The sequence below is a fragment of the Caballeronia sp. LZ065 genome, from assembly GCF_031450975.1.
In the GTDB taxonomy this organism is placed as follows: Bacteria; Pseudomonadota; Gammaproteobacteria; order Burkholderiales; family Burkholderiaceae; genus Caballeronia.
The window spans coordinates 2,583,774-2,641,444 of record NZ_JARUXV010000001.1 but is presented as its reverse complement, the minus strand read 5'-3'; the positions used below and the strand labels follow the sequence as shown (position 1 = coordinate 2,641,444).

43 protein-coding genes and 1 pseudogene (1 of these 44 only partly in view) are annotated in these 57,671 nt (G+C 63.7%); 31 read left to right on the top strand and 13 right to left on the bottom strand.

Going from position 1 to position 57,671, the window contains the following annotated elements:
- The 6 genes from QCE63_RS12140 to QCE63_RS12115 form a co-directional block, all read left to right on the top strand.
- Positions 1–273, top strand: the 3' portion of a protein-coding gene (locus QCE63_RS12140) for an ABC transporter permease (protein WP_309833105.1). 552 nt of this gene lie to the left of the window's left edge; only the last 273 of its 825 coding nucleotides appear in the window; the start codon falls outside the window, past its left edge; the stop codon is at positions 271–273.
- A complete protein-coding gene (locus tag QCE63_RS12135; protein WP_309833104.1) occupies positions 263–1,681 on the top strand; it encodes an ABC transporter ATP-binding protein in 1,419 nt (472 codons plus the stop codon). Before QCE63_RS12140 ends, QCE63_RS12135 begins: the two co-directional genes overlap by 11 nt.
- Entirely contained in the window at positions 1,678–5,532 is a 3,855-nt protein-coding gene (locus tag QCE63_RS12130; RefSeq protein WP_309833103.1) for a methyltransferase domain-containing protein, read from the top strand. The genes QCE63_RS12135 and QCE63_RS12130 overlap by 4 nt, the downstream gene beginning before the upstream one ends.
- A 107-nt stretch (positions 5,533–5,639) precedes the next feature.
- Complete coding sequence (locus QCE63_RS12125) at positions 5,640–7,133, top strand: mannose-1-phosphate guanylyltransferase/mannose-6-phosphate isomerase (protein ID WP_309833102.1); 1,494 nt, start codon at positions 5,640–5,642, stop codon at positions 7,131–7,133.
- Between the two features lie 511 nt (positions 7,134–7,644).
- Positions 7,645–8,820, top strand: coding sequence for a hypothetical protein (locus tag QCE63_RS12120; protein ID WP_309833101.1), 1,176 nt, complete (start codon positions 7,645–7,647; stop codon positions 8,818–8,820).
- Between the two features lie 4 nt (positions 8,821–8,824).
- Positions 8,825–10,231, top strand: coding sequence for an MBOAT family protein (locus QCE63_RS12115; RefSeq protein ID WP_309833100.1), 1,407 nt, complete (start codon positions 8,825–8,827; stop codon positions 10,229–10,231).
- A 36-nt stretch (positions 10,232–10,267) separates the two neighbouring features.
- On the opposite strand, the gene QCE63_RS12110 is transcribed toward QCE63_RS12115, so the two are convergent.
- Positions 10,268–11,071 (bottom strand): sulfotransferase family 2 domain-containing protein, encoded by an 804-nt coding sequence (locus QCE63_RS12110; protein ID WP_309833098.1) that lies wholly within the window; start codon positions 11,069–11,071, stop codon positions 10,268–10,270.
- 16 nt (positions 11,072–11,087) lie between these two features.
- Positions 11,088–11,687, bottom strand: a complete 600-nt coding sequence (gene cysC / locus QCE63_RS12105) for an adenylyl-sulfate kinase (protein ID WP_309833096.1) — start codon at positions 11,685–11,687, stop codon at positions 11,088–11,090.
- Between the two features lie 379 nt (positions 11,688–12,066).
- Between cysC and QCE63_RS12100 the strand changes: the two genes are divergently transcribed.
- The 4 genes from QCE63_RS12100 (at position 12,067) to QCE63_RS12085 (ending at position 16,269) form a co-directional block, all read left to right on the top strand.
- Positions 12,067–13,002: a glycosyltransferase family 2 protein gene (locus QCE63_RS12100; protein WP_309833095.1), complete on the top strand. Its 936-nt coding sequence runs from the start codon at positions 12,067–12,069 to the stop codon at positions 13,000–13,002.
- A complete protein-coding gene (locus QCE63_RS12095; protein ID WP_309833094.1) occupies positions 13,002–13,409 on the top strand; it encodes a GtrA family protein in 408 nt (135 codons plus the stop codon). Before QCE63_RS12100 ends, QCE63_RS12095 begins: the two co-directional genes overlap by 1 nt.
- Positions 13,410–13,536: 127 nt before the next feature.
- Positions 13,537–15,600 carry a hypothetical protein gene (locus QCE63_RS12090; protein ID WP_309833092.1) on the top strand — a complete coding sequence of 688 codons (2,064 nt, stop codon included), beginning with the start codon at positions 13,537–13,539 and terminating at the stop codon, positions 15,598–15,600.
- 240 nt (positions 15,601–15,840) lie between these two features.
- Positions 15,841–16,269, top strand: a complete 429-nt coding sequence (locus tag QCE63_RS12085; RefSeq protein WP_309833091.1) for a GtrA family protein — start codon at positions 15,841–15,843, stop codon at positions 16,267–16,269.
- A gap of 32 nt (positions 16,270–16,301) precedes the next feature.
- On the opposite strand, the gene QCE63_RS12080 is transcribed toward QCE63_RS12085, so the two are convergent.
- Genes QCE63_RS12080 through QCE63_RS12070 form a run of 3 tightly spaced genes read right to left on the bottom strand, consistent with a single transcriptional unit; the run spans position 16,302 to position 19,780 of the window.
- Complete coding sequence (locus tag QCE63_RS12080) at positions 16,302–17,042, bottom strand: SDR family oxidoreductase (protein ID WP_309833089.1); 741 nt, start codon at positions 17,040–17,042, stop codon at positions 16,302–16,304.
- Complete coding sequence (locus QCE63_RS12075) at positions 17,039–18,355, bottom strand: FAD-binding oxidoreductase (protein WP_309833088.1); 1,317 nt, start codon at positions 18,353–18,355, stop codon at positions 17,039–17,041. Before QCE63_RS12075 ends, QCE63_RS12080 begins: the two co-directional genes overlap by 4 nt.
- 3 nt (positions 18,356–18,358) lie before the next feature.
- Positions 18,359–19,780, bottom strand: a complete 1,422-nt coding sequence (locus QCE63_RS12070) for a UbiA family prenyltransferase (protein ID WP_309833086.1) — start codon at positions 19,778–19,780, stop codon at positions 18,359–18,361.
- A gap of 275 nt (positions 19,781–20,055) precedes the next feature.
- Between QCE63_RS12070 and QCE63_RS12065 the strand changes: the two genes are divergently transcribed.
- The 5 genes and pseudogenes from QCE63_RS12065 to QCE63_RS12045 form a co-directional block, all read left to right on the top strand.
- Positions 20,056–20,919, top strand: a complete 864-nt coding sequence (locus QCE63_RS12065; RefSeq protein WP_309833085.1) for a glycosyltransferase family 2 protein — start codon at positions 20,056–20,058, stop codon at positions 20,917–20,919.
- Positions 20,916–21,884 carry an NAD-dependent epimerase/dehydratase family protein gene (locus tag QCE63_RS12060; RefSeq protein WP_309833084.1) on the top strand — a complete coding sequence of 323 codons (969 nt, stop codon included), beginning with the start codon at positions 20,916–20,918 and terminating at the stop codon, positions 21,882–21,884. The genes QCE63_RS12065 and QCE63_RS12060 overlap by 4 nt, the downstream gene beginning before the upstream one ends.
- Positions 21,885–22,044: 160 nt before the next feature.
- A complete protein-coding gene (locus tag QCE63_RS12055; protein WP_309833083.1) occupies positions 22,045–23,076 on the top strand; it encodes a glycosyltransferase family 4 protein in 1,032 nt (343 codons plus the stop codon).
- A 10-nt stretch (positions 23,077–23,086) separates the two neighbouring features.
- Positions 23,087–24,985, top strand: coding sequence for a nucleoside-diphosphate sugar epimerase/dehydratase (locus QCE63_RS12050; RefSeq protein WP_309833082.1), 1,899 nt, complete (start codon positions 23,087–23,089; stop codon positions 24,983–24,985).
- Between the two features lie 18 nt (positions 24,986–25,003).
- Positions 25,004–26,014 (top strand): annotated as a pseudogene (locus QCE63_RS12045) (ADP-heptose--LPS heptosyltransferase); the annotation flags it as partial.
- Positions 26,015–26,246: 232 nt separating this feature from the next.
- On the opposite strand, the gene QCE63_RS12040 reads toward QCE63_RS12045, so the two are convergent.
- The 3 genes from QCE63_RS12040 to QCE63_RS12030 form a co-directional block, all read right to left on the bottom strand.
- A complete protein-coding gene (locus tag QCE63_RS12040; RefSeq protein WP_309833081.1) occupies positions 26,247–27,176 on the bottom strand; it encodes a LysR family transcriptional regulator in 930 nt (309 codons plus the stop codon).
- A gap of 141 nt (positions 27,177–27,317) precedes the next feature.
- A complete protein-coding gene (locus QCE63_RS12035) occupies positions 27,318–27,905 on the bottom strand; it encodes a phosphatase PAP2 family protein (protein WP_309833079.1) in 588 nt (195 codons plus the stop codon).
- A 67-nt stretch (positions 27,906–27,972) separates the two neighbouring features.
- Positions 27,973–29,055, bottom strand: a complete 1,083-nt coding sequence (locus tag QCE63_RS12030) for a helix-turn-helix domain-containing protein (RefSeq protein WP_309833078.1) — start codon at positions 29,053–29,055, stop codon at positions 27,973–27,975.
- A gap of 325 nt (positions 29,056–29,380) precedes the next feature.
- Between QCE63_RS12030 and galU the strand changes: the two genes are divergently transcribed.
- Complete coding sequence (gene galU / locus QCE63_RS12025; RefSeq protein ID WP_309833077.1) at positions 29,381–30,325, top strand: UTP--glucose-1-phosphate uridylyltransferase GalU; 945 nt, start codon at positions 29,381–29,383, stop codon at positions 30,323–30,325.
- 81 nt (positions 30,326–30,406) lie between these two features.
- Here the strand turns inward: galU and QCE63_RS12020 are convergent, their stop codons facing one another.
- Together QCE63_RS12020 and QCE63_RS12015 are read right to left on the bottom strand one after the other, a co-directional pair.
- A complete protein-coding gene (locus QCE63_RS12020; protein ID WP_309833798.1) occupies positions 30,407–30,859 on the bottom strand; it encodes a GDP-mannose mannosyl hydrolase in 453 nt (150 codons plus the stop codon).
- Between the two features lie 148 nt (positions 30,860–31,007).
- Positions 31,008–33,050, bottom strand: coding sequence for a hypothetical protein (locus QCE63_RS12015; protein ID WP_309833076.1), 2,043 nt, complete (start codon positions 33,048–33,050; stop codon positions 31,008–31,010).
- Between the two features lie 1,201 nt (positions 33,051–34,251).
- Between QCE63_RS12015 and QCE63_RS12010 the strand changes: the two genes are divergently transcribed.
- From QCE63_RS12010 to QCE63_RS11970, 9 genes are all read left to right on the top strand, one after another.
- Positions 34,252–35,253: a helix-turn-helix domain-containing protein gene (locus QCE63_RS12010; protein WP_309833075.1), complete on the top strand. Its 1,002-nt coding sequence runs from the start codon at positions 34,252–34,254 to the stop codon at positions 35,251–35,253.
- Between the two features lie 177 nt (positions 35,254–35,430).
- Positions 35,431–36,912 carry a mannose-1-phosphate guanylyltransferase/mannose-6-phosphate isomerase gene (locus QCE63_RS12005; protein ID WP_309833797.1) on the top strand — a complete coding sequence of 494 codons (1,482 nt, stop codon included), beginning with the start codon at positions 35,431–35,433 and terminating at the stop codon, positions 36,910–36,912.
- Positions 36,913–37,071: 159 nt separating this feature from the next.
- The gene (locus QCE63_RS12000) at positions 37,072–38,451 is read left to right on the top strand and encodes an undecaprenyl-phosphate glucose phosphotransferase (RefSeq protein WP_309833073.1); all 1,380 of its coding nucleotides are present in this window, start codon (positions 37,072–37,074) and stop codon (positions 38,449–38,451) included.
- A gap of 50 nt (positions 38,452–38,501) precedes the next feature.
- Positions 38,502–39,656, top strand: a complete 1,155-nt coding sequence (locus QCE63_RS11995) for a polysaccharide biosynthesis/export family protein (RefSeq protein ID WP_309833795.1) — start codon at positions 38,502–38,504, stop codon at positions 39,654–39,656.
- Between the two features lie 72 nt (positions 39,657–39,728).
- Positions 39,729–41,957 (top strand): polysaccharide biosynthesis tyrosine autokinase, encoded by a 2,229-nt coding sequence (locus tag QCE63_RS11990; RefSeq protein ID WP_309833072.1) that lies wholly within the window; start codon positions 39,729–39,731, stop codon positions 41,955–41,957.
- A 97-nt stretch (positions 41,958–42,054) separates the two neighbouring features.
- Entirely contained in the window at positions 42,055–43,173 is a 1,119-nt protein-coding gene (gmd, locus tag QCE63_RS11985; RefSeq protein WP_309809492.1) for a GDP-mannose 4,6-dehydratase, read from the top strand.
- A gap of 4 nt (positions 43,174–43,177) precedes the next feature.
- Positions 43,178–44,134, top strand: a complete 957-nt coding sequence (locus tag QCE63_RS11980) for a GDP-L-fucose synthase (protein WP_309833071.1) — start codon at positions 43,178–43,180, stop codon at positions 44,132–44,134.
- A gap of 53 nt (positions 44,135–44,187) precedes the next feature.
- A complete protein-coding gene (locus QCE63_RS11975; RefSeq protein WP_309833069.1) occupies positions 44,188–45,330 on the top strand; it encodes a glycosyltransferase family 4 protein in 1,143 nt (380 codons plus the stop codon).
- A gap of 160 nt (positions 45,331–45,490) precedes the next feature.
- Positions 45,491–46,840, top strand: coding sequence for a glycosyltransferase WbuB (locus QCE63_RS11970; RefSeq protein ID WP_309833068.1), 1,350 nt, complete (start codon positions 45,491–45,493; stop codon positions 46,838–46,840).
- Positions 46,841–46,895: 55 nt separating this feature from the next.
- Here the strand turns inward: QCE63_RS11970 and QCE63_RS11965 are convergent, their stop codons facing one another.
- Positions 46,896–47,369, bottom strand: coding sequence for a hypothetical protein (locus QCE63_RS11965; RefSeq protein WP_309833066.1), 474 nt, complete (start codon positions 47,367–47,369; stop codon positions 46,896–46,898).
- A gap of 14 nt (positions 47,370–47,383) precedes the next feature.
- On the opposite strand from QCE63_RS11965, the gene QCE63_RS11960 reads away from it, so the two are divergent.
- From QCE63_RS11960 to QCE63_RS11945, 4 genes are all read left to right on the top strand, one after another.
- Positions 47,384–47,575 carry a hypothetical protein gene (locus tag QCE63_RS11960; protein ID WP_309833065.1) on the top strand — a complete coding sequence of 64 codons (192 nt, stop codon included), beginning with the start codon at positions 47,384–47,386 and terminating at the stop codon, positions 47,573–47,575.
- 267 nt (positions 47,576–47,842) lie between these two features.
- The gene (locus tag QCE63_RS11955) at positions 47,843–48,472 is read left to right on the top strand and encodes a DapH/DapD/GlmU-related protein (protein WP_309833063.1); all 630 of its coding nucleotides are present in this window, start codon (positions 47,843–47,845) and stop codon (positions 48,470–48,472) included.
- Between the two features lie 376 nt (positions 48,473–48,848).
- Positions 48,849–50,594 (top strand): GMC family oxidoreductase, encoded by a 1,746-nt coding sequence (locus QCE63_RS11950; protein ID WP_309833060.1) that lies wholly within the window; start codon positions 48,849–48,851, stop codon positions 50,592–50,594.
- Between the two features lie 115 nt (positions 50,595–50,709).
- Positions 50,710–51,138 (top strand): hypothetical protein, encoded by a 429-nt coding sequence (locus QCE63_RS11945; RefSeq protein WP_404990122.1) that lies wholly within the window; start codon positions 50,710–50,712, stop codon positions 51,136–51,138.
- Between the two features lie 11 nt (positions 51,139–51,149).
- Here the strand turns inward: QCE63_RS11945 and QCE63_RS11940 are convergent, their stop codons facing one another.
- Both QCE63_RS11940 and QCE63_RS11935 read right to left on the bottom strand, forming a co-directional pair.
- Positions 51,150–52,346 carry a glycosyltransferase gene (locus tag QCE63_RS11940; protein WP_309833056.1) on the bottom strand — a complete coding sequence of 399 codons (1,197 nt, stop codon included), beginning with the start codon at positions 52,344–52,346 and terminating at the stop codon, positions 51,150–51,152.
- 37 nt (positions 52,347–52,383) lie between these two features.
- Positions 52,384–53,865, bottom strand: a complete 1,482-nt coding sequence (locus QCE63_RS11935; RefSeq protein ID WP_309833054.1) for a hypothetical protein — start codon at positions 53,863–53,865, stop codon at positions 52,384–52,386.
- A gap of 379 nt (positions 53,866–54,244) precedes the next feature.
- Between QCE63_RS11935 and QCE63_RS11930 the strand changes: the two genes are divergently transcribed.
- Together QCE63_RS11930 and QCE63_RS11925 are read left to right on the top strand one after the other, a co-directional pair.
- Entirely contained in the window at positions 54,245–55,381 is a 1,137-nt protein-coding gene (locus QCE63_RS11930) for an acyltransferase (RefSeq protein ID WP_309833053.1), read from the top strand.
- A 1,085-nt stretch (positions 55,382–56,466) separates the two neighbouring features.
- The gene (locus tag QCE63_RS11925; RefSeq protein ID WP_404990101.1) at positions 56,467–57,606 is read left to right on the top strand and encodes an IS30 family transposase; all 1,140 of its coding nucleotides are present in this window, start codon (positions 56,467–56,469) and stop codon (positions 57,604–57,606) included.
- The last annotated feature ends 65 nt before the right edge of the window (positions 57,607–57,671 follow it).

Genomic DNA, 57,671 nt, shown 5'->3' with positions numbered 1-57,671 from the left:
GACCTCGGGCAAGTGATGGGAATCGTGTCGTCGCTGCTCATGTTCCTCGCGCCCGTTTTCTATCCGATGACGTCCGTGCCGGCGGCATTGCGGCCCGTCATCATGCTCAATCCGCTCACCTTCGTCATCGACGAGTTTCGCACCGTGGCAATCTGGGGCGGTCAGGTCGACTGGAAGGGCTGGCTGATCTACTGTGCGGTCGCCTATGTCATCGCGACGCTCGGCCTGATGTGGTTCCAGAAAACACGCAAGGGGTTCGCTGATGTCCTCTGATCGTGTGATTGAAACTCCCATCGACGTGTCGGTTCCCGCTCCGGCGCAGCCGGCCGTGGAGGTCAGAGGGCTCAGCAAGCGCTATGAAATCTATAACGCGCCGCAGGATCGCCTGAAGCAAATGGTCATGCCGCGTCTGGCGCGATTGTTCGGCCGCCAGCCGAAGGAGTATTTTCGTGAATTCTGGGCGCTGAGAAACATCGACCTGACGGTGTCGCGCGGCGAAACCGTGGCGATCATCGGGCAGAACGGTTCAGGCAAGTCCACATTTCTGCAGTTGGTCTGCGGGACGCTGTTTCCGTCCGAAGGCGAAGTCAGGCGCAACGGCCGCATTGCGGCGCTGCTCGAATTGGGCGCCGGCTTCAATCCCGAGTTCACCGGCGAGGAGAACGTCTTCCTGAGCGGCATGCTGTACGGCCTGTCGGAACAGCAACTGAAGGAGCGCTACGACTCGATCATCGCCTTCGCCGAGATCGGCGAGTTCATCGGGCAGCCGGTCAAAACGTATTCGAGCGGCATGTATGTGCGGCTTGCGTTTGCTATCGCGGCGCACGTCGATGCAGACGTGCTCGTCGTCGATGAAGCATTGTCCGTCGGCGATGTCCGCTTCACGCAGAAGTGCATGCGTTTTCTCAGAGAGTTCCAGAAGAACGGCACCCTGCTGTTCGTGAGCCACGACGTGAGCGCCGTCACGAGCCTGTGTTCTCGCGCCGTATGGCTCGATCACGGCTCGATCCGGGACGATGGCCCCGCGAAGGAGGTCGTCGAGGCCTACCTCGCCGAACAGCACGTGCTGGATCGCAAGGCGCAGGGCGTGGCGGTCACGACAGCAAGGAAGGAGCGCGCGCGCGCGCAGATGAAGGCGCTCGATGTCGTGGACCCGCGGATCGATCTGCTGAAGGGCGCGAACTCGATTCAGGTCTTCGAGTTCGATGCCGACGCGAACCACCATGCATTCGGTGCGGGCGGTGCGACGATCGTCGAGGTGTCGCTGACCGACGAGGATGGCCATGGATTGCAACTCCTTCATGGCGGCGAGCTCGTCACGCTCGAGATCCGGGTGAATCTTAGCGTTCCGCTGACGAACCTCATCTTCGGCTTTTACTTGAAGGACCGTCTGGGTCAGCGGCTGTTCGGCGACAATACCCATCTCACGTATGAAGACGCGATCGAAGGCTCCGCCGCCGACGAATTCCGCGCCCAATTCCAGTTCCGCATGCCGATCCTGCCCGCGGGCGCCTATTCGGTGGACGCCGCTGTCGCGTCCGGGACCCAGCAGGAACACACGCAGCAACACTGGATCCATGACGCCCTGCAGTTTCGCGCCGTCGACAGCACGATGCGTCATGGTCTGGTCGGCATTCCAATGCTGCGAATCAAAGTTGAAAAAGAGAGGTCCGTCGCATGATGGAATTTACCGGCGAACGATATCTGCCGACCGAGGAAGGCGATATCCGTTATGAACACTGGCACCGGTATGCGTGGGCCAGCCAGGCCATCGCGGGTCTGGACGTGCTCGACGTGGCCTGCGGCGAGGGATATGGTTCGTCGATTCTCTCGCGTTGCGCGCGTTCGGTGACGGGCGTCGATATTGCGCCGGATGCCGTCGCGCATGCACAGTCCGTCTACAAGGACGTCGCCAGTCTGTCGTTCATGACCGGCAGCGCGAGCCAGTTGCCGCTTCCCGACGCGAAGTTCGACGCGGTCGTGTCGTTCGAAACGATCGAGCACCTGCATGAGCAGGAAGAGATGATCTCGGAGATCCGCCGCGTCCTGAAGCCCGGCGGCTTTCTGATTCTGTCGTCGCCGAACAAGAAGGTGTACTCGGACGACCGCGACTACCGGAACGAATACCACGTCAAGGAGTTGTACTTCGAGGAACTCGACGCGCTGCTCAAGCGGCACTTTCCACGCGTCAAGTATCACGGACAGCGCCTCGCGACGAGTTCAGTGATTATTCCGCAACGCGAGCCGGGCACGTTCTACAGCGCGCATACGTTGCACGGGGACGCCGTCGACCCGCGCACGGCGGAACTCGACTCCATCATGTACTTCCTCGCGGTGTGCAGCACGGATCCCGAGAAAGAGGCGCCCGTCGTCTCGGCTTCGGTGTTCTTCGAGGAAGGCAGCGACCTGTACGCGCGGCGCTACGAGATCATTGAATGGGCGAATCGCCAGAACGAGGAAATCAGCGCGCGCGACAATGAGATCCGTCGTCTGCAGAAGGAGTTCGAAGACCGGACGAACTGGGCACTGTCGCTCGAAAGTGATCTCCACGTAGCGCATGCGCGCAAGGACCACATTTCCAGTGAGCGCGCGCAGATCAAACAACGTCTCGATGCCGGGATAGCGGAGCTGCTGGAGGCGCAAGCCCATAACGCCCGTATCAAGGCAGAGTTCGCCGATATGGCGGCCGAGGAGTTCGACCGTCTCGAGCATCTGCATGCCCGCGTGACTCTAGAACGCGACATGCTGCGCACGCAGGCCGGTGAACTGCAAGCCAAATTGACCGAGATGTTTGCGGTATGCAGCTCGGATCCCGAGAAAGGGGCGCCCGTCGTCTCGGCTTCGGATTTCTTCGAGGAGGGCACCGACTTGTACGCGCGGCGCTACGAAATCATCGAATGGGCGAATCGCCAAAGCGAGGAAATCATCGCGCGCGACAATGAGATCCGTCGTCTGCAGAGGGAGTTCGAAGACCGGACGAACTGGGCCCTGTCGCTCGAAAGTGATCTCCACATGGCGCATGCGCGCGAGGAGCGCATTTCCAGCGAGCGCGCGCAGATCAAACAGCGTCTCGATGCCGGAATAGCGGAGCTGCTGGAGGCGCAAGCCGATAACGCCCGCATCAAGGCAGAGTTCGCCGATATGGCTGCCAAGGAGTTCGACCGTCTTGAGCGTCTGCATGCTCGCGTGACTCTGGAACGCGACACGCTGCGCACGCAGGCCGGTGAGCTGCAAGCCAAACTGACCGAGATGTACTCATCAACCTCGTGGAAGATCACCCGGCCGATCCGCGTCGTCAAGCGAGCCGCGCGCGGCGAGTTCGGACCGCTTCTGAAGCCCTTGCGTCCGTTCGCGCGCAAGTGGGGCCGCAAGGCCTATCAGTCGCTGCCGCTGAGTCATCGGCACAAGACTCAGCTTGCGCATCTGGCGTTCAAGGTGGCGGGTCCGCTCTTCGAAGGGGTCGTGTTCTACGAAGCCTGGAAGCGTCAGGGTGAGCCGATGGAAAACACGCTGGGGCAGGGGCCCATCGAGCCGGACAAGTTCGAAGCCTTGCTCTCCACGCTGCGTTTGCCCGCCGTGTCCGAACCGAAGGTCTCGGTCATCATCCCGACCTACGGCAACCTCGCTCACACGCTGGGCTGCGTGCGGTCGATCACTGAAAACATGCCGAACGCGTCGATCGAGGTGATCGTCGCGGAAGATGCCTCGGGCGATCAGGAAATCTTGCGCATGCGCGGGTTGCCCGGGCTGCGCTTCATCGAAAATCCGCAGAATCTGGGCTTCGTGCGTTCGTGTAATCGCGCGGCCAGTTTCGCCAAGGGCGAGTACGTCTATTTCCTGAACAACGACACGGAAGTGACGCCGGGCTGGCTCGACACCCTGCTCGCCGTATTCGACACGCGTCCCGACTGCGGCATGGTCGGCTCGAAGCTCGTCTATCCGGACGGCCGCTTGCAGGAAGCGGGCGGGATTCTGTGGAAAGACGCGTCAGGCTGGAACTTCGGGCGTCTCGATGATCCATCGAAGCCGGACTACAACTATCTGAAGGAAGTCGACTACTGTTCCGGCGCGTCGCTGCTGCTGCCGCGCGCGCTCTTCGAGCAGCTGGGCGGCTTCGACGAGCATTTCGTGCCGGCCTACTGCGAAGACGTCGATCTCGCCTTCAAGGTCCGCGAATCCGGCAAGAAGATGTATTACCAGCCGGAATCGATGATCATCCACTACGAAGGGATCTCGCACGGCACGGACACGGGCACGGGCATCAAGGCCTATCAGGTAACGAATCAGGCGAAGATTCGCGAACGCTATGCGCGGATACTGGACGCTGAACACTTCGAGAACGGCACCCATGTTCGCCAGGCGCGTGACCGGAGCGGCAAGAAAAAGTCGATCCTGATCGTCGATCATTACGTGCCGCAGCCGGATCGCGACGCGGGGTCCAGGTCGATCTTCTGCGTCATCCGGACCTTGATCGACATGGGTCTGAGCGTGCATTTCTGGCCGCAGAACCTCTGGTATGACGCCGCTTACGTCAAGCCGCTCCAGGCGCTCGGCGTGGAGGTTTATTACGGCAACGAAGTGGCGCGCGCAGGCTTCGACGAGTGGATCAAGCAGAACGGGGCGTCGTTCGACTATGCGTTGCTGAATCGTCCGCATGTGAGCGAGCCGGTCATTGCGCCGCTGCGCCAGTACGCACCGAACGCGAAGCTGCTCTACTACGGCCATGATCTGCACTTCGAACGCTCGATGCGCGAGTTCAACGTGACCGGCGACGTGGCGCTCAAGCGCCGCTCGGAAGAAGAGCTGGCCCAGGAGATGAAGATCTGGCGTTCCGTGGACGCGGTCTACTACCTTTCGGCGACCGAAGCCGACACGGTCAGGCGGCTCGCGCCGGAAGTCGTCTCCCGATCCTTGCCGGGCTATTTCTTCGAGCCGCGTGGCGAACCGGGCGCGCCGGCGAGCCTGATCGGGCGCAGCCAGGTGCTGTTCGTGGCGGGCTTTGGCCATCCGCCGAACGTCGACGCCGCCAATTGGCTCGTGATGGACATCCTGCCGTTGCTCAAGCGCCGGATGCCCGACGTGCATGTGAGTCTGGTCGGGTCGAATCCCACCGACGAAGTCAAGGCGCTCGCCGGTCCCGACGTCACCGTGACGGGCTACGTGACCGACGCCCGGCTCGAAGCGCTTTACGAATCGGCGCGCGTCGTCGTCGTTCCACTGCGTTTCGGCGCCGGCGTGAAGAACAAGGTCGTCGAGGCGCTGCACTTCGGCACGCCGCTCGTGACCACGCCCGTCGGCGCACAGGGTTTGCCGGGTCTGGATGAGATCGTTGCCGTCAAGGACGACGAGCACGACATCGTCGATGCGCTCTACACCTATCTGACCGATGACGACGCGTGGTTGCGGGCGTCGGCGGCAGGCCGTCGTTACGTGGCGGCGCACTACTCGCGTGAAGCGATGCGTCGCGGGCTGGAGCAGGACATCGACGTGGGCCGACTGGTAGAGCCGCGCAACGAAGCTTCGCCGGCATGAGCGGAGCCATCCCCTACGGCAGGCGGCATGCAGATGCCGCACGACACATTGACAGGGTGACCGCTGCATCGGCAGGTGGCGGGCACCGCGCAGGTCAGAGGTAATCCATGACGTCTTTCGATATTTCCGGCGCGAAAACGCCCAGGCTGGTACCGATCATCATCTGTGGCGGTTCGGGAACGCGGCTATGGCCAGTGTCGCGGCAGGCGTTCCCCAAGCCGTTCATGCGGCTGGCGGATGGCCAAAGCCTGCTGCAGAAGGCCTACTTGCGTGCCGCGTCGCTCCCGGACGTCGCGGACGTCATGATCGTGACGAATCGCGATACCTATTTCCTGGTCAAGGACGACTGCGCTGAAGTGAAAGTCGACGGGGTTCGGATCGGATTCGTGCTGGAGCCAGTTGCACGGAACACAGCGGCCGCAATCGCGGCGGCGACGCGTATCGCGCGCGAGCGCTACGGTGACGACACGGTGCTGCTCGTGATGCCGGCAGACCAACTGGTCGAGGACATCGCGGCATTTTCCCAGGCCGTCGACATGGCTGCGCGCACGGCCAAGGACGACGGCATCGTCGTGTTCGGCATTCAGCCGACGCGCGCCGAAACGGGTTTCGGATACATCGAGATCGACGAGCGGGCGGAGTCTTCGTTGAGCATCGCGCCAGTGAAGCAATTCGTCGAAAAGCCGGTTGCGGAAGTAGCCGAGCGTTTTCTCGCGGACGGCCGGCACCTGTGGAACGCCGGCATGTTCTGCTTCGCGCCCGCCACGATGCTCGCGGAACTCGATCTTCACGCACCTGACATCGTCGCGCAGGTGACGCGCGCCGTGGATCACGCTTCCTCAAGCGAATCGAACGGCAGCTTCAGCGTCGAGCTGGACGCGGCGGCGTTCAAGGACGTGCAAAGCACGTCGATCGATTACGCGGTGATGGAGCGATCGCACAACGTCTCGGTCGTCGCGTGCTCGATCGGCTGGAGCGACATCGGTTCCTGGAAGGCCATCAGCGAGTTGAGCCAGCCTGACTCGAGCGGCAACCGCGTGGAAGGCACGGTCGCGTTGCACGACGTCGCGGATTGCTTCATTCGCGGCGAGGATCGCGTGATCGGTGCGATCGGCCTGCGCGATCTGATCATCGTCGATACGCCCGACGCGCTGCTCGTCGCGGATCGCGACAGAACGGAAGAGGTGAAGGAGATCGTCGCGCAACTTTCGAGGGTGAAGCACGAAAGCTGCGCGCTGCACCGGACGGTGCATCGTCCGTGGGGAACCTATACGGTGCTGGAAGAGGGCGAGCGCTTCAAGATGAAGCGCATCGTCGTGAAGCCTGGCGCGTCGCTATCGCTGCAGATGCATCACCATCGAAGCGAACACTGGATCGTGGTGCAGGGATGCGCCGATGTCGTATGCGGCGAGCAGACCGTGCAGTTGCAGCCGAACGAGTCGACCTATATCCCGGCGGGCCGCAAGCATCGGCTGACGAATCCCGGCGTGCTCGATCTCATCTTGATCGAGGTTCAATGCGGCGAATATCTGGGCGAAGACGACATCGTTCGATTCGAGGATGTGTATGGACGTCTGAAGGCGCCGGCTGCCGCAAGTTGACCCGTTGCGGCGCAGTGCGGAAGGCCGCGTGCAACGCGTCGGGCGATGCGCCTTGCGATTTCCTCATGGATCACGCGCCGGGACCGTAGGAAACCGGATGGGTGACGGGCTTTGCCCAAACGCGACCGTTATCGCGAGATTGATGCCGTCGCGTTGTGTGGAGCACTGACGCACACAGGATGTGAGCAGGCAAAGCGTCCCTTGAAGCACGTCGATTGCTGCGGCCGACCCGGCGAGCAAGGTCTGCGCGGACCGGCGGCAAGCTGTTGTCGTTCGTCACATGATTCGATAGGGATGACAGCAATGTCCGGCCGGGCGCTGACTCGGTAGAATGCGGGACTCAGCGTGCGGGCGACAGCCGGTCGAAGATTGGCGCGCCGCATTCGGGCGATTGACCGAAGGTCGTCCGATGCAAGCTTCCCCTCGAAATACGTCGCGAATAATGCGCACAAAGCTTTGCGTGTTACGCTAGCGGCCTTTGTTATCAAGTAATTCTTACAGGCAGCGGTTCATGGTAGATACTCCCGTTGATTTCTCACGGCAGGGAACGTCGGCGACAGGTGGAGTTTCCGGCTTTCGTTTTCTGGGCTGGCTTGCTATCCCGATCGTTGTCGCAGCAGTCCTGCTGGTCCTTATCAATATCCTCGTTTTTCGAACCCTCGATTATTATCATTGGGTCAAGCCCGATTCGGTCATGGGCATGGTGGTTCAGACCGAGGGCCTGGTCGAGCATCAAATCGTTCCCGGCAAGCGCAATATCATTGTTATCGGTGATTCGCGTGTCAGCGAGGGTTTCTCGGCGATCATCGCGAATGAGGAAAGCAAGCGTCCCGACCTCAATTTCATTCAGGCGGGAATGCCCGGCACCGAGCCGCGCGTCTGGTACTACTTTCTACGCAAGATCGATCCCAAGCAGAATAAGTTTGCGGGAATCGTGCTCATGGCGTCCCATTTCGATGACAGCCATCAACCGTACGATCCGGCGGAGCGCATCGACGATCTGACCTATCTTCAGCCGCTGACGACTTTCAAGGACTCAGTGGCCGTCGCCAAGACCTTCCATGGTTTCGACGAGCGGGTTCATGCGTTCACGGCGATGATGCTTCCGCTCAACACCGCACGGCTGGACATTCAGGATTTCCTGGCGCACAAGGTCAAGCGCGTCGACCAGGCGAAGGAGTGGCACGCGCACTTCTATCAATGGTCGCTTCAATATCCTGGGCAACAAGGCGCTGTTCCGGCGCTCGGCAAGAACGACCTTGCAAGCTTCGACTTCAAGTCGGCCGGTTTGCCGCCGCTCAAGGTCAACGCGATGAACGAATACGTGAAGGGTCTGCTGGGGCAGAGCCGGTTGATTTCGGCCGACCAGTTCGGCCGCTATCGCCAGAAATGGTTCGGTGCGATCGCGGATGAATACCAGCATGCAGACGTGCCGGTGTTCGTGTTCCAGGCGCCCCGAGGACCGTATGAAGCCTACGGCACGGCGTCTGCGGCGGATACCGGCAAGGGCGTCCTGCGTCAGCTCGCGCAGGAAGGCCGCATCACGTTGCTTGATCCGAAGCCCCTCGAGCAACTGGAAGAGCCGGGCTATTTCTTCGACTCGCTGCACGTCAACGACAAGGGGCGCCATATCATGAGCCCTGCGCTCGCGCGTCTCGTCTCACAACAACTCCCCGCGGCTCGATAGCACCATGCTGTTCAATACCTTCGAATACTGGATATTCTTTGCGATCGTCGTTGTCATTCTGGCGTTTCTTCGGCCGGAGGCGAAGCGCCTCATTATTGTTGTCGCGAGCTTTATCTTCTATTCGTTCTGGGACCCACGTCTTTGCGTGCTGCTGCTTGCATCGACGGTCGCCAACTACTATCTCGGCATACTGATCGAGGACGCGCCGGAGCGCCGCAAGAAAGCGCTCGTGACCGTCGCAGTTGCGCTTAATCTCGTCGTCCTCGGCTTCTTCAAGTATTTCGATTTCTTCGCGAATTCGCTGACCGCGCTGCTCGGTCTTTCAGGTCACCCGTGGGCGCTCGACATCATTCTGCCCGTCGGCATCAGCTTCTTTACGTTCGAAGGCATTGCGTATTGTTGCGACGTCTATCGCAAGCACGTGCGCGCGGTGCGTAGCTTTATCGACTTCGCGTTGTTCATCTCGTTCTTTCCTCATCTCGTCGCGGGTCCGATCATCCGGCCGGAAAACTTCTTCCCGCAGGTGCGCAACAACCACGGTCTGACGGCGGTCGACGTGAAGTGGGGACTCTGTCAGATCATCAAAGGTCTGGCCAAAAAGATCATCTTTGCCGATTACTTCGCGATCGTCGCCGATGCTTATTTCAACGATCCGACGAATGGCGGCGTGGCGCCGGCGATCGGCATCATTGCTTTCGCGATGCAGATCTACTTCGATTTCTCCGGCTATACGGACATTGCGCGCGGCTGTGCGGGCTTATTGGGCTTTCGCTTTCCGTCGAATTTCGAGCGCCCGTATCTCGCGATCAACATCGCGGACTTCTGGCGCCGCTGGCATATTTCGCTGTCGACCTGGCTGCGAGATTATCTCTACATCCCGCTGGGCGGAAATCGCACGTCGGCATCACGGGTTTATTTGAACCTGATGATCGTGATGGCGCTCGGCGGACTGTGGCATGGCGCCAGCTGGAATTTCATGGTCTGGGGCATTGCGCACGGCGCCATGCTATGCATTCATCGCTTGTGGGACCGCACGCTGGGGCGGCGCCTCGTTGCGCCGGCCGCGCTCAAGCCGGTCACCACGGCCTTGTGCGTGGTCCTGACTTTCGTGCTCGTGTGTCTTGCGTGGATTCCGTTCAGAGCGAACGATTTCGCCGCGACCGCGCTGATTTTGCAGCAGGTCGCATCGCCGCGCGTGCTGAGCCTTGCGGGCGCGACGCATTACTACTGGGGTCTGCTCGCCGCGTGTGCGATCTGGTGTCTCATCGACTGGAACCGACGCGTGCAGCATTGGTTCGTCGAACGCATGCCTTATGTGATGGCGGGTGTGCCCGTGGCGATCGTGCTGGTCGCAATCCAGGTCTTTGGGCAATTCGGTCTGCAGATTCCCTTCATTTACTTCAAGTTCTGATCAATGACGCGGGCTGACCGGCCCGCGCGCATTGCCTTATGCAGCCAATTCACCTGCCGTATTCCCGGCGAATTGACTGACCAGCGTGCGAAATTTGCGGCGAGCGGTTTCATAAAGCAGCATGTCGAGCGCGTTGACTTCCGTCAATTCACGGAACAGCGGCGTGCCGAGTTCATTTTCAATCTTTGCGACGCGCGCTTCGAGACTTCCGCCCCGGCGGGGTGAGGAGTTCTCGATGACGAATTGGCTTTCCATTTCCCCGATGACCGGCTTGAGTGCTGTACGCATGATAGCCAGCGATTCGTCGAAAGCCTCGACCAGCCCAAAAAACGGCAGCCCTGCCAATACGCACAGCGCTCGAATGTAGTCTTCGTGCGTTGCGCGCGCATGGCGCATATCGCCTTGTACGCCGGCCAGATGAATGACCTGGAAATTGCGGCAGACGGCGGTGGCGTCACGGCTGACGGTCCACTCCGCGAATTCGCGCAGTCCGCCGCTTCGTGCGATAGCCACGCTCGGGCTCGTGCTGTCTGCGGACTGTCGGCGCTCGAACTCATACACCGATGCAAAGCGGTCCAGCGGATGCCGCAGAAACAGGATAGGAAGAAAATTGATACCGCGGTCTTGCGGCAGCGGCAGGCGCGCCTGGTGACTCGACACCGCGCGAAGCTCGCTATGGGCCGTAACGAACGCCAGCAGATCGCTCGGACTGACGGTTGACCAGGGGTGCTCGCCCTCGATGTGGCCATGTTCCGCATCGGAGAAGTGTCGACTCAGAATCCCGTCGAGGGTAGAACCGGCGTTCTTGAACAGGTGATAATGAATGATCACGGAGCGCATCGGTGTTTTCCTAAGGCTATTTATCGTTCTGATATTCGTCGCTGTGTCGGAGTGCATAGGCGCTCAATTGGTCGACGCAATGGCGTGCATCGCAAGCCATGGTATTGACGACCAAATCCGGCCCGTGCGGGATTTCATAAGGCGAAGTCAAGCCCGTGAAATCCTTGATCTGACCGGCTTCGGCGAGCTTATAAAAACCCTTGACGTCCCTTTGCTGGCAGGTCTCATAGTTGGCCTCTACATAGATCTCGTGAAACCTTTCACCGATGATCGCTCTCGCGCGTGCGCGACCCGCTTCAAACGGCGAGACAAGGGAAACGAATACGACGATGGAAGCGCTCGCACACAATGCGGCGACCTCCGCTGCGCGCCGCACGCTTTCGTCGCGCGCTTCAGCGGAAAAGCCAAGGTCGCAATTCAGGCCGCTGCGCAGCACGTCACCATCGAGCACGATGGTGCGAAAGCCTCTTTCCGCGAGCGTGCGGCTCGCGCCGTAGGCGAGCGTGGACTTTCCCGCTCCCGACAAGCCCGTTAGCCAGAAAACGCACCCAGGACTCGTCGTGATGCTGGGAGTACTGCACAGGGCGTAATTAGTAGAATTAGTTGACCTCGTCATGGAATTTTTTGCTCATCTAACATGGATATCGTCATAAATCCTAACGTTAATGAAGCTGTCATACCTAAAAGGAAAGTCTTCGAAATATTTCGTTACGAAATGAAAGGCTCAGAGTTAAGGCAGCTTACAGATTTATATTAGTATGGCGGGTTGCTCTACTCGCATTCGTGTTGGCGCGTTCGCCGGACGAATAGAGCACTGCACGGTGGCGTACGTCTGTACCGCAGTGTAACGGGCTTTCGCGGCATTATTCATGTTCTTCTAAATGACGGCATCACATCGCTTCATGCGCCGCGGAATTGTTCCGGAGGCATCTTGGAGCGGGCCGGTGGAAGGCGTGACACGGAGCGCAAAAATCAGATAGACCCGGAGGAACGAATTGGGCAACAGGATCGCGGTTATCGTCCCTTGCTATAACGAGGAAACGTCAATAGGGAAGGTGGTTGCCGATTTTCGACAGTCGCTTCCTTATGCCGATATCTACGTCTTCGATAACAATTCGACGGACGGCACAGCTGAGACGGCATTGCGCGCGGGCGCACACGTGCGGAAGGTCAACTTGCAGGGCAAGGGCAATGTTATCCGCCGAATGTTCGCCGATGTGGAGGCCGATGTATATGTCATGGTCGACGGCGACGACACCTACGACGCAAGCGTTGCCCCCACGCTGATCGAGGCGCTCGTCACCGACGGGCTGGACATGGTGGTCGGATGCCGCGTGACCGACGAGACCGCCGCGTACCGGCCGGGTCACCGCTTCGGCAATGTGATGCTGACCGGCTTCGCTGCGGCGATTTTCGGCCGCACCTTCCGCGACATGCTGTCTGGTTACCGGGTGTTTTCGCGGCGCTACGTGAAGTCGTTCTCGGCGCATGCCAAGGGGTTCGAGACCGAGACGGAACTGGCTGTGCATGCGCTGGAACTTCGCATGCCCGTGGTCGAGATCGATACGTTCTACGGCAGCCGGCCAGAAGGCTCGGAGAGCAAGCTGAACACCTATCGTGACGGTTTTCGCATCCTGATGACGATTCTCCGACTGTTCAAGCTCGAGCGTCCGCTCGCTTTTTTCGGCATTTGCTTCGCGCTGAGTGTGTTGCTGTCAATCATTCTGGCGGTGCCTGTCTTCGAGACTTATTTCGCCACCGGCCTCGTGCCGCGTTTGCCCACCGCGTTACTATGCGCGGCGCTTGCCTTGCTCGGCTTCCTGTTTCTCGTGTGCGGACTCGTGCTCGACACGGTTACTAAAGGAAGGCTCGAGGCCAAGCGCTTCGCCTATCTGGCGATACCCGGTCCCACCACGACGGGCTCCCGATAATGGGTCAGTTTCTTCGCTTTGGCGTCGTCGGGGTGATCGGCTTTCTAGTCGACAGCGGCGTGTTGTACGTGATGCTCTGGCTTTCCATGGGCTTCATGTCGGGACGCATCGTGTCGTTTCTCTGTGCCGCGACGACGACCTGGTACATCAACCGGCGCATCACGTTTTCGCCCGGCACACACCGAAGTGTTCTGCGTGAGTGGGTGAGCTACCTTGTCGCGATGTCCGGCGGGGGATTGGTGAATCTCGTCTGCTACCGGGTCGTGATGTCCGCGTTCCACTACTCGCATCTTCTGCCGCTGATCGCGGTGGGCGTCGGTTCGATTGCCGGTCTGCTGGTCAATTACACCGTGGCGAAGTTCTGGGTGTTTCGACGGCCAAAGCGCGACCCGAATCCCCAGAACTGAGCGGAATGCCCGCTTTGTATCGCTGATGCGCCGCCAGCCGATCGGCGCCCGGCGCGCGCGTTTCCCATGACGGTTCGCGCTCGCTTCCGCATGACTATAACGAGACCCAACTCTTAGACTAGAACCGATGACATCACGTCTCCCGTCAGGACTTCGATTTGCCGCTGCGCTGGCAAGCGCGGCGTTCGCCGCGATCATCGTCTGGATGCTTGTGCTCCTGTGGCGGTACGCGCTCGTCGCGCCCCCCAGTTTCGACGGTGCGATGAATCTCAACACCGCGCAGTCGCTGCTGCACGGTACCGGTTACGGCTTCTTCTACGACCGCTTCTTCTCCTTCCCCGCGCAGACCGACGGGCCGTTCATCTTGCCCGCGGCGCTTGCCTTCTGGATCGGCGGCGTGACGCCGTTCACGACGCAAGTCGTGAATCTTGCTTATGTGTTTGCGCTCGTCGTCGTCGTTGTGATGCTGTTGCGGCGGCTCGACGTGCCGCTCTGGCTCGCGCTGTTCGCCGTCATGGCGTGCGTGATGACGCCGGGCTTCGCCGAATTCTCGATGAACGGCTATGGCGAGATTCCGATGCTCGTATGGTTCATCGGCGGACTGATCGTGTTGCTGCCAAAAGAGACCGAGGGCATGAGCGACCGGCGTCTTTTCGTCGCGGGGATGCTGTTCGGCGTGTCGTATCTCACCAAGGTCGTGGCGCTCGTGTGCATCGCCCCCGCCGTTCTGGTGCTGGGCTGCATGATCCTTGCCCGGCCGCGCCGTTGGACCCGGCTGTTCCGGCTCGCAGCGGGCTTCGTCTTGCCGGTCGTGCTCTGGGAGGTGTTCCGCTACGTCCAGTTGGGCAATCTGCACAACTATGTCGACTGGTGGCACTATCAGCTCGCGCAAATTCGTGCGCAATCCGGCGCCCGGCCAACGGGCGTGCCGCATGGCCGGATCGTCACCGGACTGAATCACCTGAAGGCGCTCTCGGACATGACGGGCGTGCCGACGGTCGTGCTTGCCTTGTTGATCGCCGCGCCGGTGGGTCTCGGTCTGATCTTCGCGATCAAGCGCTCGACGCCCGGGCGCTTGCGTCTCGGCATCGGCATGCTGTCGATCGTGTGCGGCCTCTATTTCCTCTGGTGGATTTTCATCACGCCCGAGGCCTTTCTCTGGCTGCGCCGTATCATCGCCGGGCTGCTCTTGTTGCAGTGTCTGTTCGCCGCCGTGCTCATGGTGGTCTATGTCCGCGTCGCCGGATGGATTGCCAGCCGGACAACACGTCCCACGCTGATGACCGCGCTGGCGGTTCCGTTGCTCGCCGTCGCGGTGTTCGGCCAGTTCAGGCTCATGCGAACCGGCGAGTTCGTGTCGAACCCGCCGCGTCCGCCGGGCTATGCGCTTGAGATGTTGCGGGTCGCGCAAGAGGTGAAGGCCTTGCCGGCCGGGGCGACTCTGTTCGGCACGGCCTGGTGGCAGTCGCCCGTCATCGCGCTGTTCTCCGGACGGCATTTCATGAATCTCGCGCATTGGCCGATCGACAAAATCAACACCGCGCGGGACAAGTATTTCGTGACGGACATGTACTCGCAGAGCATCGACGCCTCGGCCATCCAGGAACTGCTGAAGCGTTCGTCCTATGTTCCCGTGATGAAATCGGATGGCGGATCGATTTACCGGTTGACGTCCGTGCGGCCGTACGATCCCTTTACGCCGAACGATGAGAACGTGGCGAAGCTGTCCAGCAGTCTCGATTTCTCGCGCTCCGATTACGATGCGCGCCGCGGCATCTATCAGCGCGAAGCCGACCGCGATGCGTGGATGTCGCCGCATGCCGCGATCTTGCTCGCACGCAAGCACGAGGACGCCGTGCGAATCGGGTTCGAGGTGCCGAAGGAAATGTTCAAGGCTCCGCAATCGGGCAGTCTGGTGCTGGAGATCTCGAGCGCCGGCTGTCTCGACAGGAAAATCGACGTCACCGAGAGCGGTGTCCATACGGTTGTGCTCTCGCTGGACTGTCCGGGTTCAGACGAGAGCAAGCCGTTCGAGATCGATCTGCGAGCGGATCGGCATGTGCCCTACATTCCGCAGATCGATTCGGACAATCGTCAGCGTTCGTTGCGGCTGCGCTACGTCCGCCTGGAGACGGCAGGTGCCGCTTCTTCAGCGCGGAATGCTGTAACCGATCCCGCCGCCCGGGAATAAGCCGCGTTTCAGCGCATGACGACGAACGATGCCTGGTGCTTGTCGAGATCGCGCTTCACGGCAGGCAACTGCCTTGGGCGAACCCCTGACGAGGTATAGTCGCCCGGTTCCCGGATCGATTCCTTCGTATCCGGGTTCGGGCTTTTTCCAAGAAACGACGAACGTTCCAACCCAGCGACGCCAGGCGAAGACGCCGAAGCGCTGCCGGGAACGTCGACTCACTCAACCTGGTGTTGAAACATGCAGCTCGTGTTGCTCTATTCGTTTTTCGCCGCCATCGCGACGCTCGCCAACATCGGCGCGCAGGATCTCACGACGCGCGTCTACGGCGGTCCGTGGCATATCGTGCTGTCGGTGCTCGTGGGCACGGGTGTCGGGCTGGTCGTGAAATACGTGCTCGACAAGAAATGGATTTTCCGCTTCAAGGCGGAGAACGCGCGTCACGACGCCACCATGTTCACGCTCTACGTGACGATGGGCCTCGTCACCACCGCGATCTTCTGGGGCGTCGAATTCGCGTTCGAGCATATCTTCGGGACGGCCACGATGCGTTATGTGGGCGCGTGCATCGGCCTGGCGATCGGCTATGTGATCAAGTACCGGCTCGACAAGCGCTACGTGTTCCGCAGCTTCGGCGGCGAGCAGCCCGCGCTGGCTGCCCGCGACTGATTGCGCCATCGCCCTCGCGTAGCAACGCCGCGTCAGAGCGACGCACGCTTGAACAGGAAGCGCGGCACGTTGCGGATGATGAGCATGATGCCCCACCAGAACCACGGCGTATAAAGCACGTCCTTCTTGCGCTCGACCGCACGCACGATGTCCTTCCCGACCTTCTCCGGCGTCGCGACCAGCGGACCGGGCAGCGGCAGCCCTTCGGTCATCGGCGTGGCGACGAAGCCCGGCTTGATGTCCAGCACATGCACGCCGACCTTGAAGAGGCGCGCGCGCAGCCCTTCGAGGAAGGCCTGCAGCGCGGCCTTCGCGCTGCCGTACAGATAGTTCGACGGCCGTCCGCGATCGCCCGCCACCGACGAGATCACGGCAAGCACGCCGTGCCGCTGCGCTTCGAGCCGGTTGGCGAGCGGCGTGAGCAGCGCGATCAGCGAGAGCGCATTGGTGTGGAACTCGCGCACGGCCACCGCCGGGTCGTTCTGGCACGCGGCCTGGTCGGGCAGGGTGCCGGAGGCGACCAGCACGATATCGATGGAATCCATCTGCGCGGCGCACGCGGCGAGCATGGCAGCGTGCTCGTCGAGCCTGTCGAGGTCGAGCCGGTACACCGCCGCCGAAGCCGCGCCGCGCGCCGTGAGATCGGCGGCCGCCTGCTCCACGCGGTCCTGATTGCGCGCCACGAGAAAGAAGCGCGCGCCTTTGGCGGCCCATTCGCGGGCACAGGCAATGGCGATGGCGGACGTGGCGCCTACGATGACGATGTTCTTCATGAGGCGATCATTCGTTTCCAGAAGTGCGACAGCATCGCGGGATCGCGAAGCGATTCGAGCTGCTGCCATTGAGGATAAGCGGCGCGGAAATCGGCGGCGGACATGTGCGCGTCCTTTGCCGGATAGATGCGTCCGCCCGCTTCGCGCACGAGGGTGTCGAGCGCGGCGAACAGCTGCGCGTTGCGCGCGTCGTGCTGCGGGAAGTCGAGTGCGAGCGAAGTGCCTTCCATCGGAAAGGACAGCAGTCCGGGCGACGCAATGTCGCCGCAGCGCTTGAGCACCGCGAGGAACGATCCCGTCCCGCTCGACGAGATGCGGTCGAGCATCGCGCGCACCGCATCGCGCGCGGTCGCGGCCGGCACGACGCACTGGTACTGCTGGAAGCCCGAAGGTCCGTAGATGCGGTTCCATTCGAGTAGGCTGTCGAGCGGATAGAAGTAGCCGTCGTAGCCGACGCGCGACAATTCGACCGGCTTGCGCTGCTTGCGGTAATACAGTTCGTTGAACGCGCGCAGCGTGAGGCCGTTGATGAGCGACACGGGCGGCGTGAACGGCACGCTGCGCTTGCGGCGTGCCTCGACGTCGAGCGAGCCGTGGATCGCGTGATCGCCCGCCATGAAGAGGCCGCGCCCGAGCGAGGCGCCGCGGCTCGCGCAATCCACCCAGGCGACGCAGTATTCGTGCTTCGCGTCGTACTCTTCCGAGAGATCGAAGAACTCGTCGAGCTTGCCGAAGCGGATGCTCGTCACGTCGATCAGGCTGGTGCGGATCGGCATCAATGCGAATTCGGCCCACAGGATCAGCCCGGTGAGCCCGAGGCCGCCGATGGTCGTCTTGAACCACTCGGGGTTCGTGTCCGGCGAGCATTCGAGCACCGTGCCGTCGCTGCGCGCGAGGCCGAACGCGCGCACGTGGCGGCCGAAGGTGCCGCGCACGTGATGGTTCTTGCCATGCACGTCATTGGCGATGGCGCCGCCCAGCGTCACGTACTTCGTGCCCGGCGTGACCGGCAGCATCCAGCCGCGCGGCACCGCGACGTCGAGGATCTGCTCGAAGGTGATGCCGGGCTCGGCGCGCACGATGCCGCGCGTCCAGTCGGCCGAGATGATGCGGTCGAGCGCGAGCGTCTGGAACACGTGATCGGAACTGGCGAGGCAGACGTCGCCGTAGCTGCGACCGTTGCCGAAGGCGAGCGTCGTGCCGTGCGTCTCTCGCACGCCGCGCCATTGCGCGTGTGCCTGATCGCGCCAGTGGGCGGCGTGCGGCGTCTGCGGCAGACGGGGGTAGCGGCCCCAGGAAAGCAGTTCGCTCATCGGTCAGGTCGCGAGCCAGAAGGCCAGGCCGCACAGCGCGACCACCAGCAGGCTCATGCGGTCGCGCGCGGCGAACACGATGGGGTCGTCGTTCATGCCGCCGCGATGCGTGATGATCCAGGTGCGGCTGATCCAGTAGAGCATGACCGGGCAGGCCAGCCAGATGTATTGCGGATGCCGGTACAGCATCGTCGTGCCCCCGTCCTGGATGTACATGGCGAGCACCAGCACCGAGATATAGCCCGAGGCCGTGCCGAGCGACGATACCATCGAGAGGTCGTCGGACAGATAGCCGCGTCCGCGCGTTTTTTCGCGGCCGGCCTGCACCATCGCATGCAGCTCGGCGTAACGCTTCACGAATGCGAGGCTCAGGAAGAAGAACATCGAGAAGGCGAGCAGCCAGAAGGTCAGATGCACGCTGATGGCCGCAGCCCCAGCGATGATGCGCGTCGTGTAGAGCGCCGCCAGCGTGACCACGTCGATCATCACGCGCCGCTTGAGCACGAGCGAGTACGCGAGCGTCAGCACGTAATAGCCGAGCAGCACCGCGCTGAAGCGCCACGGCAGAAACGCGGCGGCGATGCCGAACGCCAGTGCGAGCAGCACCGGACACAATGCCAGGCCCCACAGCAGCGGCAGGGTGCCGGCGGCGAGCGGCCGCCTGCGCTTGACCGGATGATGGCGGTCGTCCTCGAGATCGAGCAGGTCGTTCAGCAGATAGACGCTCGACGCGCACAGGCCGAACGCGACAAACGCGAGCACAGCCTGTCCGAGCAGCGGCAGGTTGCCGAGATGATGTCCGGCGAGCAGCGGCACGAAGATCAGCAGGTTCTTGAGCCACTGGTGCACGCGCAGCGCCTTGGCCCAGACCTTGAGTTGCGGCGGACGGTTCTCGAACACCTGCTCGACGTTGGCGCCGCGATTCGCGGCGCGCATCACGCCCGCGTGCGGATTGACGACATAGGCGCGGTCGGCCGATTGCCAGACGGCGATGTCGTCGTGCGAATTGCCGACGTAGTCGAAGCCCTTCTCGCCGTATTCGGCGACGAGCCGCTCACGCTTGCGATGCGACGAGAGATTGACGCGTTCGTCGCTGGCGAAGACGCGGACGAAGAGCCCGAGATGCTCGGCGATGCGCTTGGCGAAAGACTCGTGGCTCGCCGTGGCCAGCACGAGTTCGCGGCCCGCCGCGCGCATCTCCGTCAGCCAGTTGATGACCTGGAGGTTGTACGGCAGGGTCGTCACGTCGATCGACACGTGTTCCGCGAGACGGGCCTTGAGCGCGGGCTTGCCGCCGCTCGCGAGCCATTGCAGCGGACGGAAGAACTTCTGCGGAAACGACCTCAGGAAGGCGAATCCGCTCTCGACGAGAATGTCGGAGCGAATCAGCGTACCGTCGAGATCGACGACGATGGGCTTGCTCATTCAGTTCACGATAAGGTGATCAGGGTAAGCCCACTGCGAGGGTCCGGTCGGAGCCGAAGCAACAGCAGGGGCCGATTCGGATAGGGCATGGTCACTGCGAGTGGGCGGAATTTAGCACAAACCTAAGTGCAAAATTTTACAAATCTTCCCGGCTGCGGCTTTTCCGAAGGGTCGTGCGGTTGCCGAAAAGGGTGACTTTGAGCACAATCGGTGCGGTTTCCACTTCATGACGCGGTCCGTATTCCTTTCGTGGCGCGGACACCTCTCCTTGCCCGATGAACGCGATTCCACCGCAACGCCGGACCACCGCCCGGCCAGACCAGGCCGACGCTGGCTGCCCGCTCAGCATCTCCATCGTGGTCTACCGGCCGGATGCGGCGCTGCTTGCGCGCACCGTCGAGACGCTCGACGCCGCGCTTGCCGACCTGCTCGACGTGGCGGGGCACACGCGGCTCTACCTGATCGACAACGGCAATCCCGGCGAGTTCGCCGATCTTCCTGCGCCGATGGACGAAGGCGTGGAGACCATCGTGATCCGGGGGCATGGCAACGTCGGTTACGGGCGCGGCCACAATCTCGCGATCGAGCGGACCCGCAGCCGCTTCCATCTGATCCTCAATCCCGATGTCGAGCTGAACGCCGACGGCCTGCGCCGCGCGCTCGCCTTTCTACAGGCAGAGCCCGGCGCGGGACTGCTTGCGCCGTGGATCGGCGGTGACGACGGTGCGCAGCAGTTCCTGTGCCGCCGCTATCCGACCGTCCTCGATTTGTTCGCGCGCGGTTTCCTGCCCGGGTCGCTGCGCAAGTTTTTCGCGCGGCGCCTGGCGCGTTATGAAATGCGCGATGTCATCGGCGAGCAGGACATCGTATGGGATCCGCCCATCGTGAGCGGTTGCTTCATGCTCTTCCGGACCGATGTGCTCAAGTCGCTCGGCGGTTTCGATCCGCGTTATTTCCTCTACTTCGAAGACTACGACCTGAGCCTGCGCACACGTGACTTCGCGCGCACCGTTTATGTGCCGTCGGTACGCATCCTGCATCACGGCGGCGGCGCGGCACGCAAGGGTTCGACGCATGTGAAGCTGTTCGTCACGTCCGCGTTCCGTTTCTTCAACCGCTTCGGCTGGAAGTGGCTATGAGCGCGCCGGGCCAACGCATCGCAGTGACGGGCGCGAACGGTTTCGTCGGCCGGGCGGTGAGCCGCGCGCTGCTCGAACGCGGCATCGCGGCGACCGGGCTCGTGCGCCCCGGCGCGCAGTGCGTGCCGGGCGTCGAGGCGCGCATCGTCGAAGGGCTCGACGCGCTCAGTCCCGAATCGTTCGCGGGATGCGACGCGGTGATCCATCTCGCTGCTCGCGTGCATGTGATGGGCGAGGCCGCGGCGCACGCCCAGGCGGTGCTCGAAGCCTATCGGGCGGTCAACCTGGCGGGCGCGCTCGGCGCCGCCGAGGCCGCGCGCCGCGCGGGCGCGACCCGCTTCGTGCTGATGAGCAGCATCAAGGCGCTGGGGGAGCACGACCCGGGCCGGCCCTTCACCGAGGACGACGAGCGCCGTCCACCGGACGCATACGGCGTCTCGAAGGCGGAAGCCGAGGTCCGGCTGCTCGAATTCGGCAGCCGCACGGGGATGGAGGTGGTGGTGATGCGCCCGCCGCTCGTCTACGGTCCCGGCGTCCGCGCGAACTTTCTCGCGATGATGAACGCGCTTGCGCGCGGCGTGCCGCTGCCGCTGGGCGCAATCGACGCCCGCCGCAGCCTCGTTTCGGTGGACAACCTGGCGAGCGCGACGGTCGAATGCGCGTTGCATCCCGCCGCCGCGGGCCGCGTGTTCCATGTGACCGATGGCGAGGACCCGGGCGTCGCAGAACTTGCGCGCAGGCTGGGTGAGCAGCTGGGCAGACCGGCACGGCTGGTCCCGGTGCCGGCGGGATGGCTGCGCGGCATGGCGCGGCTGATGGGCAAGACCGCGCAGGTCGAGCGCCTGACGAGCAGCTTGCGGGTGGACTCCGGCCGGATTCGCGAGACGCTGGGCTGGCGCGCGCCGCAGACCCTCGATCAGGGGCTGGCCGTGACGGCAGCGTGGTATCGCTCGGAGCGGCGTTAGCCGTGCACGTCCGGCGCAGCAATGAAGCCGGGCCGGACGACGCTATTGGTCTGATTTAAAAAAACGGCGCCGTCGGACAATCGCGTATCCTTTGGGGTTTTGCCAAGCGAAACTCGCCCTTCGGCGGACGTTCTTCGCCTGGAACATCCAACAACCCCGCATGCCGCTTTCGTTTCCTGAGAACTCGCCTGTCATGGCCGCGATCATTGTCGCGGCGCTGGCTTTCGTCGCGTGCGTGCTGATTCTTCAGACGCTGCTGCGGACCGGCCTCGCCTGGCGCCTCGCCACCGATATTCCCAACGAACGCTCGCTGCACGAGCGGCCCACGCCGCGCGTCGGCGGCTGGGGCGTCGTGCCGGCGGGCGCCGCCGCGCTGCTGATCTGCGCGCCGTCCATGTGGCTCATCGCGGCCTGCATGCTGTTCCTCGCCGCCGTCTCGCTGATCGACGACCGCCGCGGCCTGCCCGCGCGCGTGCGCTTTGCCGCGCACTTCGTCGCGGTGATCGCGGTGATCGTCTGGCATCCGGCCGCCGTGCCATGGTGGGCGCTCGCAGTAATCGCCTTCCTGATGCTCTGGCTCATCAATCTCTACAACTTCATGGACGGCTCGGATGGACTGGCGGGCGGCATGGCGTTGTTCGGTTTCGCGGGCTACGCCATGGCCGCGCTCGCCGGCCCCGCGCCGGCGCCGGCGTCAGGCCTGGGTCTGGCGAGCGTCGGCATTGCCGGCGCCGCCGCCGGCTTCCTGACCCTGAATTTTCATCCGGCTCGGATTTTTCTCGGCGATGCCGGGTCTATTTCGCTGGGGTTCCTCGCGGGCGCGCTGGGTTACTGGGGCTGGCAGCACGGCGTGTGGCCCATCTGGTTTCCGGCGCTGGTGTTCGCGCCGTTCATCGCCGATGCGTCGGTGACGCTCATCCGGCGCCTCGCGCGTGGCGAAAGATTTTGGCAAGCGCATCGCGAGCATTACTATCAGCGTATGGTGCGTATGGGTTTCGGACATGCGCGTACAGCGCGTGTCTGGTATCTGTTCATGCTGGCGGGCATAATTCTCGGCAATGGAGCGCTGCATTTTTCGCTTTCCATGCAGTGGCTGGCAGTTGCGGGCTGGGCGGTCGTGGTTGTGGCAGCGGGTGCGGTCATCGACGCGCGTTGGCGGCGGCATGAAACGCGCCGTTCCGAACAATCTTGAGGTCCTGCTGATGAATCGAATCAAAGCTTCGTGGCTATCGGCGGGCGCATTCTTCTTCGATCTGGTGGCTGTCGCCGGTTCCTGGGTGGCCGCCTACGTCATCCGCTTCAACGGCAGCGTGCCGCATACGTTCCGCGAGAACGCGCTCGAGGCGCTCGTCTGGGTGCTGCCGCTCTACGGCGTGGTGTTTCGCGTATTCGGCCTGTATCGCGGCATGTGGGTGTTCGCGAGCTTGCCGGACCTGATGCGCATCTCGAAGTCGGTCGTGGTGGGCGCGCTGCTCGTGATGATCGGCGCCGTGATGTGGCAGCCGCTGCCCGTCATTCCGCGTTCCGTTCTCATCGTTTCTCCGCTGCTGCTGTTCCTCACCATGGGCGGCGCGCGCGCGCTGTATCGGGCGGGCAAGGAGTTCTATCTGTACGGCGGTCTGGTCGGGCAGGGCAAGCCCGTGATCGTGCTCGGCGCGGGCACGGCCGGCGCAATGCTGGCGCGCGAACTGGCCCGGTCCAGCGAATGGCGGCTCGTCGGCCTGCTCGATGACGACCCGGCCAAGCAGGGCCGCGAAGTCCTCGGGCACAAGGTGCTCGGCAAGTTCGGCGACCTGCCGAAGTTCGCGGAGCTGTACAAGACCGATTACGCGATCATCGCCATCCCGTCGGCCTCCGTTGACGAACAACGGCGCGTGGCCACGCTGTGCGTGCGCGCCGGCGTCAAGGTGATGGTGTTGCCCGCGCTCAGCCAGCTGACGGCCAGCGAGGGCAATTTCCTGTCGCGCGTGCGGCAGATCGACCTCGAGGACCTGCTGGGCCGCGAGCCGGTGAAGATCGACATGCCGCACGTCGAACGCCTGCTGCACGGGCGGGTCGTGATGGTGACCGGCGCGGGCGGCTCGATCGGCTCGGAACTGTGCCGGCAGATCCTGCGTTTTTCGCCCGCCCAACTGGTGGCCTACGACCTCAGCGAATACGCGATGTACCGGCTCATCGAGGAGCTGCACGAGAAGTTTCCCGAATGCTCGGTGATCCCGGTGGTCGGCGACGCGAAGGATTCGCTGCTGCTCGACCAGACCATGGGTCGCTTCACGCCGCACATCGTTTTCCACGCGGCGGCCTACAAGCATGTGCCGCTGATGGAAGAACAGAACGCGTGGCAGGCGGTGCGCAACAACGTGCTCGGCACCTTGCGGGTGGCGCGTTCGGCGATTCGCCATGACGTGCGCCACTTCGTGCTGATTTCCACCGACAAGGCCGTCAACCCGACCAACGTGATGGGCGCGTCCAAGCGTCTCGCCGAGATGGCGTGCCAGGCCTTGCAGCAGTCCGCGCCACGCACGCAGTTCGAGACGGTGCGCTTCGGCAATGTGCTCGGCAGCGCGGGCAGCGTGATTCCGAAGTTCCAGCAGCAGATTTCGAAGGGCGGTCCGGTCACGGTCACGCATCCGGAGATCACGCGCTTCTTCATGACCATTCCCGAGGCGGCGCAGCTGGTGCTGCAGGCGTCGAGCATGGGGCGCGGCGGCGAGATCTTCATTCTCGACATGGGCCAGCCGGTGAAGATCGTCGATCTTGCACGCGACCTGATCCGTCTGTACGGCTATTCGGAAGAGCAGATCCGCATTGTTTTCACGGGCTTGCGGCCGGGCGAGAAGCTCTACGAAGAACTGCTCGCCGACGACGAAACCACCACGCGCACGCCGCATCCGAAGCTGCGCATTGCGCAGGCGCGGGGCGTGCCGGACGATTTCATCGACGAATTGCTGCCGTGGCTGATGCAGCACCGCGTGCTGTCCGACGAAGAGGTGCGCCGCGACTTGCGCCGCTGGGTGCCGGAGTATCAGACCACGATGCTGCCAGTGCTGCAGAGTGTGCCGGTCGTGAAGGCCGCGAACGAGCGCAACGCGGGGCGCTGAACCACAGCGAGGCGACGCATGACGGCGACGCTCGACGACGTAGAGGCGCTGACTCACGCAGGCTCGCTGCTGTCGGGCGAGGGCATGATCGTCGCGCCGTATGATCTCGAAGTCGCGGGCGGCGAAGCTTCCGGGCATCGGCCGCTGAGTGGATGCGCCGGCATCCTGCACGCTGGGCACGCGCCGTTCCGGGCGGACTATGCGAACGCGCAGCGAATTCACCTCATCAACGCGTTCGGCGTGACGCTCGGCGATTCGATCATCGGGCTGACGGCGCTGTTCGCGCTCAAGCGCCGCCATCCGCATCTGAGTTTCACGATCTATCGTCCGTCGCGCGCGCCGCGCTATGTGCAGCGGCTCTATGAACTGGCCGCGCCGCAAGTCGGCGAGCTTGCCGCGCTGCCCGTGCCGTTCGCGACGCTTCCCGAAGCGGACCTCAAGATCGATCTGGGCAATCAATTGTTCTGGCCGCAGTTCGCCGCGCTGCCGATGATCGATTTCTTCCTGTGGGCACTGGGGCTCGAGCCCGCGAGCGTCGCCGCGCCCGACAAGTGCAATCGCTGGCTCGCGGACCTGCCTTTGGCGGCGTGGGAGCACCCGCCCTATGCATTGTTCTGTCCGGGCGCGAGTACGCCGGTGCGGAGCATCAGTGCGTCGGTGCACGCAAGCATCGTCGAGCGCCTCGCCGATTCAACCGGCCTCGACGTGCTGGGCTTCGGCGCCGTCGATCATCCGCGTTATCGCAATATCGCGCCGCTGTCGGTCGATACAGTGGCCTTCCTTGAATGGGTCGGGCACGCGCGCTGTCTGGTGACGGCGGACTCCGCCGCGCTGCATGTCGCGGCGGGTTTTGGCGTGCCGACTACCGCGTTCTTCACGACGATTCCCGCGCACTTGCGAGCACGCGATTATGTGAACTGTGTTGCGGTCGAGATGGACGTGCCGGGTCTGCGCGGCATGCACGCGAGCGCCCGTGCCGGCGATCTGGAGAAGCTGGACCGCGCGTTCCGCGAGTACGATTGGGGCGCGATGCCGCTTATGTTGCTGACGCCGCAGACGCCGCAGACGCTGACGCCGCCGATGCCGCTGACGCCACAGACGCCACAGACGCCACAGACGCCACAGACGCCACAGACGCCACAGACGCCACAGACGCCACAGACGCCACAGACGCCACAGACGCCACAGACGCTGATGCCGCCGCCGCCGACGCCGCCGACCCCGTCAACGCCACCCTTGCCCCAAAACGCCGCCTGAACCCTTACTCCGGCCTGCCGGCGCTGCGCACCTGGAAGGTCGGCAGGCGGCTGTAAAGTTCCGCGACCCAGTCGATGAACACGCGCACGCGTCGCGGCTGATGCCGGTTGGCCGCATACAGCACCGACACCACGCGCGGATACGACGGATACTCCTTCAGGATTTCCTTGAGCGCGCCGCTTTTGAGCAGCGGATCGAGCGTGTAGCTGGAGGCCTGGATCAGCCCCAGCCCCGCGACGCCGGCGGCGATGTACGAGTCGCCGTCGTTGACCGCGATCTTGTGCTGCATGGTGATGCTGCGCGTCTCCCCGTTGACGCCGAATTCCCAGTTGCGCACGCGTCCTGAATGGTTGAGCACGTAGCCAATCGCCAGGTGCTGTTCGAGATCGTCGAGCGTCTGCGGCTCGCCGTGCGCGTCCAGATACTTCGGCGCGGCGCAGGTGATCTGCGTATAGGCGCCGATGCGCTTCGCCACCAGCCCGACGTCGCCGACCGCGCCCACGCGCACGACACAATCCACGGCTTCCTCGACGAGATCCACTTGCCGGTCGGTCAGCAGCAGCTCGACGCCGATCTCCGGATACGCCGCGAAAAATTCCGGCAGCGCGGGGATGATGGTGCTCTTGGCCATCACCTGCGGCAGGCTGATCTTGATGTGTCCTTTCGGATTGGCCTTCGAATGCGCGAGCGACGCTTCCATGTCGTCCACTTCGCCCAGCACGCGCACGCAGCGCTCGTAATAGGCTTCGCCGTCCTCGGTGATGCTGATGCTGCGCGTGGTGCGATTGATGAGGCGTGCGCCCAGATGGGCTTCGAGCGCCTGGAGCGTGCGCGAAACGCTGGCGGGAGGCAGGCGCAGGGCGTCGGCGGCTTTGGAGAAACTGCCCGCCTCGACGACCCGCGCGAATACTTTCATTGCGAGGAAGCGATCCATGCTCGGGGTCCGGAAACGTGTCGGCGCGGACGCGTGGTCGCGCGCGATGACTCAGCATGCCGGCGGCCTGCTTTTTTCAAGCGACGATCATACTGAAGATCGCACGGACGCGCGCCAAACGTGAACGGCGCGCCGCGCGCGTCAGAGTCCGAGTCCCTGGCAGAGCCACCAGGAGTAGTGCTCGATCATCCGCTGGAACGGCGCGTGATGGCCGTAGGCGATCGAGGAGACGGCGAGCAGGCCGACGCCCGCGGCCAGCGCGCGCGGCATCTTGCGCGGCTGGTCGAAGACGCGTGTGAGCAGGAGACCCGCCACCAACGCGCCGAGCACCCACCCGGCGACGACTTCGGCCGGCGTGTGCGCATCCTGGATGATGCGACTCGCGCCGATCGCTGCCGCGAGCGCGAGACCGCCCAGCGCGCCCAGCCGGTACCACGCGCCGCCCAGGCCGCCGAACAGCAGCCCGCCGGCCACGGTGTAGATCGAGGCGGCGAGCATCGTATGGCCGCTGATCATGCGCAACTGGATGGCGGAGATTTCGAGGCCGCAGCCGGCATACAGCACCTTGGAAAGCCCGACGAGTCCCATGCCGAGCGTGAGCAGCACGGCCCAGCGGATCGCGAGGCGCAGGTCCACCGAGCGCAGCCAGAGCGCGCAGACGAGCGCGAGCGGCAGCAGGAGCGCCGCGTCGCCGAGATTCGAGAGAGTCCAGAGTACCCTTGTTTCCATGCGTATTCGTTCCAGGTAACTTCACGGGCGCCGACGAAAGGGTCAACGAACGTGGCGGCGCATGCGCCTATGAACTGTCGGCATCGGCCTCCTTGCGGCGGCCTGCCAGCCGGTATTCGGTCGGCGAAATCGACAACCGCTTGCGGAAGATCTTCGCGAGACCATCGCCGCTGCCGGCGCCGCAACGCCGGGCAATCTTGTCCACCGGCAGGTCGGTTCCGGCGAGCAGCATGCAGCTCGCATCGAGCCGCGCACGCAGCAGATACTCCGACGGCGTCAGTCCGATCTGCGCCTTGAAGCGGCGCAGGAAATTGCGTTCGCTCATCGCCGCGACGCGCGCCGCATCGGCGATCGAAATCGGCCGCACGTAGTTCTCGCGGATCCAGCGCGCGGCCGCGTCGATCTTCTGGCGCACGCCGCCGCCGTCGGTGTCGTCGAGGAGCATCGCGAGCTTGTGCCACGCGCCCGGAATCGAGCGTTCCGATACTTCGCGCGCCACCGCCGAGCCATAGTCCCGCTTGATGATGGACAGCGCCGCCGCGATCGGTCCTTTCGGATCATCGAGCGTGAGCGTCTGCTCGGCGATGAACAGCGGGTTCGCCATGCCGGGCAGGTGCGCGGCCGGAAACGCCGGCGCCGCTGCTTCTCCGGCGAAGTCGAGCGAGCGGCTCTGCACGGTGAGATTGGCGGCCGTGAGGATGTGCGCGCCTTCGCCGATCGCCTTGATGAACGGAATCTTCGACGCCACGCGGCCGAGGCGCTTGCGCAGCATCGTGTCGTGCCGCGCCTGACGCGCGCCCGCGCCGCCCGCAATGAACAATGCATCGCATTCGTTCATCCAGCGCGTCTCCAGGCTGTCGGTCCAGATGCGCATCGAACAACTGCTCGCCACGCTGCCGCCTTCACTGGACAAAAATAGCAGCGAATAGTGCGGCGCGTCCGTGCGGTGGCCAGCATCCGCCGGCAGATGGACTTCGTTGGCAAGCGAAAAAACCTCGGAGATGGAACTCACTTCGACGAGCGAGAATTCCTCGAAGATCAGAATGCCGATCCGCTTCTCCGTGCCGGCCATGCTGGCGGGCTCAGGCTCGATGCCGGGCGTGACCCCGCGCACGACCTGAAGCCGGCCCATGCCATTGGCGTATTCCATCGACTTTCTCCCTCGACCGGAACGGGCCCGCAAGGCGTCCGGACCGGTCACATGCAAGGAACGCGAACCTCCATTGAAGGCAGCGCAAGGTACGGCAATGTGAGCTCACATGCGTCGCACTATACGCGGCAGGCAACATTCGCCACGCGCACAGTCGGAAAAAGGCGAAGTGTTGGCAGATGATTTCGATACTCGAGGAATAAGCTCACTTCATTCCTGTCGTCTGACGAAACCGGCGACGCGTATTGCATAACAAGAGGCGTGCCGCAAACGCTCGACGACGCATCGGGCATGCCTCCCGACAACCATCACACGAGGTGAGCCGATGCTCAAAGTACGCAAGGCGGTGTTTCCTGTCGCGGGTCTCGGCACGCGCTTCCTTCCGGCCACCAAGGCGAGCCCGAAGGAAATGCTGCCAGTGGTCGACAAGCCGCTGATCCAGTATGCAGTCGAGGAAGCGATGGCCGCGGGCATCACCGAGATGATCTTCGTCACCGGCCGTAGCAAGCGCGCGATCGAAGATCATTTCGACAAGTCCTACGAGATCGAATCCGAACTCGAAGCGCGCGGCAAGCAGAAGCTGCTCGACCTCGTGCGCAGCATCAAGCCGAGTCATGTCACCTGCATCTATGTGCGGCAGGCGGAAGCGCTCGGACTGGGGCACGCGGTGCTGTGCGCGGAGAAGCTGGTCGGTGCGGAGCCGTTCGCGGTCGTGCTCGCCGATGACCTGCTCGACGGCGAGCCGCCGGTGCTCTCGCAGATGGTCGATGTCTTCGATCACTATCATTCGTCGGTGATCGGCGTGGAAGAGATCGACCGGCAGGACTCGCGCTCGTATGGCGTGATCGAAGGCAAGCCGTGGGACGACGGGCTTTTCAAGCTCTCGCGCATGGTCGAGAAGCCGGAGCCGGCGCAGGCGCCGTCGAACTTCGGCGTGGTCGGCCGCTATGTGCTGATGCCGCGCGTGTTCGACTTCCTGCGCAAGCAGAAGCCCGGCGCGGGCGGCGAGATCCAGTTGACCGATGCGATCCAGGCGCTGCTCAAGCAGGAACAGGTGCTGGCGTTCCGTTATCGCGGCAAGCGCTTCGATTGCGGCAGCAAGCTCGGCTATCTGAAGGCGACGGTCGAATTCGCGCTGCGTCATCCTGAAGTGCGCGGCGAGTTCGAGCGCTATCTGCGCGCGCATTTCGGTGTGCAGGAACAGCAGCAACAGGCAGCGGCGGCGCCGGCCGCGGACGACGCGAGCGCGTGCCCGGTTGTGGAGGCATAAAAGGTTTCTAGGCGGGAAGGATGGGCGGCGCGCAGCGATGCGCGCCGTTTGTCTTTTGAGCGTTGGGCCAGGTGCAGACGTTCAGCGAAAGTACGCCTTGGTGTTCTCGTGGACATCGTCGCGCGCAAGCAGTTCGTCGCGCAGCAGCCATTGATACTCGCTGTGCTGATCGAAGCGGCCGATGGCCGCCGTGGCGTTCAGCGTCAGCGTGTAGGCGAGCACGACATAGTGCGTACCGAAGCCGCCCGTGCCCGCGAAGTTGTCGTCGTAGCGGTGTTCATAGACGCCGAAGAAGCGCGATCCCGCACGCTCCATGCTCGCCACGCCCAGCTCGTTATGCGCGATGCGCGTGAATGCGCCATCGAGCGTTTCGTCCTTGGCGATGCGCCCGCCCGGCACGAACCAGGTGCCCTGAGCCGGCCGGTTGCGCCGCCGTCCTAACAAAATGTGCCGGTTGCCGTCGGTGACGATCAGGTCGATCGAGACCAGCGGCGTGAGCCGTACCACGGTGAGGAAATCCGCCTCGCTCAGCATCGCCGCTCCGTAGGTCGCGTCCATCATGGCCGGGTTCATTGCGAATCGAGTGTAGCGCGCGGGGTCGCTCCACCGGCATGCGCGGCACTGGCGAAAACCGCCTGAATGCCGTCAGCGCAGGCCATGCGCGACGTGGCCTGCGCGGAACTCATTGCCCCACATATCCGGCCGGCCGGGTCACGTTCGCGCGCATCGAGTCGGCATTGTTCGACACGACGTAGACCGGCGCGGCCGTGAGCACGAGCGGCACCTGGCCGTCGCTGTACGGCACCGTCGATGCATTGCCCATCATGTCGAACACGGTGACCGAGCCGGACTTGCCCGGCGCATCCACGGCAAGCCGATAGTTCACCGCGCGGGTCGCATCGAAGCCGTTGGCGCCGGGCCATGCGGCGTTGTCGTGACTCCACAGCGCGGTCACGACGCGGCCGTTGTTGAGGCGCTGGAATGCATACGCGTAGACGCCCTTTGGCGTGTCCTTCACCGGGCCGAGCGTGGTCGTGCCGTCGATGAGACGCGTCATCGCGGCCACCGCCATCGCGGCGGGCTTCGGGCTGATCTGCTTCTGCCCGAAGCCGCCCTGCGGGTTCACGAGGTCGAAGAAGATGCCGTAGCCAATTTCGTTGGGGATATCGGCGGAATAGAACACGAAGCTCACGTCCGCGCCTTCGCCGAGCAGGATCAGATGGGCGCGCGCGACCACCGCGCCCTGCGCATACAGCACGTTCCAGCCGGGCGAGTTCGGCCCGTACTTGCTGCCGATGTCATAGCTCACGCCCGTCTCGGTGACGAACAGCTTCGCGCCGGGCCGGACCACGTCGGTCATCGCGCGGCGCAGGTCGCGCATCATGCCCGGCATCGCTTTCGCGGCGGTGGCCGGCGACGCGTCGAAGCGCTCCGGCGGATGCGAGGGCGACGTGCCGACATCGTAATAGCCATGGGCGCTGACGCCGTCGAGATACTTGCCGATGCCGAGCGGCGCGAGGCGTCGCAACCACTTCGTGTTCGACGCCAGGTTCGACAGCGTCAGCCCCATCACGACCGCATCCGGATCGCCCGCGTGGATGGCGTCGTGCGTGGCCTTGTACAGCGCGACGAGATTGGCGTCCGTATCCTTCCAGGGCAGTCCGCCCTCGTAGTCGGGCTCCCAGGTCACCTGATAGTAGTTGTGCGTCTGCCGCGCGAACCAGGTCTTGCGCACCGTGTTCGATTCCTCGCCGACACGCTTCATATAGGCGCTGTATGCATCGAGCGAGACCGGCGCCCAGCTGTGCGTGCGCTCCTTCGTCGGGCTGGCCCAGGCGGGAATGCCGTCGAGCTGGATGAGGCGCAGCAGGTCGCCGGGCTTGAAGAACGTCGCGAGATTGTCGGCGCTGGCGTTGAAGGTGTTGGGACCTTTTTCTTCGGTCACGTACCAGTTGCGGTTGTCGTTCACCCAGGTGAGGCCGAGGTCCGTGTAGAGCGGCCGATAGCCGTCGCCCGAGCAGCACTCCTCGCCGGGTTTGAGGTAGGCCGAACCTTGTCCGCCGAAGCGGTGCTGGTCGGGATGCGCGAAGGTGACGGGCGGCAGCGCGGGCGACACGTCCGGCAGCACGCCGAAGGTCGCGATGCCGGCGGCCCGTGTGCCGCGCATCGGCAACGTGCTCTTGCCCGAAGCGAGCGAGGCGCTGACAGAGAAGTATCCCGCCGTCTCCGACATGCAGGCGAGCGTGTACGTGCCCGGCTGGGCCTTCACCGGAAAACGGCCGCTCGCCTTCGGGTTGTTCCAGGCATCGCGTACCTGCCATTCGACGGTGTCGGCGGTCTTGGTCCGCGTGGTGATCGCGATGCGAACGGGCGCATCGAGCGGAAACATGCGCGTGCCGTCGCTGCCGGGCGTATCGGCTTCGATCGGATCGCCTCCCGGTTTCGCCGCGATGGGCGGCGCGGGCGCGCTGCAACGCAAGGGCGGGGTGTCGGCCGGATCTGGCGCTTCGCTTTCGGCGACCTTCACGAGCGCCGCGCGCGGGGCGCCGGGGCCTTCCGGCGCCGCCGCAAGCGTCTCGATACGGGTGGCCAGCGTCTCGGCGGGCCCCGTCTTGTCGCAACCAGTGAGCGCCAGCAGCGCGCCCGCGGCCACGGCGATGCGCGCCTGCGGGACGCGCAGGGTTCGGCGAGCGGCGGTGAAACGCGAAGCGGGTGTCCGGTTCATCGTGAGCCTGGCGCGTGAGCGCTCTGTGCCGCCCATGCGGCGAAGGCGCTCGGGCCACGCGCCAAGCGCACACGATGATGCCTGCGCCGGCGGGCCACCGTGCGCGCGCGCACGCGTGGGCGTGCGTCGTCGGATGAATGCTGGACCGGATGCCTGCGTTGCGAATGTGAACGCTTCGAGGCGGCATCCATGTGCGTGGGCGCTCATCCAATTTCAGGAGTGAAACATGGAAGGATGACCACGACAATGGGATCTGCCCGTAGAAATCGGCAAAGCTGACCGCCCCGGACACGGTTTCTTTGCATCAAAGCCGCGCGATTTGAATGACATGAGAGGTTTGCAAACAAGCGTGCGCATTCTCCCGATGATTACAAACGCTTTCAATGGCATGGAGAAAAACCGTGTCAAACCGTGCGCCGCCGCAAAACACTAGAGAATGGCGGACACGGCGGGTGCCGCATCCCGGCGGATGCCCGGGCTGACGCGGGCGCGGCTGTTTCGCAGCGCAGCATCGGGAATCGCATGAACACGTTTTGAAATCGCGATTAACTTAAAATATCGTTGATTAAGAGCGGGCAGAAAAACGCTCCGATTATTCGGAGCGATAAAATAGCGCTTTATTAATTCGATTCAAATTGACGGATTTAATTGAAGTGCGAAAACAGCTTTAAGCTCGCTTTATGAACCGGCGCAAAAGGAAAAAAATTCCCGATTGCCGCGATACACACGCGCGCGTCTGAAGCCGGGAATGTTTCACAGTTGAATCAGTTTCTTTGCTCCGACTTGGGCCAAGCGCCGTGGGCCCAGCCGCCCAGGGCCACGGGGCGTGGCTTTCAGGCTTTGTCCATGGCCGATCAAGCGGCTCGCGGGCGCGGATTGCACTAAGCCGCGGACTAAAAGTTTGTATGACAAATCGGATTTCAATCGCGTGATTCTTTAGAAAGCGGCGCATTCCGAATTTGGGGAGGGATATCAATGTGCGCTCACCCTCATAGCGCGACAGATTTTGTGGTTCAAGCGCGAAAATCTAGAGCACAAAAAAGTTTGTCTGCTTATTATTCAAGCCAGCGGATCGATTCCGCCATCACTCCGTTCCAATCGGTCACGGTAACCCGGCAAAGTTCGGGAAACTCCTTTGATGCACCGCAATGACCGAGAACTCTTCCGCACCTCCTTGGAAACAAAGCTGCAGAGGATGACCATGCCTTACGCCAATCTCGAACCCGCAGTCATGGGTTGGACGCCGCCCGCGGCGCGAACCTCGCAGACCGAGGTCCGCCGCATCGCGATCCTGCTATTCGACGGATTCTCCCTGCTGGGCGCGGGGATCGTCGCGGAAGTCTTCCACATGGCCAACGAACTGTCGTCGGCACGGTCCCGCGTGGACTGCACCTACGACGTCCGTTTCTTGTCGGTGGAAGGCGGCAACGTCGCCTGCTCGTCGTCGGTGCGCGTGTGGACCGATGGCCTGGACGCGCGCCATTACGGCGGCTTCGATGCGCTGTTCGTCGCCGGCGGCCGTGGCGCGGAAGGCGCCGCGAAGGACGACCGCATCGTCGAATGGCTGCGCCGCGTGCAGACCAAGACCACCGTGGTCCGCGCCATCTCCGAAGGCCGCAAGGTGCTCGACGCCGCGGGCATCGGCCCGATGCAGGATCCGCAGGCGCGCTACGGCGGCGCCATGATTCACCTGGTGCGCGAAGAGCAGTCGGCCGACGCCGGCGACCGCTACGAGTCGATGAAGGGCGCGCTGCTGATCGTGAAGCGCGACTTGGGCATCGACGTGTCGCGCAGCGTCGCGGAGCGCCTGATGCCGGGTTCGGCGGCGAAGCTGGTGTCGATTCTCGGCGACAGCGGCGCGGCGTCCGCCGGCGACAAGATCCGGGCGGCGGCGCGCTGGCTGCAGGACAACTGCGAACGGCCGATCTCGGGGGTCGACGCGGCGCAGGTGGCCGCGATGAGCGAACGCAACTTCCTGCGCCGCTTCAAGATCGAGATGGGCATCACGCCGTCCGACTACCTGTTGCAGGCGCGGCTCGCCGTCACCTGCGCGCTGCTGACGGATTCGGAACTGCCGGTCGACAAGATCGCGCGCCGCAGCGGCATGGGCAACGGCGACCGGCTGGCAAAGATTTTTCGCAAGCGCCTCCTGATCTCTCCGACCGAGTACCGGACGCAGAGCAGGCGCGAAGCAAACGGCTGAACGGCTCATACGCGCGTTAGCGCGCATGGTCTGAACAACGATGGCGTAAACCGTCGAAGGTTTGGCCGGACCCGAACGGTTCGGCACTCAATCATTCTCGGGCGGCAGTGTGCCGCCCGACCGAAATCGCAGGCAGGAGTCCATATGACGAATGAGGCACGCACGGTAGGCGAGAAGATGACTGGCACGACAAGCATGGAGACGGCCGCGTGCCGCAGGCTTGTCCCGGTCATTCTCGCCGGCGGCTCGGGCACGCGCCTGTGGCCGATGTCCCGTGAACAGTTCCCGAAGCAGCTGATCGGCATCGTCGGCCGGGATTCGCTGTTGCAGGCTACGGTAGGACGTCTCAAGGGTTTCGCGGGCGACTTCAAGGTGGCCGCTGAACCGATCATCGTGTGCGGCGAGGAACATCGCTTCACCACGGAAGAGCAGACCCGTGAAGCGGGTGTCGATGCCCGCATCATCGTCGAGCCGGCGCGCCGCGATACGGCGCCCGCGCTGACGCTGGCGGCACTCGCGGCGATCAAGGACGGCGAGGACGCGATCATGGTCGCGATGCCCGCCGATCACTCGATCGCCGACCTGCCGGCGCTGCATCGCGCGATCGCCATCGCGGCGGAGCATGCGGCGCGCGGCGTGATCGCGACGCTCGGCATCCCGCCGACGCGCCCCGACACCGGCTTCGGCTATATCCGCCTGGGCGAGGCGCTGGAAGACGGCGCGCACAAGATCGAGCGCTTCGTCGAGAAGCCCGCGGCCGAGCTCGCGTCGCAATACGTCGCGGCCGGCACGTACTGGTGGAACAGCGGCATTTTCGTGGTCCGCGCGAGCGTGTGGCTCGCCGCGCTGCAGAAGCTCAATGGCGAGATGCACGCGGCCTGCCGCGCCGCGCTCGCCGAAGGCCGCGACGACGGCAAGTTCGTCCGTCCGTCGGCCGCCGAATTTGGCCGCGCGCCGTCGGATTCGATCGACTACGCGGTGATGGAGCACATCGGCACGAACAACCGGCCGTGCGACGGCGTGGTGGTGCCGCTGGTGGCGGGCTGGTCCGACCTCGGCTCGTGGGACGCCGTGTGGGACGCGATGGACAAGGACGAGTCGGGCAACGTCGCGAGCGGCCGGGTGATGTTCGAAGGCGCCACGTCGAGCTATGCGCGTTCCGAAGGCGGGCGCCTGGTGGCATGTGTCGGCACGACCAACATCATCGTGGTCGAGACGGACGACGCCGTGCTGGTGGCGGACCGTTCGCGCGTGCAGGACATCAAGGGACTGGTGGCGCGCATCCGCGAGCAGCATGCTCCCGAAGCCAACGCGCATCGCAAGGTGCGCCGTCCGTGGGGCTTCTACGATTCGATCGAACACGGCGAGCGCTTCCAGGTGAAACGTATCGTGGTGTCACCGGGCTCGAAGCTCTCGCTGCAGATGCATCATCACCGCGCGGAGCACTGGATCGTCGTGTGCGGCACGGCGCTCGTCACGCGCGGCGACGAGCAGTTCATGTTGTCCGAGAACCAGTCGACCTTCATTCCGCTGGGCGTGACGCATCGGCTGGAGAACCCGGGCAAGGTGCCGCTCGAGATCATCGAGGTGCAGTCGGGCAGCTATCTCGGCGAAGACGACATCGTGCGCTTCGACGATACCTACGGCCGCTGCAACTGAGCGCCGAAGGAAACAGGCAACAAACAGGCAACAAACAGGCAGCAGACGGGCAACACGCGACACTTCTTTGCAGCGGCTTCACACCAGATCAAAGACTGGCTGGCGAGGGAGGGCACGAGCGGGCGCGGTACAGGGGCGATAAGCATTCGGGGGAATGACATGCGCGATTTACAGGGATTGCTGGCCAGGCTGTTTGACGTCATCGTGATCGTCGGCGGCGCGGCCGTGGCATCGCAGATCAGGTTCGAGTACATCGAGGCTCACGCCTATTCGGTGGCGTTCGTCGCGTTCGCGGCGGCGTTCTCGCTCGCGCTGTTCCCGGGCTTCGGCGTCTATCAGTCGTGGCGCGGCCGCAGCAAGCTGCAACTGGCCTGCCAGGTGTCGCTCGGCTGGCTCGTCGTGCAAGGCTGCGCCCTCGCGCTGATGTTCTCGCTGCATCGCCTCGACTATGTGTCGCGCCTGTGGTTCGCCTACTGGACCGCGATGTCCGGCGGCCTGATGATCGCCGGCCGGCTGATCACGCATGCGGTGCTCGCGCACATGCGCCATGCGGGCATGAACCTGCATCAGGTGGCGATCGTCGGCTGCGGGCGGCACTGCCATTCGATGATCCGCAAGGTCGACCGCGCCACGGACTCCGGTTTCCTCGCCACCGCCGTCTTCAATGCGGCGCCGGAAACCGGCGCGATCAACACGGATGTGCCGGTGTTCGACAACTACGAGGCGTTCGTCAATTTCGTCCGAACGCAGCACGTCGATGAAGTGTGGCTCGCGCTGCCGCTGTCGCAGGAGCGCATGATCCTGCGCTTCGTGAACGAGTTCCGCGACGACCTCATCAACGTGCGTTTCATCCCGGACGTGCGCAGTCTCGCGCTGTTCGAAAGCGGCGTGACGGATCTGCTCGGCACGCCGGCAATCAATCTGGTGGCGTCGCCGCTGTCGGCGTCCGCGCTGCTGAAGAAGGAACTGTTCGACCGCGCGTTCGCGCTCGCCGCACTGTTCGCCGTCGCCCCGCTGATGATCGGCATTGCGCTCGCGATCAAGCTGACCTCGCGCGGGCCGGTGTTCTTCAGGCAACGCCGCAAGGGCGCGGATGGCCGCGTCTTCAGAATCTACAAATTCCGTTCAATGCGTCTGCATACGGAACAGGCCGGCGTGCTCCAGCAGGCCACGCGCGGCGACCCGCGCGTGACCCGGGTCGGAGCGTTCCTGCGCCGTACCAGCCTCGATGAGCTGCCGCAGTTCCTCAACGTTCTGTTCGGCGACATGTCGGTCGTGGGCCCGCGTCCACACGCACTGGAGCATGACGACCTGTATCGGAAGGTCGTATCGGGGTACATCCATCGTTACCGGATCAAGCCGGGCATCACCGGCTGGGCCCAGGTCAACGGCTTTCGAGGAGAGACTGATCGCATCGAGAAGATGGAAGGACGCGTCGCACACGATTTGTACTACCTGGGTAACTGGTCGTTCGGCCTCGACATGAGAATCATCGCCGCAACGATCTTCAAGGGACTACGCCACACCAACGCTTACTGATGTAGGGGACGACCATTATGCACAATCAACAACAACCGGGCACCACCTCCATGGCCGCCAATACCAACGTGTCGCGCATCTTCCGCCTCACGAGCCTGGCTGCGGCTGCTTCCTTCACCGTGCTGTTCGCGGGCTGCGGACTGGCGCCGGGCATGCACTTCGAGCAGCCGGCGCAACTCGTCGAGACTTCGAACGACCAGGGCGATCCTGCGTCCACGGTCAACATTCCGATCACGCCGATCGACCTCTCGCTCGTGAAGAAGATGAAGGCCGCGCAACCGGTCGTCACGGGCGACCCGAACGCTTCGCTGTACGGCAAGGCCGGCGCATACAAGCTCGGCGTCGGCGACGTCTTGCAGGTCACCGTGTGGGATCACCCGGAACTCGTCGCCGCGCTCGGCCAGCCGCCGCAGCAGACGCGTACCGCGGACGCCGCGCCGGGCTTCGTCGTCGATGCCGACGGCAACCTGCAGTTCCCGTACGTCAACCGGCCGCTGCATGTGGCGGGCAAGACCGAAGGCCAGGTGCAGCGCGAGCTGTATCAGGAGCTCTCGAAAGTATTCGTGAAGCCGCAGGTGACGGTGCGTGTCGCATCGTTCCGTGCGTCGCAGGTGTATATCGACGGTGACGTCCGCACGCCGGGCGCGCAGCAGATCAACGATATTCCGATGACGCTCACCGAGGCCATCGGCCGGGCGGGCGGCTTCGCGACGACGGCGGACCAGAGCCGCGTCACGCTGATCCGCGACGGCGTCACGTATCACATCAACATGGCGGGCATGACCTCGAAGGGCAAGAGCCCGTCGGACATCATGCTCAAGCCGGGCGATGCGCTGCGTATCGACTCGCGCGAAGACAACGGTGTCTACGTGATGGGCGAAGTGTCGAAGCCGGCCACCGTGATCCCGATGCGCAACGGCAAGCTGACGCTGTCGGATGCGGTGTCGCAGGCGGGCAGCTTCAACCCGGAGACGTCCGATCCGAGGCAGGTGTACGTGATCCGCAACGGCCAGACCGATCAGCCCGAGGTGTATCACCTCGACGCGCGTTCGCCGGTGTCGATGCTGCTCGCGAACGGCTTCGAATTGCAGCCGCATGACGTGGTTTATGTGGACAACAACGGACTGGTTCGCTTCTCGCGTGTGCTGAACCTGCTCCTGCCTGCCATCAACGCTGGTTTGACGGCAGCCGTCCTGACGAAGTAAGGGTTGTGACCGGCGCGCAGGGGCGCGCCGGTGGTTTGTTTGTTCGTTTTCAAGAACTGAGCGAGCGAGACCATGGCGATGAACTTCGATTCACGATACTCCGACGTATCGACGGGCGACGAACTGCGGCTTTCCGACTATCTGGCGGCCGTACTCGGCAACTGGAAGCTCGTGACGGTCGTGATGCTCGCCGTGATTGCGCTGGGAACCGCGTATGCGTTCATCGCGACGCCGACCTACAAGGCGGATGCGCTCATCCAGGTCGAGGAAACGAACCCGAACAACAACCCGAACGCGAACGCCAACGCGGTGCAGGCCGTGTCGCAGATGTTCGACGGCAAGGCCACCACGGCCGCGCAGATCGAATTGCTGCGCTCGCGCCTCGTGGTGGACGACGCGGTGCGCCGCCTGCATCTCGACATCAGCGCGGCGCCGCACGGCTTCCCGGTGCTGGGCGGGCTGCTCGGCAGCGCGTTCTCGATGTTCAACATGACGGTGCCCTCGGGCTATCTGTCGCGCTTCGCATGGGGCGGCGAGCAGATCGAGGTGCCGCTCTTCGATACGCCGAAAGATCTCTACGACAAGAAGTTCACGCTGGTCGCGGGTGAGAACGGCAGCTATGTGCTGAACGATCCGGACGGTGTCGCCATTCTCACGGGACGCGTGGGCCAGGAAGCAACCGGCGTGACGCAGCAGGGACCGGTCAAGCTCAAGGTGGACAAGCTCGTCGGCAACCCGGGCGTGCAGTTCGAGTTGCAGCGCTTCTCGACGCTCACCACCATCGACAGCCTGCAGAAGCGCCTGACGGTGGCGGAAACGGCGTTGCAGTCCGGCATCATCGGGCTCAGCCTGGAAGGCAGCAACCCGAAGGAAGTCGCGCAGATCGTCAATAACATCGCGAACCGCTATGTCGCGCAGGATTCGGAGAAGCGCTCGGCGGAAGCGGAGCACACACTCGCGTTCCTCGACCAGCAACTGCCGATCCTCAAGAAGCAGCTCGACGAATCCGAGCAGAAGTACAACTCGTTCCGCAACAAGCAGGGCACGGTGGATCTCTCGGAAGAGAGCCGCCTGCTGCTCCAGCAGATCGTCGACAACAAGACCAAGCTCTCGGACCTGCAACAGCAGCGCGCCGAACTGTCGCTGCGCTTCACCGCGAACCATCCCTCGGTGCAGGCGCTCGACGCGCAGATTGCCTCGCTCACCGGCGCGCAGTCGCGCATGGCCAAGAACGTGTCCACGCTGCCCGATACCGAGCAGACCGCGCTGCGCTATCTGCGCGACGTGCGCGTCAATACCGAGCTGTACACCAATCTCCTGAACAGCGCGCAGCAGCTGCGCATCGCCAAGGCGGGGCAGATCGGCAATGTGCGCGTCGTTGATTTCGCGCAGACGCCGGACGATCCCGTGCGCCCGAAGCGCGTGCTGGTGATCCTGATCTCCGCGGGCGTGGGCCTCGTGCTCGGCATCCTGCTCGCGTTCGTGCGCAAGTCGCTGTATGGCGGCGTCGAGCGGCCGGAGGAGATCGAGAAGCAACTGGGCGTGCGCGTCTTCGCGATCGTGCCGCGCAGCACCGAGCAACTGCGCCTGCAACGCAAGGTCGGCATGCGCCGCGAAGGGCTGCACGTGCTCGCGGCGCAGGCGCCGGAAGATGCGGCCGTGGAAGGCATTCGCGGCCTGCGCACCTCGCTGCAACTGCAACTCGCCGATGCGCGCAACAACGTCGTCATGCTGACCGGCTCGCGGCCGGAGGCGGGCAAGTCGTTTCTTTCCGTGAACCTTGCGACCCTGGTGGCCTCGACCCGCAAGCGCGTGCTGCTGATCGACGGCGACATGCGCCGCGGCGATATCCACTCGCACTTCGGCGTGCGTCACTCGCCGGGCCTCTCCGACGTGCTGATGGGCGCGGACGTGACGAGCGCCATTCTCACCGACGTCCTGCCGGGCGTCGACCTCATCACCAAGGGCTCGCTGCCCTCGCATCCGTCGGAGCTGCTCGCAAGCGACCGGCTGGGCGAGGTGCTCGGCGAGCTGAAGCAGCGCTACGACCTCGTGATCATCGACACGCCGCCCGTGCTGGCTGTCACCGACGCGACCGTCATCGGCAAGCACGCGGGCACGAGCCTGCTCGTCGTGCGGCATGGCAAGAACCAGGTGCAGGAGATCGGCGAGACGATGAAGCGCCTGCACCACGGCGGCGTGAACATGAAGGGCGTGCTGCTGACGGACGTGCCGCAGTCGAAGATGTTGATGGGAAGTACATACGCCGGGTATTACGGCTACGAAAGCATCGCGGAGTGACCAGCGCAAAACAATAGCTCGGTAGAAGTGCCCGGTACAACAATGTCGGCGCGTCCCCGCGCGCCGCATCTTGAGACCGAAGATGGAGAGGTTACGCATGGACCGCAAAGTCGCGTTGATCACGGGCATCACTGGGCAAGACGGGTCGTATCTTGCCGAACTGCTGCTCAGCAAGGGTTATGAAGTGCACGGCATCAAACGCCGGAGTTCGCTCTTCAATACCGACCGCATCGACCATCTGTACCGCGATCCGCACGAAGCGGACCAGCGCCTGTTCCTGCATCACGGAGACCTGACGGACTCGACCAGCCTCGTGCGCATCATCCAGCGCGTGATGCCCGACGAGATCTACAACCTCGCCGCGCAGAGTCATGTGGCGGTGTCGTTCGAGGAACCCGAGTACACGGCCAACGCCGACGGCCTCGGCGCGCTGCGCATTCTCGAGGCGATCCGCATTCTCGGCCTCGAGAAGAAAACGCGGTTCTATCAAGCTTCGACATCCGAACTATACGGGCTGGTGCAGGAAATTCCGCAGCGCGAGACCACGCCGTTCTATCCGCGCAGCCCGTATGCGGTCGCCAAGCTGTATGCCTACTGGATCACGGTGAACTACCGCGAGGCCTATGGCATGTACGCGTGCAACGGGATTCTCTTCAACCACGAGTCGCCGGTGCGCGGGGAAACCTTCGTCACGCGCAAGATCACGCGCGCGATCGCCCGGATCGGCGTGGGTTTGCAGGACGACGTCTATCTCGGCAACCTCTCCGCGCTGCGCGACTGGGGCCATGCGCGCGATTACGTCGAGATGCAATGGATGATGCTCCAGCAGGACAAGCCTGAGGATTTCGTCATCGCCACCGGGGTGCAGTACAGCGTGCGCGAATTCGTCCAGCAGGCGGCCGCCGAGCTCGGCGTGCACGTGCGTTTCGAGGGCGAAGGCGTGAACGAGGTGGGCATCGTGGACCACGTCGAGAGCCGCGAAACCAAGCTCGCGCCGGGTCAGGTGATCGTCCGGGTGGATCCGCGCTACTTCCGTCCGACCGAAGTCGAAACCCTGCTCGGCGATCCGTCCAAGGCGCACGCCCGGCTCGGCTGGCGGCCCGCCACCCCGTTCTCGGCGCTCGTCAAGGAGATGGTGCGCGCCGATTTTCAAATCGCCCGGCGCGACGCGCTCGTCACGCTCGCCGGTTTCAAGGCCCTCGAACATCACGAGTAAGCGCATGGACAAGCACGCACGGATCTTCGTTGCAGGACATCGCGGGATGGTCGGCTCGGCGCTCGTGCGCCGCCTCACGGACGCCGGCTACCGGAACATCGTCACCCGCACGAAGGCGCATCTCGACCTGACCGACCAAGGCGGCGTGAACCTGTTCTTCGAGGAAGAGAAGATCGACGTGGTGCTGCTCGCGGCGGCGCGCGTGGGCGGCATTCTCGCCAATTCGACCCTGCCGGCCTCGTTCATCTACGAGAACCTGGCGATCGAAACCCACGTGATCCATGCGGCGTGCCGCTGGAATGTGTCGAAGCTGATCTTCTTCGGGTCGTCGTGCATCTATCCGAAGGACTGCCCGCAGCCTATCCGCGAGGACTACCTGCTGCAGTCCGCGCTGGAGCCGACCAACGAGGCCTACGCGATCGCGAAGATCGCCGGTCTCAAGATGTGCGAGGCCTACAACCGCCAGTACGGCACGAAGTTCGTCTCGCTGATGCCGACCAATCTCTACGGGCCGAACGACAACTACGACCTGAAGAGCAGTCACGTGCTGCCCGCGCTGCTGCGCAAGGCGCATGAAGCGCGCTTGCGCGGCGACGCGACGCTGTCCGTGTGGGGTTCGGGCACGCCGCGCCGCGAGTTCCTGCATGTCGACGACCTCGCCGCCGCCGCGGTCTTCCTGATGGAGCAGGACGTGAGCGAGGGCGTGTTCAACGTCGGCGTGGGCACGGATCTCACCATCCGCGAACTGGCGGAAACGATCTGCCGCGTGGCCGGCTTCCAGGGCGAATTGATGTTCGATCCGACCAAGCCCGACGGCACGCCGCGCAAGCTGCTCGATGTCTCGAAGCTCGACGGCATGGGATGGAAGGCGTCGATCGGACTGGAGGAGGGGATACGCGCGACGTATGAGGATTTCCTGGCGCGTTATGCATCGCTGCAGCAGACGCCCGTCGCCGCGTGAACGGCTACGCGACGGCATCGCTTACGACAAAAACGACACAGGGTAGAACAATAATGTCTGCATCAGTGACCATCTTTCACAACGTCGTGTGGTCGCGGCACAAGGGCGAGGTGCTGTCGGCGCTCCACCATATCTCGGGGTCCGGCGCGATCCGTTATTCGATGGTGCAGATCGCGGACACGGAACACGATCGCATCGGCTTCTCGGAAGTGGACTACTCGTTTCACCGCTATCCGATGAGGAAACTCTTCAACGGCTGCTATGAAGACGTGCCGAGATGGCGCATGACGATGCGTCTCACCTGGGAAGTCCTCCGCACCAAGGCGGATCTCGTGGTTTTGCCGGGCTATCATCGTCCCGAATACTGGGCGATGCTGGGGGCGTGCATCCTGACGGGCAAGCGTCGCGCGGTGTTCTGCGATTCGACCGCGCGCGACAACCCGCGCCGCATGCTCACCTCGATTCCGAAGCGCGTGTTCTTCACGCTGTGCGACGGCTACTTCGCGTTCGGCATGCGCAGCCGCGAGTATCTGATGTCGCTCGGCGCGAAGCAGGACGCGATCTTCAGCCCGTGTCAGGCGGCCGCCATGCCGCGCGCGTTCTCGCCGGGCACCGTCGTGTCCGACCGGCTCGCACACCGGCAAGGCGGCCGGCCCGTGTTTCTCTTCGTCGGGCGGCTCTCGGCGGAGAAGGGAATAAACACGCTCGTAGAAGCGTTCAGGATGTTGAAGGAGCGCGTGGCGGATGCGGAGTTGCGCATCGTCGGCACGGGACCGCTCGGCAATCAGTTGAAGCAGCAAGTCGCCGATGCCGGTCTGCAAGACTCCGTGCATTTCCTGGGCAGTCTGCAGGACGAGCCGCTCTCGCGCGAGTATTTCGGCGCCACCTGCATGGTGCTGCCGAGCGTGCGCGAGCCGTGGGGTCTCGTGACGAACGAGGCGCTGGCCCATGGTTGTCCGGTCCTCGTCAGCGAGAGTTGCGGCTGTGTGCCGGAACTCGTCGTCGACGGCGTATCCGGCTATGCCTTTCCCGCCGGCGATGTGCCGGCGCTGCATCGCGTGATGCGGAAGTCGCTGGAGGCGTTCGCGGATACGGCAGGTGTCGCCGTGCGCTGCACCGACGTGATCCAGCGCTTCGATCCGCCGTCTGCGGCGGCCAACATCGCACGCGGCTGCGCGCTGCTGCTGACGAACTGAGCGGGACAGGACCGGAACCACTGGAGGGACCTGGAAGGAGGAACCACAGGCTGTCACCAACGCCGCCGGGCACGCGGTCCTGCGTACCGGCGGCCTGCGCTTTGCCGGGCGGCGAGGACACGCCCGCGCATTCAGGCGCGCATGTCGGGCGAGGGACCACATGAGAATACTTATCTACGGGCTGAACTATGCGCCCGAGTTGACGGGTACCGGCAAGTACACGGCGGAAATGGCGGAGGCGCTGGCCTGCGCCGGTCATCAGGTGCGCGTCGTCTGCGCGCCGCCGTATTACCCGGAGTGGAAGGTGGGGCAGGGCTACCGGAGCTGGCAGCATTGCTTCGAGACGCGTGCGGGCGTGCGGCTGTGGCGCGCTCCGCTGTGGGTGCCCGCGAAGCCGAGCGGCGCGAAGCGCATGCTGCACCTCGCTTCGTTCGCGTGTTCGTCGCTGCCCGCGCTGGCCTGGCATGCGCTGTGGCGGCCGCATGTCGTGATGACGATTGCGCCGAGCCTGCTCAACGCGCCCGGCGCGCTGATGCTGTCGCGCATGACGGGCGCGCGCGCGTGGCTGCATATCCAGGACTTCGAGGTGGATGCCGCCTTCGATCTCGGCATGCTCAGGAACCCGCGCGCGGGACGCCTGGCGCTCGCGTTCGAACGCTGGCTCATGAAGCGCTTCGACGTGGTGTCGTCGATCTCGGACAAGATGGTCGATCGCGCCGTAAACAAGGGCGTTGCGCTGTCACGCGTGTTCCATCTGCCGAACTGGGTGGACACCGCCGCGATCTTTCCGCTCGATCGCCGGAGCGCATTCCGTCGTGAACTCGGCATCGGCGAGCATACGCCGGTCGTGCTTTACTCCGGCAACATGGGCGCAAAGCAGGGTCTCGAAGTGCTTGCCGAGGCGGCGGCCGCGCTGGCTGGCCGCACGAATATCGTCTTCGTGTTCTGCGGCAACGGCGCGACGCGGCTGCAATTGCAGAAGCGCTGTGCCGGACTGCCGAACACGCGCTTTCTCAGTCTCCAGCCGCTTGAGCGTCTCAACGAACTGCTCAATCTCGCCGACATCCATGTGCTGCCGCAACGCGGCGACGTCGCCGATCTCGTGATGCCGTCGAAACTCACCGGCATGTTCGCGAGCGCGCGCGCCGTGATCGCGATGGCACATCCGGGCACCGAACTGTTCGAAGCCGTCAGCGGGCGCGGCGAGGTGATCGAGCCGGAGAATGCACAGGCGCTGATCGGCGCGATCGAACGGCTCGTGGCCGATCCGGAACTGCGCGCGCGTCACGGCGAGGAAGGCCGTCTGTTCGCGCAGGAACGGCTCGCGCCAGCGGCCGTGTTCGCGCGGCTCGAAGAGCGTTTGTTCGAATTGTCGGGATCGCGTCTGCCGAATGCAGCGGAAGTGCGCGAAGCGGTGTCCCAGACCCGGGCCGTCGACAGCTCTGAAGTCACGCTCACGCGGATGACCGAACGCGCGCCGATCCTGCCGCAGGTCGAGAAGATCGAATAGCGTTTGCCTCGGCGCGGTTCCTCCGTGAACCGCGCCCGTTACGCGGACTGTCGAATCAATAGGGTGACTTGTAGATGTCCCGCGCGCGCGCCGCATTGGCCGCGGGCGGCTTGAGGCCGTTGGGCGTCGGATAGAGCGCCGCCGCTGCGCCTTGCGGCATCATCGTGGCTTTCGTGTCGGGCTTGCGTCCGGTCGCCCGCAAGCGCGCACCCGCGCCCGCATTGCCGGCATAACCGTTCTGTTGCGCGAGCAGCTTGTCCGTGGGGGAGACGCCTTGCGCGGTCTGTCCGTTGGTGATCGGGCCGCGCTGTCCGCCGCGGCCATTGGTGGGCGCGCCATACGGGTCCGCATACGCGCCCGGACTGCCGAGCAGGTCCATCTCCGCCGGCGCGCCGCCCCCGGCTTCGCCCTTGCTGATCGCCGCATCCGAGAAGTTGCCCGCGTGCGCGACGGGCACGGCCACGAACGCAGCGGCCGCGAGTGCGGTCATGACCAGCGAGCGCAGCGCCGTGCGCGGTTCGTGTTTCATCGGATTCTCCGGGCTTGTTGCAACGTTTCGCCATGCTTCGCAATGAGGCATCGCGCATCGTTTCGGGGCGCGCCGGACAGCAGGCGGGAACGCTTGCCTGGCGCATGAAAACAGCATATTGCGCGGCACCGCCCGCTAACGCCAAAAGCCTTGCTGAAGCGGCCATTCATGTGAATGCGCGGGTGACGCCGCGCGCCCTTCACTGATAATCCATTCACCACACGCCGCACGCCGCCGTTGCGAGAGCGTCCGTTCCCCGCGAATGGGTGGACGACAGGACGCTCTTCAGCGTGGATCATGCGGGCAAGACAAGCAGACACCGGAAGACCTCGTGCACGTCATCGCGCGCAGGTCTTCGACGGCAGACGAAGCTGCGAACGACGAACGACGAACGATTCAAACGATATGCGTGGCGCGCCGCAAGGCGCCCTTGGGCCAGAAGCAGCGAGCAGCAGCACACGGGCGGGGGGCATATGGACGAAGCGATCGGGGAGCATTGCGCCGGCCACGCCGACGATGCCGGCGCACGCGCGACGCGCGGCACCACGACGCCCGGCCGCGTGATCGACCTCGAGCGGGCGGGTCCCGGCAACTTCGTCGCGAAGCGCGGTTTCCTGACCGAGCTCGTGTGGTTCTTCGTCGAAGCCTGTTTCATCAACAACAAACTCATTCCCGTGTCGTTCGTGCGCGTTGCGCTGCTGCGCGCGTTCGGCGCGCGCATCGGCCGCGGCTGCCGCATGCCGCATCCCATCCGCGTGAAGGCGCCGTGGAACCTGGAGATCGGCGATCACTGCTGGTTCGGCGTCGATGCCTGGATCTACAACCAGGCCGGGATTCGCATCGGCCATCACGTCTGCATTTCGCAGGGCGTCTTCCTGACGACAGGATCGCATGACGTGGCCGGCAACATGGACCTGCAAGTCGCACCGATCGTGATCGAGGACGGCGTCTGGATTACATCCAAATGCGTGGTGCAGATGGGCGTCACCATCGGACGGTCGGCGGTCGTCACGCCGCTCTCGGTCGTGCATCGCTCGCTCGACGCGGAAGGCGTGTACGGCGGCAATCCCGTGCGCTTCATCAGAAAACGCTTTCCCGTTTGAACCGATGAGCCATGCGCAGGGCGTCCCTGCTCGCGGCGTGTGTCGTTGCAACGTTGCACCTGACGTTGAAGACGGCGAGACAGACAACGCGCCGGCGCGACGGACCCAAGAGCTCCGCGAAGGAGCCGCCCCGAGCACCGGGATTTCGTGGACCGACTTGCGAAGGAGGCAGTGAAGCCGAAGCGGTATTCCGGGGGAACGCGGCTGCGCGACAGGCGCGCGCTGCGAACACGCGAAGGAACACCGTCGGGATCGTTCGTATCGACCGTGCGCATGGCGCGCGCGATACGGCGTCAGGGATCTTGGGTCAGAAGCGCGGTGACCAGAGCATTGCATGACACCGCTCTTACGCACGGAACGAGAGGGAGCACGGGGCATGTTCATCGACAGCCGAAGTGTGGAAGAAGGCGCAGTCATTGAGACAACGGTGTGCATCATCGGCGCGGGCGTGGCGGGCATCACGCTGGCGCTCGAACTCGAAAAGCAGGGCATCGACGCCTGCATGCTGGAAAGCGGCGGCTACAAGCCGGACGACGACACCCGCGACCTGTATCGCGGCGAGAACGTCGGCGTGCCGTATGAATTCGCCGACGGCTGCCGCAGCCGCTATCTCGGCGGCAGCAGCAATTGCTGGGGCGGCTGGTGCCGACCGCTCGACCCATGGGACTTCGAAAAGCGCGGCTGGGTGAGCGACAGCGGCTGGCCGTTCGGTTTCGACGAACTGCGGCCGTACTACGCCCGCACGCATCAGTTGCTGCAACTGGGCGAGAGCAACTTCGAACCGGCCTACTGGGAAGCGGCGATTCATCGCGACGACGTCAAGCGCCATCCCTTCCAGAGCGGTACCGTGCGCGACACGATCTCCCAGTTCAGTCCGCCGGTGCGCTTCGGCAAGCTATATCGGCAGCACTTGCTCGACGCGAAGCACGTGCGCGTGATGCTGTTCGCGAACGCGCTCAACATCGACACCGACGCCGACGCGCGGTCGGTCACGAAGATCGATGTCGGTACGCTGACGGGCCGGCGCTTCGCGGTGCGCGCGAAGATCTTCGTGCTGGCGACGGGCGGCATCGAGAATGCGCGCCTGTTGCTGACGTCGAACCGGGTGCAGGCGGCGGGCCTCGGCAACGGCCATGATCTGGTGGGCCGCTACTTCATGGACCATCCGCGCATCATGTCGGCGAACGTGCACTTCTCGAAGCAGTGGGCGCGCAACAAGCTTTACGACATCAAGTATCACTATCAGAATCGCGCGGTATCGGCGCATGGCACGTTCATCTCGTCGCAGTTCGCGCTCACGCAGCAGGTGCTCGAAAAGGAACAGCTGCTGAATGCGCGCGCCTGGTTCTATTCGGTGTTCCGCGGCGAGAACACGAAGGGCTCGGAGGCGCTGATCCGCATGAAGCAGCGGCTGCTGAAGAAAGACGAACCGGGCTACAGCACGGCCGCGGACCTGCTCGCGATGGCGGCCCATCCCGTCGATACCGCGTGCTTCGGTCTCGCGCGTCTGTTGCAGCCGCGTCCGCTGATTACCGAGGTGAAGATCCAGACGATCGTCGAGGCCGAGCCCAACCGCGACAGCCGCGTGACGCTTTCGGCACAGAAGGACGTCCTTGGCATGAACCGGGTGAAGGTGGACTGGCGCGTGACCGAGCTCGTGAAACGCACCTTCGACCGCACGGTCGCGCATATCGCGGCGGATCTGAAGCGCAGCGGCGTAGCGGACGTGACGCTCGACGAGCCGCTCGAAGGCAAGCCCTGGCCCGCGCAGCTCGAGGGCACGTGGCATCACATGGGCACGACGCGCATGCATGATTCGGAGAAGCAGGGCGTGGTGGATCGCAACCTGAAGATCCACGGAATGAGCAATCTGTTTGTGGCGGGCAGCTCGGTCTTTCCGACAGTCGGGGCGAACTTCCCGACCATCACGATCGCCGCGCTGACCTTGCGTCTCGCGGGTCATCTCGGGCGCGTCATCAAGGGCGACGAGACCTCGAGCGCGCCGGCCACGCCGGCCGCCATACCGGTCAGGAGCGACGCGCCGGGCGAGACGCTGCCCATGGCCGCGTCGGCGATGCATATGCCCGGGGTGGCGTTGCCCTTGCAGATGGCGAAGAAGTAGCGCGGGCGGGAAACGGCGTGGGGGGGGCGGGCATCGCTATAATCGGCGTCCGATCTGGTTTTTTGGTGTCCCGCTCGTGAAAAAACCCGCCTTACTTGCACTCGCACTCGTTTCAATGATTCTCGCCGCCTGCTCGTCCGTCGAGAAGGAGCAAAGCAAGGAGCGCACGTTCATGCTCTCGCAGCAATCGCTCGACGACGCGCAGCGCAATGCCACTGTCGCCTGCCGCGATGCCGCGCAATGCGACGCCGTGTGGACGCTGACCAAGACCTACATCGAGCAGAATTCGAAGGAACGGCTGACACGCGCCGATGCCTTCGCGATCGAAACCGACGTACCGTCCGGCTCGGGCAAGCCGGTGTTCTCGGCGACGCGCGTGGCCGCGGCCGGCGGCGGCGCGACGGTGTCGTTGTTTGCGCAATGCAAGGGCATGTATGAAGACGAGCGCGCACGCGGCTCCGACTTCGACGATTGCGCGAAGAAAATCCTCTCGGTGCAGAACGGTTTCGTGCCGTATCTCAAGGCGCGCCTGCCCGCGAACTGATTTCGCCAAGCTCAGCGAGCGGGCAGGGTGGCCCGCGTGAAGGCGTCGCGTTGCGGGTCCGCGTTCTCGCGCAGCACGCGCAACAGATCCTTCGACATTGCTTCCACATGAAAGCGTTTTGTGAAAGTGTCGAGCGCCTGCTGGCGCATCGCACGGCGTGCGACGGGATCCATCGCCAGCCAGGCTGACAGGCCCGCGCTGGCGCTCTCGACGGTATCCGCCGTCACGATGCCCGCGCCATCAGCTTGTACCTCGCGCCAGATGTTGACCTTGTCGGAGATCAGTACCGGCAGGCCCGAACCGAGCGCTTCCGCTACCGCAATGCCGAAGTTTTCCTGATGCGAGGGCAGCGCGAAGAGGTCGCTCGTGCGGAAGGCGCCCCATTTCAAATCGCCGCTCAGCATGCCGGTCCAGGTCACCCGCTCTGCGATACCCAGTTCACCGGCCAGTGCGCGCATCTGCGCGGCGTAGGCGTTGTCGTCGGGGCCTGCCATGACGAGGTGGGCGTTCGCATCGATGTCGCGCACGCGCGCAAAGGCGTTCAACAGCACGTCGCACGCTTTTTTCTCGTGGATGCGGCCGAGGAACAGGATGATGCGTTGGCCCGCCAGTTGAGGAAACTTCGCGAGGAAGGCTTCACGCAGTGCGGCTGAATCCTCGGGCGGCGGCCGCGTACCGAACGCCACCACTTCCTCCTTCGCGCGATACAGCCGGAACGATTCGCGTGCGAGCAAGCGTTCCTCCTCGGTCGTGAACAGCACGCGGCGCGCATCGCGCAGCACGCGGTACTCGGCCCAGGGCCAGTAGAGGCATTTCTTCAGATGCTTGAGCGGATAGGTCCGCTTGAACCATGGATCGAGCATGCCGTGCGGAAACACGTAGTACGGCACGCTGCCGCCGTGCAATGCCTTCCATGCGGCGAGGCTGTGGTACTGCCAGAGCCCGTTGACGATCACTGCGTCGAAGCGCGGCGCGTGTTCCTTCAGCCAGGGCACGAGTGCCGGACACAGGCCGTAAAAGCCGCGCGACGGTCCGAGCGCATGCAGCCGCAAGCCGAATCCCGCGACATGAGGGGCATCCGGCGCATCGAGCGACACCGCTTCGACATCGTGTCCCATCGCGCGCAGGCTGAGGCCGCTTTGCAGCACGCCTTCGGTGGGGCCTCCGGCGCGTGGGTCGACGGTGGAGAGCAGGTGCAGGATCTTCATGACGGCGGGCCGGGTCCTTGAACGAGCGCAGTGACAGTCAGGCGTTGGACGCGAACGAACCGGCGCCGGGCGGCGGCTCGTGACGTCCGGCGCCGTGCTGCAGGCCCGGCGCGGCGGCGCTGTGCGCCGGCAGGATTTCCGGCAGCGGTTCGTCGTGCGGGTGCAGGTCGGGCGGCATGGCGCCGGGCATGCCGTCCTGACGCCGGCGGGCGCGCGCCTGCTGCGAGGCGGTTTCGGCGGCACGCATGCGCATGGCGTGAGCGATGCGCGCGTAGGACGCGACCAGCAGCCCGAGCGCCACGCCGAACACGACGCCCGAGAAGCGGTTGCCGAGCGGATTGCCGCCGATCGACGTGGCGGGCAGCGCCGCGACCACCAGCAGCGCCCGTCCGAGCACGGGCAAATAGAGCGTCTCGGGCGCACGATGACGCCACGAGCGATAGGCCATTGACCCTTTCCAGAGTGCCCAGAGCAGCGCGAGGGGCAGCGCGAGTCCGAACAGCAGGCCGCCCGCGAAGAACTGATAGACCCAGAAATTGTGGCCTGCGGACCATTCCTTGATCGCGTAGAAATCCTTTTTGCTGAACTGACCGGCGAGGTCGGGCAGATAGGTTGGCGAATAGCGATAGTCGTGACCGTAGCCCATGCCGACGAGCGTGCCCAGCGTCGAGGCGGTGGTCTGATCGAGCTGGTCCTTCATTTCGGCGAGCCGCGTGATGGTGGTCGGATCGCGGCCGGACTCGGTGTCCTTCTTGAACGACATGCGCTGCACCCAGTGCTCGCCGACGCCGGGGAAGAACGCGCTGCCCGCGACGGCGAGCGCGCCGAGCAGGGTCATCATGGCGACGGCGCGCAGGCCGGCGCGCAGCAGCTTCTTGAATGAGGGCGCGGCGAGCCAGGTGGCGAACGCGAACAGCAGCACGGTGCCGACGACGAGACTGCGCGTCACGCTGAGCAGCTCGATGACGATGGTCGCGAGGAACATCAGCACGGTGAAGCGCGAGTAGCGCTTGACCACGACGAACTCATGCAGCAGCAGTCCTTGCAGACAGAGGAAGGTGACCGAGACGATGCGAAAGCGCACGCTTTCGAGATTGCCGCCGGTGGCCATGCCGAAGCCGAAGCTGAAGACGAGGGAGGCGATCATCGACCAGTACATGGCGTGTTCGAGCTGACCGAGGCGCTTCGAGTCCCATGGCCGGCAGGCGACGAAATAGCCGAGCAGCATTTGCCCGAACGGCAGGATGACGCGCATGTAGTTGCCGGAGTCGTTGCCCTGCATGGCCTGGGTGGCGATGCTGCCGAGTATCGTGATGAGAAACAGCGACGTGACGAGCGTGCGCAAGCGCGAGCGCTGTGCGAAACGCGGCGCGATGAGCAGCAGGAAGCAGCCCGCGAGAATCGAGGGCACGGTGAGCAGAATCTGGATGGCTTTGCTGGCCGTTTCGGCGCCTTTGAAATCGAACGCCAGCGGAAGCAGGAACAGCCAGACCCAGACGACGGCGAACTTGTTGCGCATGGCGTTCTCTCGAGAATCGCAGCACTCTTTCGAGTCTTCAACGCGGTGTCGATGCCGTGCCGGGCGGACGTGCCCGGCGAATGCGTCATTTCCGGCGTGCCGGAAAAGTGAACCGACTATACAGCGGGCCATGCGGCGTGCCGTCGGCGCGGCGTCCAGCGACTAGCGTTCGGCGCGAAAGGACGGATGCGCATGTGCGCCGCACCACGCAGGGCGGGCGAGCCTTGCGGGCGCGAGTTGATGTCTGCAAATGGCGTGATTCTGGCGGATTGCCCCGAACTGGCGGAACGAAGATTGAGAAGCCAGGCCGGTATGCGGCGGCGCGGCTGCACGCGCGCGATTTTATGACGATAAACGACTTTCGCAGACGGGGTAGAGCATGGGCTTGTTCGGCGCGACACGCATGCAGGGACCCAGCCGGTCGATCGAACTGGATTTCATCCGGGGACTCGCGATCATCGCGGTGATGGGGTATCACTTCCATTCGTATCCGACGGGCAGCGCGTTCATTGCGGCGATCGAGTATCCGCTGAAGAACTTCGGTCATGAGGGCGTCAATCTCTTCTTCACGCTGTCGGGGTTTCTGGTGGGCGGGCTGTTGCTCAAGCAGTATGCGCAGCAGGGGCGCATCGACGCGGGGCGCTTTATCGTGCGGCGCATTTTCAAGATCTGGCCGGCGTACTACGTGCTGATCCTGTTCCATGTGATTGTCGGGCGGCATCCGGCGAATACCTTTCTCGTGCAGAACCTCACGCATTTGCAGAACTACTTTGGGTCGTCGATTGCGCAGACCTGGAGTCTTGCGGTCGAGGAGCATTTCTATCTGTTCCTGCCGGTGTTGTTGATCGTGCTGGCGCGCTGGCGGACGCGGGTTGATGCGCTGCTTGCTGTGCTCGGGACCTTGTGTCTCGTTGTGCTCGTTGCGCGGAGTTTTGCGGTGTATCGCGGTGATCTGCAGGGGACGTTCTTTTATACGCAGTACCGCATTGACAGTCTGTTGTTTGGGGTGATGCTCGCGGCGCTCTACTGGATGAAGCCGGCGGTGTATCAGGCGATGGCGCGGCGCAAACGGACGTTGATCGCGATGGTTGTGGGAGTGGTGCTCTGGCTCGTGCTCGGGACGCGCAATGTGGCGCTGGATCAGAGTGTCGGGTACACGATTCAGGCTATCGGGTTTTGTGCGTTGATCGTGCTGACGCTCGAATATTCAGGGTCCTGGCGGAGGTCGAAGGTGTATCGGGTGATCGGGTGGATCGGCGTGTATTCCTATGGCATCTACCTGTGGCACTCGCTCGCGCTCGCGCCTGGGGATGTGTTGATTCGCAAGGCTGCGGCGTTGCATCTTCCTGCCGTGCCGGCCTGGTTTGCCATCATGGGGGCGCAGTTTGCTATCGCTATCGTCGTGGGGTATGTGACGACGCGGGCCATCGAGTTTCCTTTTCTGCGCATCAGGGATGCGTGGTTTCCCGCGCGCAGGAAGGTTGACGTCGATCTTGTGGGAGGGAAGCAGGCTTGATGGTTTTCTGCTTTGCGTTCGGTGTCGGTTGCTTTGCTTCCGTGGACTTCCTGTATTCGCGTCGGTCTGTTGGCACTGCCCCGGTCTTCGCTCTGGTCCTTCGCGTGGGTTGCTGGTGTTTGGTTTGCCAGCGCTTTCATGGACTTCCTGTATTCGCGTCGGTCTGTTGGCACTGCCCCGGTCTTCGCTCTGGTCCTTCGCGTGGGTTGCTGGTGTTTGGTTTGCCAGCGCTTCTATGGACTTCCCGATATCACGTCGGTCTGTTGGCACTGCCCCTCCCCGGGGCGGGGGTAACTTTCTTTGCGGCTGCAAAGAAAGTCACCAAAGAAAGCAGCTTTCTTACCGCCCAAGGTTCACTAGCGGCGCGACACGGAAATACCTCACTGGCCCTGCAGTAGCGAGTGCCCTCAAAGGCCACACCGGGCGTGGATCGCGGACCCACTGGGACAAACTGCCGTTCAACGAACTGGTGCAGCCATTGAAAGCGCCGGCCCAGCGCTACGCGCCGCCGAAGGGTACGCAAGGGAAACCACGGTCGTCAGCGCAAGTGAGATGGATGCGCCGGAAGACAAGTCACGCGCTGATCTGTTTGACCGGACAGCAGCGTGTAGGAACCGAAACATGGGTAACAGGTGTGTCAGGACATGGGTAACACTTCAGACCAATGGCTCGTCCCGAGTCGATCAGCAACCTCGCATCCGAACGCGGAGCGCACAAACTTGTTGTGTTACCTATGTCCTGACACACCTGTTACCCATGTCCTGAGTCTACGCGCGCCGATTGGTGCATTGGGTCCACGCGTGCGCGCTCGTCTGGGCATCCATGTCACCGCGTAACCCCCCGTTGGTTTCCCTTGCATACCCATCGGCAGCGCGCAGCGCTGAGCCGGCGCTTTCAATGGCTGCACCAGTTTGTTAAACGGCAGTTTGTCCCAGTGGGTCCGCGATCCAAGCCCGGTGGGGCCTGTGAGGGCACTCGCTACTGCAGGGCCGGTGAGGTATTTCTGAGTCGCGCCGCTTGGTGGACCTTGGGCGGTAAGAAAGCGGCGGATTCAACCGGTCGATGCAACACCTCTGATCTAATGAATGAATTATCGAGGTGAGGTATTGATGAGGCGAGCAAGGAAGCCGTGGTTGAGCTTGGCAGAGCGTCAGGAGATTTGGGCGCTTTGGCGTAAAGGGGAAAGCGTAAGCGGCGTTGCGCGTACATTGCAGCGCGACGTTGGCTCAATGCATAGAGTCATCGCGGGCAATGGCGGAATCACGCCAGCGCAGCGCACGCGAGCAGCTCGTACCTTGAGCCTGGCCGAGCGCGAGGATATCTCGCGGGCCTTGGGTCAGAAACAGTCATATGGAAGTATCGCCGTGCAGTTGGGGCGTAGCAAATCGACCATTAGCCGTGAGGTCAACCGTAATGGAGGACCTCAGAAGTATCGTGCGCATGCAGCCGATGAAATGGCCTGGAAGCGAGCGCGGCGCCCCAAGCAAAGTGTGTTCAAGAGTAATGCGGCTTTGTGCGTTCAAGTCGCGCGAGGGCTAAGCCTACAATGGTCGCCTGCACAGATTGCAGGTTGGCTCAGGCGGCAATACCCGCTGCGCAAGGAGATGCACATTTCGCACGAAACCATTTACAGGAGTTTGTTCATCCAGACGCGTGGGGTGCTGAAGAAGGAACTGTTGAGCGAGTTGCGTACGCATCGGGTGATGCGTCGGGCGAAATGTGCCTCGACGCGAGGCCAGAACAGAGGCACGATTATCAACGCCGTGCCGATCAGTGAACGGCCGGCGCAAGCGGAGGATCGAGCCATCCCGGGGCATTGGGAGGGCGACTTGCTTGCGGGTTCGGGTAACACGTACATCGCGACATTGGTTGAGCGTCACTCCCGCTATGTGTTGCTCGTGAAGGTGGCTGGAAAGGATACGTCAAGCGTGATTGAGGCGCTGATCAAGCAAGTCAACAAGCTGCCGGTAGAACTGAAGCGCTCGCTGACATGGGATCGGGGCACGGAGATGGCAGGGCATGCGCGATTTACGATTGCCACGGACCTGCAAGTGTATTTCTGCGATCCGCAAAGTCCATGGCAACGAGGTAGCAACGAGAATACCAATGGATTGCTGCGCCAGTACTTTCCAAAGGGCCAGCCTGTGGATCAATACTCGCAGGCTCAATTGAATGCAGTGGCCAAGCGACTGGGGCCTGTCAGCAATTTCGTGTTTGAGGCATAACATGCTCACAAGGAGAATTTATGCCTCGCAAACCGAAAACGCAGCCGGCGGATCTGCCGACGATT

Excerpts from the sequence above, each read along its gene's own strand:
- QCE63_RS12135 (WP_309833104.1), top strand. The coding sequence starts at position 263 with ATGTCCTCTGATCGTGTGATTGAAACTCCCATCGACGTGTCGGTTCCC.
- QCE63_RS11955 (WP_309833063.1), top strand. The coding sequence starts at position 47,843 with ATGGACGAAGCGATCGGGGAGCATTGCGCCGGCCACGCCGACGATGCC.
- QCE63_RS12060 (WP_309833084.1), top strand. The coding sequence starts at position 20,916 with ATGAGCGCGCCGGGCCAACGCATCGCAGTGACGGGCGCGAACGGTTTC.
- QCE63_RS12055 (WP_309833083.1), top strand. The coding sequence starts at position 22,045 with ATGCCGCTTTCGTTTCCTGAGAACTCGCCTGTCATGGCCGCGATCATT.
- QCE63_RS12020 (WP_309833798.1), bottom strand. The coding sequence starts at position 30,859 with ATGCTGAGCGAGGCGGATTTCCTCACCGTGGTACGGCTCACGCCGCTG.
- QCE63_RS12125 (WP_309833102.1), top strand. The coding sequence starts at position 5,640 with ATGACGTCTTTCGATATTTCCGGCGCGAAAACGCCCAGGCTGGTACCG.
- gmd (WP_309809492.1), top strand. The coding sequence starts at position 42,055 with ATGGACCGCAAAGTCGCGTTGATCACGGGCATCACTGGGCAAGACGGG.
- QCE63_RS12110 (WP_309833098.1), bottom strand. The coding sequence starts at position 11,071 with ATGCGCTCCGTGATCATTCATTATCACCTGTTCAAGAACGCCGGTTCT.
- QCE63_RS11970 (WP_309833068.1), top strand. The coding sequence starts at position 45,491 with ATGAGAATACTTATCTACGGGCTGAACTATGCGCCCGAGTTGACGGGT.
- QCE63_RS11965 (WP_309833066.1), bottom strand. The coding sequence starts at position 47,369 with ATGAAACACGAACCGCGCACGGCGCTGCGCTCGCTGGTCATGACCGCA.
- QCE63_RS12075 (WP_309833088.1), bottom strand. The coding sequence starts at position 18,355 with ATGAGCGAACTGCTTTCCTGGGGCCGCTACCCCCGTCTGCCGCAGACG.
- QCE63_RS11980 (WP_309833071.1), top strand. The coding sequence starts at position 43,178 with ATGGACAAGCACGCACGGATCTTCGTTGCAGGACATCGCGGGATGGTC.
- QCE63_RS11990 (WP_309833072.1), top strand. The coding sequence starts at position 39,729 with ATGGCGATGAACTTCGATTCACGATACTCCGACGTATCGACGGGCGAC.
- QCE63_RS12000 (WP_309833073.1), top strand. The coding sequence starts at position 37,072 with ATGCGCGATTTACAGGGATTGCTGGCCAGGCTGTTTGACGTCATCGTG.
- QCE63_RS12010 (WP_309833075.1), top strand. The coding sequence starts at position 34,252 with ATGCCTTACGCCAATCTCGAACCCGCAGTCATGGGTTGGACGCCGCCC.
- QCE63_RS12130 (WP_309833103.1), top strand. The coding sequence starts at position 1,678 with ATGATGGAATTTACCGGCGAACGATATCTGCCGACCGAGGAAGGCGAT.
- QCE63_RS11935 (WP_309833054.1), bottom strand. The coding sequence starts at position 53,865 with ATGCGCAACAAGTTCGCCGTCGTCTGGGTCTGGCTGTTCCTGCTTCCG.
- QCE63_RS11995 (WP_309833795.1), top strand. The coding sequence starts at position 38,502 with ATGGCCGCCAATACCAACGTGTCGCGCATCTTCCGCCTCACGAGCCTG.
- QCE63_RS12040 (WP_309833081.1), bottom strand. The coding sequence starts at position 27,176 with ATGGATCGCTTCCTCGCAATGAAAGTATTCGCGCGGGTCGTCGAGGCG.
- galU (WP_309833077.1), top strand. The coding sequence starts at position 29,381 with ATGCTCAAAGTACGCAAGGCGGTGTTTCCTGTCGCGGGTCTCGGCACG.
- QCE63_RS12050 (WP_309833082.1), top strand. The coding sequence starts at position 23,087 with ATGAATCGAATCAAAGCTTCGTGGCTATCGGCGGGCGCATTCTTCTTC.
- QCE63_RS12005 (WP_309833797.1), top strand. The coding sequence starts at position 35,431 with ATGACTGGCACGACAAGCATGGAGACGGCCGCGTGCCGCAGGCTTGTC.
- QCE63_RS11930 (WP_309833053.1), top strand. The coding sequence starts at position 54,245 with ATGGGCTTGTTCGGCGCGACACGCATGCAGGGACCCAGCCGGTCGATC.
- cysC (WP_309833096.1), bottom strand. The coding sequence starts at position 11,687 with ATGACGAGGTCAACTAATTCTACTAATTACGCCCTGTGCAGTACTCCC.
- QCE63_RS12080 (WP_309833089.1), bottom strand. The coding sequence starts at position 17,042 with ATGAAGAACATCGTCATCGTAGGCGCCACGTCCGCCATCGCCATTGCC.
- QCE63_RS12065 (WP_309833085.1), top strand. The coding sequence starts at position 20,056 with ATGAACGCGATTCCACCGCAACGCCGGACCACCGCCCGGCCAGACCAG.
- QCE63_RS12085 (WP_309833091.1), top strand. The coding sequence starts at position 15,841 with ATGCAGCTCGTGTTGCTCTATTCGTTTTTCGCCGCCATCGCGACGCTC.
- QCE63_RS12090 (WP_309833092.1), top strand. The coding sequence starts at position 13,537 with ATGACATCACGTCTCCCGTCAGGACTTCGATTTGCCGCTGCGCTGGCA.
- QCE63_RS12015 (WP_309833076.1), bottom strand. The coding sequence starts at position 33,050 with ATGAACCGGACACCCGCTTCGCGTTTCACCGCCGCTCGCCGAACCCTG.
- QCE63_RS11950 (WP_309833060.1), top strand. The coding sequence starts at position 48,849 with ATGTTCATCGACAGCCGAAGTGTGGAAGAAGGCGCAGTCATTGAGACA.
- QCE63_RS11945 (WP_404990122.1), top strand. The coding sequence starts at position 50,710 with ATGATTCTCGCCGCCTGCTCGTCCGTCGAGAAGGAGCAAAGCAAGGAG.
- QCE63_RS12035 (WP_309833079.1), bottom strand. The coding sequence starts at position 27,905 with ATGGAAACAAGGGTACTCTGGACTCTCTCGAATCTCGGCGACGCGGCG.
- QCE63_RS11925 (WP_404990101.1), top strand. The coding sequence starts at position 56,467 with ATGAATTATCGAGGTGAGGTATTGATGAGGCGAGCAAGGAAGCCGTGG.
- QCE63_RS12095 (WP_309833094.1), top strand. The coding sequence starts at position 13,002 with ATGGGTCAGTTTCTTCGCTTTGGCGTCGTCGGGGTGATCGGCTTTCTA.
- QCE63_RS12070 (WP_309833086.1), bottom strand. The coding sequence starts at position 19,780 with ATGAGCAAGCCCATCGTCGTCGATCTCGACGGTACGCTGATTCGCTCC.
- QCE63_RS12030 (WP_309833078.1), bottom strand. The coding sequence starts at position 29,055 with ATGGAATACGCCAATGGCATGGGCCGGCTTCAGGTCGTGCGCGGGGTC.
- QCE63_RS12115 (WP_309833100.1), top strand. The coding sequence starts at position 8,825 with ATGCTGTTCAATACCTTCGAATACTGGATATTCTTTGCGATCGTCGTT.
- QCE63_RS11940 (WP_309833056.1), bottom strand. The coding sequence starts at position 52,346 with ATGAAGATCCTGCACCTGCTCTCCACCGTCGACCCACGCGCCGGAGGC.
- QCE63_RS12120 (WP_309833101.1), top strand. The coding sequence starts at position 7,645 with ATGGTAGATACTCCCGTTGATTTCTCACGGCAGGGAACGTCGGCGACA.
- QCE63_RS11975 (WP_309833069.1), top strand. The coding sequence starts at position 44,188 with ATGTCTGCATCAGTGACCATCTTTCACAACGTCGTGTGGTCGCGGCAC.